The 56,152-nt window shown below is 53.9% G+C and carries 64 protein-coding genes, 1 tRNA gene and 1 riboswitch (1 of these 66 cut by a window edge); of the genes, 61 read left to right on the top strand and 4 right to left on the bottom strand.

All coding sequences use genetic code 11. The annotated features are described in order from the left end of the window. Nucleotides 1-168: 168 nt before the first annotated feature. The 7 genes from L2W58_RS02015 to L2W58_RS02045 all read left to right on the top strand — a co-directional run bounded on the left by L2W58_RS02015 (nt 169) and on the right by L2W58_RS02045 (nt 2,644). On the top strand, nt 169-627 hold the full coding sequence (locus L2W58_RS02015) for a hypothetical protein (RefSeq protein ID WP_236101350.1): 459 nt from the start codon (nt 169-171) through the stop codon (nt 625-627). 146 nt (nt 628-773) lie between these two features. Beyond that, on the top strand, nt 774-935 hold the full coding sequence (locus tag L2W58_RS02020) for a hypothetical protein (protein ID WP_236101351.1): 162 nt from the start codon (nt 774-776) through the stop codon (nt 933-935). Next, nucleotides 935-1,471: an N-acetylmuramoyl-L-alanine amidase family protein gene (locus tag L2W58_RS02025; protein WP_236101352.1), complete on the top strand. Its 537-nt coding sequence runs from the start codon at nt 935-937 to the stop codon at nt 1,469-1,471. The genes L2W58_RS02020 and L2W58_RS02025 overlap by 1 nt, the downstream gene beginning before the upstream one ends. Next, the gene (locus L2W58_RS02030) at nt 1,468-1,809 is read left to right on the top strand and encodes a hypothetical protein (RefSeq protein ID WP_236101353.1); all 342 of its coding nucleotides are present in this window, start codon (nt 1,468-1,470) and stop codon (nt 1,807-1,809) included. The genes L2W58_RS02025 and L2W58_RS02030 overlap by 4 nt, the downstream gene beginning before the upstream one ends. After that, a complete protein-coding gene (locus tag L2W58_RS02035) occupies nt 1,806-2,033 on the top strand; it encodes a hypothetical protein (RefSeq protein WP_236101354.1) in 228 nt (75 codons plus the stop codon). The genes L2W58_RS02030 and L2W58_RS02035 overlap by 4 nt, the downstream gene beginning before the upstream one ends. Then, nucleotides 2,002-2,385, top strand: a complete 384-nt coding sequence (locus tag L2W58_RS02040) for a hypothetical protein (protein WP_236101355.1) — start codon at nt 2,002-2,004, stop codon at nt 2,383-2,385. Before L2W58_RS02035 ends, L2W58_RS02040 begins: the two co-directional genes overlap by 32 nt. A 79-nt stretch (nt 2,386-2,464) precedes the next feature. Continuing rightward, complete coding sequence (locus L2W58_RS02045) at nt 2,465-2,644, top strand: hypothetical protein (RefSeq protein WP_236101356.1); 180 nt, start codon at nt 2,465-2,467, stop codon at nt 2,642-2,644. A gap of 468 nt (nt 2,645-3,112) precedes the next feature. Continuing rightward, nucleotides 3,113-3,302, top strand: a riboswitch (cobalamin riboswitch). Between the two features lie 35 nt (nt 3,303-3,337). On the opposite strand, the gene L2W58_RS02050 is transcribed toward L2W58_RS02045, so the two are convergent. Then, nucleotides 3,338-3,487, bottom strand: coding sequence for a hypothetical protein (locus L2W58_RS02050; protein ID WP_236101645.1), 150 nt, complete (start codon nt 3,485-3,487; stop codon nt 3,338-3,340). On the opposite strand from L2W58_RS02050, the gene nikB reads away from it, so the two are divergent. From nikB to L2W58_RS02085, 7 genes are read left to right on the top strand one after another with little or no spacing between them, the layout of a single operon-like run. Further along, a complete protein-coding gene (nikB, locus tag L2W58_RS02055; RefSeq protein ID WP_236101635.1) occupies nt 3,471-4,346 on the top strand; it encodes a nickel ABC transporter permease in 876 nt (291 codons plus the stop codon). The genes L2W58_RS02050 and nikB overlap by 17 nt on opposite strands. A gap of 4 nt (nt 4,347-4,350) precedes the next feature. After that, entirely contained in the window at nt 4,351-5,160 is an 810-nt protein-coding gene (nikC, locus tag L2W58_RS02060; RefSeq protein ID WP_236101357.1) for a nickel transporter permease, read from the top strand. Between the two features lie 24 nt (nt 5,161-5,184). Further along, nucleotides 5,185-6,750, top strand: coding sequence for an ABC transporter substrate-binding protein (locus L2W58_RS02065; RefSeq protein WP_236101358.1), 1,566 nt, complete (start codon nt 5,185-5,187; stop codon nt 6,748-6,750). A 4-nt stretch (nt 6,751-6,754) separates the two neighbouring features. Next, entirely contained in the window at nt 6,755-7,552 is a 798-nt protein-coding gene (locus L2W58_RS02070) for an ABC transporter ATP-binding protein (protein WP_236101359.1), read from the top strand. Further along, complete coding sequence (locus tag L2W58_RS02075) at nt 7,545-8,624, top strand: ABC transporter ATP-binding protein (RefSeq protein WP_236101360.1); 1,080 nt, start codon at nt 7,545-7,547, stop codon at nt 8,622-8,624. Before L2W58_RS02070 ends, L2W58_RS02075 begins: the two co-directional genes overlap by 8 nt. Beyond that, entirely contained in the window at nt 8,615-9,910 is a 1,296-nt protein-coding gene (locus L2W58_RS02080; protein ID WP_236101361.1) for an MATE family efflux transporter, read from the top strand. Before L2W58_RS02075 ends, L2W58_RS02080 begins: the two co-directional genes overlap by 10 nt. 51 nt (nt 9,911-9,961) lie before the next feature. Next, nucleotides 9,962-11,497 (top strand): carbon-nitrogen hydrolase family protein, encoded by a 1,536-nt coding sequence (locus L2W58_RS02085; protein ID WP_236101362.1) that lies wholly within the window; start codon nt 9,962-9,964, stop codon nt 11,495-11,497. On the opposite strand, the gene L2W58_RS02090 is transcribed toward L2W58_RS02085, so the two are convergent. Beyond that, nucleotides 11,484-11,672, bottom strand: coding sequence for a hypothetical protein (locus tag L2W58_RS02090; RefSeq protein ID WP_236101363.1), 189 nt, complete (start codon nt 11,670-11,672; stop codon nt 11,484-11,486). The two genes, L2W58_RS02085 and L2W58_RS02090, sit on opposite strands and share 14 nt — an antisense overlap. 138 nt (nt 11,673-11,810) lie before the next feature. Here L2W58_RS02090 and L2W58_RS02095 point away from each other — a divergent pair, with 138 nt between their 5' ends. Next, nucleotides 11,811-12,515 (top strand): LexA family protein, encoded by a 705-nt coding sequence (locus L2W58_RS02095; protein WP_236101364.1) that lies wholly within the window; start codon nt 11,811-11,813, stop codon nt 12,513-12,515. A 179-nt stretch (nt 12,516-12,694) separates the two neighbouring features. Here the strand turns inward: L2W58_RS02095 and L2W58_RS02100 are convergent. Further along, a tRNA-Ser gene (locus L2W58_RS02100) sits at nt 12,695-12,782 on the bottom strand. A 111-nt stretch (nt 12,783-12,893) separates the two neighbouring features. On the opposite strand from L2W58_RS02100, the gene L2W58_RS02105 reads away from it, so the two are divergent. The 14 genes from L2W58_RS02105 (at nt 12,894) to L2W58_RS02170 (ending at nt 23,798) form a co-directional block, all read left to right on the top strand. Further along, nucleotides 12,894-13,316, top strand: a complete 423-nt coding sequence (locus L2W58_RS02105) for a CoA-binding protein (RefSeq protein WP_236101365.1) — start codon at nt 12,894-12,896, stop codon at nt 13,314-13,316. 78 nt (nt 13,317-13,394) lie between these two features. Beyond that, nucleotides 13,395-13,805, top strand: coding sequence for an acyl-CoA thioesterase (locus L2W58_RS02110; RefSeq protein ID WP_236101366.1), 411 nt, complete (start codon nt 13,395-13,397; stop codon nt 13,803-13,805). 21 nt (nt 13,806-13,826) lie between these two features. After that, nucleotides 13,827-15,680: an indolepyruvate ferredoxin oxidoreductase subunit alpha gene (iorA, locus tag L2W58_RS02115; protein ID WP_236101367.1), complete on the top strand. Its 1,854-nt coding sequence runs from the start codon at nt 13,827-13,829 to the stop codon at nt 15,678-15,680. A 2-nt stretch (nt 15,681-15,682) separates the two neighbouring features. Beyond that, nucleotides 15,683-16,237 (top strand): 2-oxoacid:acceptor oxidoreductase family protein, encoded by a 555-nt coding sequence (locus L2W58_RS02120; protein ID WP_236101368.1) that lies wholly within the window; start codon nt 15,683-15,685, stop codon nt 16,235-16,237. Next, nucleotides 16,221-16,736: a type II secretion system protein gene (locus L2W58_RS02125; protein WP_236101369.1), complete on the top strand. Its 516-nt coding sequence runs from the start codon at nt 16,221-16,223 to the stop codon at nt 16,734-16,736. The genes L2W58_RS02120 and L2W58_RS02125 overlap by 17 nt, the downstream gene beginning before the upstream one ends. A 43-nt stretch (nt 16,737-16,779) precedes the next feature. Beyond that, complete coding sequence (gene lepB, locus L2W58_RS02130) at nt 16,780-17,292, top strand: signal peptidase I (RefSeq protein WP_236101370.1); 513 nt, start codon at nt 16,780-16,782, stop codon at nt 17,290-17,292. Continuing rightward, the gene (locus L2W58_RS02135; RefSeq protein WP_236101371.1) at nt 17,292-18,116 is read left to right on the top strand and encodes a YlqF/YawG family GTPase; all 825 of its coding nucleotides are present in this window, start codon (nt 17,292-17,294) and stop codon (nt 18,114-18,116) included. The genes lepB and L2W58_RS02135 overlap by 1 nt, the downstream gene beginning before the upstream one ends. Then, nucleotides 18,113-18,697 (top strand): ribonuclease HII, encoded by a 585-nt coding sequence (locus tag L2W58_RS02140; protein ID WP_236101372.1) that lies wholly within the window; start codon nt 18,113-18,115, stop codon nt 18,695-18,697. Before L2W58_RS02135 ends, L2W58_RS02140 begins: the two co-directional genes overlap by 4 nt. Next, nucleotides 18,694-19,734 carry a hypothetical protein gene (locus L2W58_RS02145; protein ID WP_236101373.1) on the top strand — a complete coding sequence of 347 codons (1,041 nt, stop codon included), beginning with the start codon at nt 18,694-18,696 and terminating at the stop codon, nt 19,732-19,734. Before L2W58_RS02140 ends, L2W58_RS02145 begins: the two co-directional genes overlap by 4 nt. Further along, nucleotides 19,731-20,006 (top strand): EscU/YscU/HrcU family type III secretion system export apparatus switch protein, encoded by a 276-nt coding sequence (locus L2W58_RS02150; RefSeq protein ID WP_236101374.1) that lies wholly within the window; start codon nt 19,731-19,733, stop codon nt 20,004-20,006. The genes L2W58_RS02145 and L2W58_RS02150 overlap by 4 nt, the downstream gene beginning before the upstream one ends. A 2-nt stretch (nt 20,007-20,008) precedes the next feature. Beyond that, a complete protein-coding gene (locus L2W58_RS02155; protein WP_236101375.1) occupies nt 20,009-20,380 on the top strand; it encodes a YraN family protein in 372 nt (123 codons plus the stop codon). Beyond that, entirely contained in the window at nt 20,377-21,876 is a 1,500-nt protein-coding gene (locus tag L2W58_RS02160; protein ID WP_236101376.1) for a YifB family Mg chelatase-like AAA ATPase, read from the top strand. The genes L2W58_RS02155 and L2W58_RS02160 overlap by 4 nt, the downstream gene beginning before the upstream one ends. Further along, complete coding sequence (gene dprA, locus L2W58_RS02165) at nt 21,873-22,949, top strand: DNA-processing protein DprA (protein WP_236101377.1); 1,077 nt, start codon at nt 21,873-21,875, stop codon at nt 22,947-22,949. The genes L2W58_RS02160 and dprA overlap by 4 nt, the downstream gene beginning before the upstream one ends. A gap of 24 nt (nt 22,950-22,973) precedes the next feature. Beyond that, entirely contained in the window at nt 22,974-23,798 is an 825-nt protein-coding gene (locus L2W58_RS02170) for a pyruvate, water dikinase regulatory protein (RefSeq protein ID WP_236101378.1), read from the top strand. Between the two features lie 5 nt (nt 23,799-23,803). Here L2W58_RS02170 and L2W58_RS02175 read toward each other — a convergent pair whose 3' ends face one another. Then, nucleotides 23,804-24,934: a PucR family transcriptional regulator gene (locus L2W58_RS02175; protein WP_236101379.1), complete on the bottom strand. Its 1,131-nt coding sequence runs from the start codon at nt 24,932-24,934 to the stop codon at nt 23,804-23,806. A gap of 200 nt (nt 24,935-25,134) precedes the next feature. Here L2W58_RS02175 and ppsA point away from each other — a divergent pair, with 200 nt between their 5' ends. From ppsA to fliP, 32 genes are all read left to right on the top strand, one after another. Beyond that, nucleotides 25,135-27,519, top strand: coding sequence for a phosphoenolpyruvate synthase (ppsA, locus tag L2W58_RS02180; protein ID WP_236101380.1), 2,385 nt, complete (start codon nt 25,135-25,137; stop codon nt 27,517-27,519). 146 nt (nt 27,520-27,665) lie between these two features. Beyond that, entirely contained in the window at nt 27,666-27,932 is a 267-nt protein-coding gene (locus tag L2W58_RS02185) for a hypothetical protein (protein WP_236101381.1), read from the top strand. 15 nt (nt 27,933-27,947) lie between these two features. After that, nucleotides 27,948-30,077, top strand: a complete 2,130-nt coding sequence (topA, locus tag L2W58_RS02190; protein ID WP_236101382.1) for a type I DNA topoisomerase — start codon at nt 27,948-27,950, stop codon at nt 30,075-30,077. Continuing rightward, entirely contained in the window at nt 30,077-31,417 is a 1,341-nt protein-coding gene (trmFO, locus tag L2W58_RS02195) for a methylenetetrahydrofolate--tRNA-(uracil(54)-C(5))-methyltransferase (FADH(2)-oxidizing) TrmFO (RefSeq protein ID WP_236101383.1), read from the top strand. The genes topA and trmFO overlap by 1 nt, the downstream gene beginning before the upstream one ends. 182 nt (nt 31,418-31,599) lie before the next feature. Further along, nucleotides 31,600-32,487 (top strand): tyrosine recombinase XerC, encoded by an 888-nt coding sequence (locus tag L2W58_RS02200; protein ID WP_255700336.1) that lies wholly within the window; start codon nt 31,600-31,602, stop codon nt 32,485-32,487. Continuing rightward, nucleotides 32,488-33,015, top strand: coding sequence for an ATP-dependent protease subunit HslV (gene hslV, locus L2W58_RS02205; RefSeq protein WP_236101384.1), 528 nt, complete (start codon nt 32,488-32,490; stop codon nt 33,013-33,015). After that, nucleotides 33,015-34,439, top strand: a complete 1,425-nt coding sequence (gene hslU, locus L2W58_RS02210) for an ATP-dependent protease ATPase subunit HslU (RefSeq protein WP_236101385.1) — start codon at nt 33,015-33,017, stop codon at nt 34,437-34,439. Before hslV ends, hslU begins: the two co-directional genes overlap by 1 nt. A gap of 60 nt (nt 34,440-34,499) precedes the next feature. After that, a complete protein-coding gene (gene codY, locus L2W58_RS02215) occupies nt 34,500-35,321 on the top strand; it encodes a GTP-sensing pleiotropic transcriptional regulator CodY (RefSeq protein WP_236101386.1) in 822 nt (273 codons plus the stop codon). Between the two features lie 19 nt (nt 35,322-35,340). Then, the gene (flgB, locus tag L2W58_RS02220; protein WP_236101387.1) at nt 35,341-35,736 is read left to right on the top strand and encodes a flagellar basal body rod protein FlgB; all 396 of its coding nucleotides are present in this window, start codon (nt 35,341-35,343) and stop codon (nt 35,734-35,736) included. 10 nt (nt 35,737-35,746) lie between these two features. Continuing rightward, a complete protein-coding gene (gene flgC / locus L2W58_RS02225; protein ID WP_236101388.1) occupies nt 35,747-36,169 on the top strand; it encodes a flagellar basal body rod protein FlgC in 423 nt (140 codons plus the stop codon). 115 nt (nt 36,170-36,284) lie between these two features. Continuing rightward, the gene (locus L2W58_RS02230; protein ID WP_236101389.1) at nt 36,285-36,920 is read left to right on the top strand and encodes a transglycosylase SLT domain-containing protein; all 636 of its coding nucleotides are present in this window, start codon (nt 36,285-36,287) and stop codon (nt 36,918-36,920) included. Between the two features lie 36 nt (nt 36,921-36,956). Continuing rightward, nucleotides 36,957-38,831: a molecular chaperone HtpG gene (gene htpG / locus L2W58_RS02235; RefSeq protein WP_236101390.1), complete on the top strand. Its 1,875-nt coding sequence runs from the start codon at nt 36,957-36,959 to the stop codon at nt 38,829-38,831. 113 nt (nt 38,832-38,944) lie between these two features. Further along, the gene (locus L2W58_RS02240) at nt 38,945-39,250 is read left to right on the top strand and encodes a hypothetical protein (RefSeq protein ID WP_005658988.1); all 306 of its coding nucleotides are present in this window, start codon (nt 38,945-38,947) and stop codon (nt 39,248-39,250) included. Between the two features lie 173 nt (nt 39,251-39,423). Then, complete coding sequence (fliE, locus tag L2W58_RS02245; protein ID WP_236101391.1) at nt 39,424-39,732, top strand: flagellar hook-basal body complex protein FliE; 309 nt, start codon at nt 39,424-39,426, stop codon at nt 39,730-39,732. A gap of 9 nt (nt 39,733-39,741) precedes the next feature. Further along, nucleotides 39,742-41,313, top strand: coding sequence for a flagellar basal-body MS-ring/collar protein FliF (gene fliF, locus L2W58_RS02250; protein WP_236101392.1), 1,572 nt, complete (start codon nt 39,742-39,744; stop codon nt 41,311-41,313). Between the two features lie 22 nt (nt 41,314-41,335). After that, complete coding sequence (gene fliG, locus L2W58_RS02255) at nt 41,336-42,355, top strand: flagellar motor switch protein FliG (protein WP_236101393.1); 1,020 nt, start codon at nt 41,336-41,338, stop codon at nt 42,353-42,355. Continuing rightward, entirely contained in the window at nt 42,348-43,211 is an 864-nt protein-coding gene (locus L2W58_RS02260; RefSeq protein ID WP_236101394.1) for a FliH/SctL family protein, read from the top strand. Before fliG ends, L2W58_RS02260 begins: the two co-directional genes overlap by 8 nt. Beyond that, nucleotides 43,195-44,541: a flagellar protein export ATPase FliI gene (gene fliI / locus L2W58_RS02265; protein ID WP_236101395.1), complete on the top strand. Its 1,347-nt coding sequence runs from the start codon at nt 43,195-43,197 to the stop codon at nt 44,539-44,541. Before L2W58_RS02260 ends, fliI begins: the two co-directional genes overlap by 17 nt. Beyond that, nucleotides 44,538-44,987: a flagellar export protein FliJ gene (locus L2W58_RS02270; protein ID WP_236101396.1), complete on the top strand. Its 450-nt coding sequence runs from the start codon at nt 44,538-44,540 to the stop codon at nt 44,985-44,987. The genes fliI and L2W58_RS02270 overlap by 4 nt, the downstream gene beginning before the upstream one ends. 22 nt (nt 44,988-45,009) lie before the next feature. After that, nucleotides 45,010-45,621 carry a lytic transglycosylase domain-containing protein gene (locus tag L2W58_RS13135; RefSeq protein WP_274705042.1) on the top strand — a complete coding sequence of 204 codons (612 nt, stop codon included), beginning with the start codon at nt 45,010-45,012 and terminating at the stop codon, nt 45,619-45,621. Between the two features lie 12 nt (nt 45,622-45,633). Next, nucleotides 45,634-46,305: a MotE family protein gene (locus L2W58_RS02280; protein ID WP_236101397.1), complete on the top strand. Its 672-nt coding sequence runs from the start codon at nt 45,634-45,636 to the stop codon at nt 46,303-46,305. Nucleotides 46,306-46,316: 11 nt separating this feature from the next. After that, nucleotides 46,317-47,930: a flagellar hook-length control protein FliK gene (locus tag L2W58_RS02285; protein ID WP_236101398.1), complete on the top strand. Its 1,614-nt coding sequence runs from the start codon at nt 46,317-46,319 to the stop codon at nt 47,928-47,930. A gap of 12 nt (nt 47,931-47,942) precedes the next feature. After that, complete coding sequence (locus L2W58_RS02290) at nt 47,943-48,401, top strand: flagellar hook assembly protein FlgD (protein ID WP_236101399.1); 459 nt, start codon at nt 47,943-47,945, stop codon at nt 48,399-48,401. A gap of 103 nt (nt 48,402-48,504) precedes the next feature. Continuing rightward, complete coding sequence (locus L2W58_RS02295; RefSeq protein ID WP_236101400.1) at nt 48,505-50,469, top strand: flagellar hook protein FlgE; 1,965 nt, start codon at nt 48,505-48,507, stop codon at nt 50,467-50,469. 38 nt (nt 50,470-50,507) lie between these two features. Beyond that, a complete protein-coding gene (locus L2W58_RS02300) occupies nt 50,508-50,705 on the top strand; it encodes a flagellar FlbD family protein (RefSeq protein ID WP_236101401.1) in 198 nt (65 codons plus the stop codon). Between the two features lie 61 nt (nt 50,706-50,766). After that, nucleotides 50,767-51,561: a motility protein A gene (locus L2W58_RS02305; protein WP_236101402.1), complete on the top strand. Its 795-nt coding sequence runs from the start codon at nt 50,767-50,769 to the stop codon at nt 51,559-51,561. Nucleotides 51,562-51,564: 3 nt separating this feature from the next. Further along, nucleotides 51,565-52,287 carry an OmpA/MotB family protein gene (locus L2W58_RS02310; RefSeq protein WP_236101403.1) on the top strand — a complete coding sequence of 241 codons (723 nt, stop codon included), beginning with the start codon at nt 51,565-51,567 and terminating at the stop codon, nt 52,285-52,287. Between the two features lie 22 nt (nt 52,288-52,309). Beyond that, nucleotides 52,310-52,765, top strand: a complete 456-nt coding sequence (locus L2W58_RS02315) for a flagellar basal body-associated FliL family protein (RefSeq protein WP_236101404.1) — start codon at nt 52,310-52,312, stop codon at nt 52,763-52,765. Between the two features lie 37 nt (nt 52,766-52,802). Beyond that, the gene (gene fliM / locus L2W58_RS02320) at nt 52,803-53,807 is read left to right on the top strand and encodes a flagellar motor switch protein FliM (RefSeq protein WP_236101405.1); all 1,005 of its coding nucleotides are present in this window, start codon (nt 52,803-52,805) and stop codon (nt 53,805-53,807) included. A 2-nt stretch (nt 53,808-53,809) separates the two neighbouring features. Further along, nucleotides 53,810-54,913, top strand: a complete 1,104-nt coding sequence (gene fliN, locus L2W58_RS02325; RefSeq protein WP_236101406.1) for a flagellar motor switch protein FliN — start codon at nt 53,810-53,812, stop codon at nt 54,911-54,913. Between the two features lie 40 nt (nt 54,914-54,953). Further along, nucleotides 54,954-55,313 carry a response regulator gene (locus L2W58_RS02330; protein WP_255700338.1) on the top strand — a complete coding sequence of 120 codons (360 nt, stop codon included), beginning with the start codon at nt 54,954-54,956 and terminating at the stop codon, nt 55,311-55,313. A 353-nt stretch (nt 55,314-55,666) separates the two neighbouring features. Further along, a protein-coding gene (gene fliP, locus L2W58_RS02335) for a flagellar type III secretion system pore protein FliP (RefSeq protein ID WP_236101407.1) crosses the window boundary here: on the top strand, nt 55,667-56,152 show its 5' portion. The gene runs 285 nt beyond the window's last position; 486 of the gene's 771 nt are visible here — the first part of the coding sequence; it begins with the start codon at nt 55,667-55,669; the stop codon falls past the right edge of the window.

The raw sequence follows: 56,152 nt of genomic DNA on the forward strand, positions 1-56,152 counted from the left end.
CTGGGATACGTTGGCTATCAGTGTCCAAATGTCCCCTATTGGGGGAGCCTGGACTGAATTTGAATTAGTGGAGAACCGCATAACTCGTAGGCAGATTGTCCCCCTCCCCGTCCTCATGTCCACTCTCCCCGCCAGCCTCACGCGTGGGTTCAAATAGGAGGTAATCATATGATAGAACGAATCCATTTTCAGGGAACATCCTACACGCCTTCGGAGTTTGCCTCGTACAAGGGGGCTCATCCGGAGGCGTTTTTGCCGCCGGAACCGGTGGAACCGACCATAGAACATCTTAGGGCTCGGAAGCTGTCGGAGCTCGTAACGGCAAAAACTCAAGCGGAGTCCTCCGGAGTTACGACATCTATTGGACTGACAATGAAATACGGAGAGAACGACGTGGTTCTGGTGGATGGCGTGATCCGATATGCCGAACTACGAAGCCTGTCTACCATCCCAAAGCTCATTGAGGCCGATGGTACCATCCACACCGACATATCCCTTACAGATGGGAAGACAGTGCTCATGGAACAGTTCGAGGCGGCATATGCTGCGGACGACAGAATATCTAGCCTTAAGCCCCAGATTGATGCCGCCACCACGGCGGATGAACTGGAGGCGATAACATGGTGATCCTGTGGGTGCTACTGGCCCCGATAATGCACGAGCTCGGGCATTGGATAGCGGCTCTCCTCTGCGGGAGCCGCATTCACTTTGTGTTCGCGTGGGGGCGGCTGTGGAAGATCCCTGTCCCCCGGTGGACGTGGGAGTGGCCGGATGTGTCGGCACGTAAAATACGCTTTATCTGTCAGGCCGGGTTCCTTCTGGAACTCGGCTTGATTCCTCTCATGCCCTGGCCGTATCAGGTGGCGGCCATTCTCCACCTCACCGCTTACCCCTGGTATGCCGGGGACGAATCTGATTTTAGGGGGATGTTTTGATGCGAATTGTCGTTGATCCCGGACACGGCGGCAAGGACCCAGGGGCAGTGCGGAGATGGACACCCTACAAAGGTCTCACCGAGGCTGAGGTGGTATTGGATATCGGACTGGACGTTAGAGATCGACTCGTGTCGTTGAGGCACGAGGTCCGTATGACTCGGGAGACGGACGAGTTTATTTCCCTGTCGGATCGAGCCGCTATGGGAGACGGTGCGAACCTGTTCGTTTCTATCCATGCCAACGCCGCCACCAGCCAGTCGGCTCAAGGGACGGAGGTCCTGTATTATTCTGGATCGAAGCAAGGTCGGTCCTGCGCAGAGATGATCCTGCGTCATCTCGTCCACTATATGGGACTAAGGTCTAGAGGAACGAAACCACGAAAGAATCTCGCCGTTCTGAGGAGGACGAAATGTCCTGCCGTTCTCGTCGAGACGTGTTTTATCTCGAATCCAGAGGAAGGGATGAAGCTGGCCATACCGGAAATTCGACATTCCTTCGCTGTGGCCATAGTCGCTGGGATCGAGGCCTACCGATGATACAGGACTCCGGAGTGACCGACCATGCTCGTTCCATAGGGGCTTGTGTCGCTCATTTCGCATTAAACGCTCTCCCCTATATCGGTCTGGTGTTGATTGGGCATACGGCTACCTCGCTGGATCATCATGTCGATGACTGGCGGTGGGGGACCTATCTGATCTCCTGTGCCTCAACCGTGGTTCTCGGGATCGCTATCTACTGCGTGGTGTCGGCGCTGGCTGTCCCTCAGATGTGGGGATACGCACTGGCCGTGCTTGCCGGAAGGAATACGAAAGAGACTCTGGACATGTTCTCCAAGGACCTTTTGGAATGGATGAAGCGAGGAGCTGGAAAATGAAAATACGGCTCAAGCGAACCATGGTATGGGGATCGTTTTGGTTATCTGCCCTTGTCGTTCTCGTCGCCGTGGTTCGCTGGGAGCCAGTCCCGGAAGGGATTCCGGCTATTTTGACTGGACTCTTTGGTTTTGCCTTAACCGTGTACGGCGGAGCTCAGGCGGCGACGAGGATCGCCAGGAAGGACGAAGAGAATGGATGGAACGAAGATAAAGGAGATTGTTAGAAAATACTGGTGGGTCGCTTTGGTCGTGATCCTTACTTGGGGCGCCGTCTCCCTCTGGAGAACGGAGCAGGCAATAAAGCCCTCTCCGACAGTACAGGAGGTCACGGACAGGGCGATATCCTCCACAGAGGAGATAGACCGCCAGTTGGAGATACTACAAAACCGGGTGAGCGAAGCGGAAAGAGAGGTGAGGTCCCATGCTTGGAAGGCTACGGCGGAGGTTGCGGATCTGGATTGTCAGGCTCTTGCCGCTCGCTGGAATCGTATTGTTGCTGATGAGCGCGCCAGGCGAAGCGGGGTTTCAGCCGATGCGACATCCCCAGACTGGGGAGGATGGGGTCTGGGGGAGTAAGCAGGACTTCCTTGATGCGACTATAGCCTACGAGGTCCAGAAGGCCAGAGCGGACACGTGGGAGGCGACCGCCCGGCAGATGAGCGAGGACGCAAAGGTCGCCAGGGAGGAAGCACAGGAGACCGCAAAACAGATAGCCCGCATTCCCGGACTGGTTGAACAGGAACGCAAGGACGCTTACAAGAAAGGTCGGTCACAGGGGAGACAGGATGCGGGGATATTGGCCGTGGTCGGAGCTGTTGTTATATGGATATTGTAATGAAATAGCCCTCTCGGGGATCTCCTCGGGAGGGCTGTTTTTTTGTTTGTAATCATGGTGGGGAGATTGTAGAATTATGAGGACGAGAACCGGTAGAAAGAGCTTGACCATTCTTGATTTTATCGTGATCGTACAATAAACCGTACAACGCAAGACTTGATTAACCCTGTTATCCTTTGTGGTCGCTGGGATACCTTATTTTTGTTCGAATCCAGGCGGGGCAGCCAATGCCTGTAGTTGTAAGGGTTGAGGACACTTGGTGAAGTTGGAGAAACCTTCCAGCAACGACGGATTTACATAATAGGCAGTAGGTTAGTTATGGTCAGTTGTGACATGGTTTGTGATGTTAGGTCCCATCTTCCCCCTGTGGTGACAGGGTTGAGGTGGGGCTTTTGTTTGTGTAGGGATCGTCACGCTCTAAAAGTTAATGTTGTTGACGAGTATAAGATTATGAGGTAGACTTCATCGTAATTTTTATGGACAATCGCTACCGAAGATGAAAGGCATCGGGATGTGGAAGTCCGGTGAAAATCCGGCACAGCCCCGCTACTGTAATCATGACGAAATCACATGGAGCCACTGCAAGGCCTGGTCTTGTGGGAAGGCGTGAGAGTAGGACGATTGAGAGTCAGGATACCGCCCCTTGCCTTTAACGGTTTTCCGTACGAGGGTATGGGGGCTTTTTTTTATTTTTTAGGTCCTTGTATACCCTCCCTGTGGTTTTATTTCTTTAATGGTTTTAGGGATGGGTGGGGTTGCATTGAAAGGTATAAACATCATTGGGAGATTATCGCAGATTCTGATAGTCCTTATCGGCGTTACCTTTATCTCCTTTTCTCTCATGAGCCTCTCTCCTGGAGATCCTGCGGAGGCCATGCTCATGTCTGGAGGACAATCTGTCTCTCCTGAACTTCTCGAGGCTACCAGGCAGGAGCTAGGTCTTAACCGTCCTTTCCTCGTACGTTACATGTCTTGGCTCTGGGGCGTTTTTAGAGGAGATCTTGGTATTTCATACACCTCTAAACAGCCTGTAGTCGACAGGATGATCGCTTTTTTCCCCGCCACGTTGAAGTTGACCGTAGCCTCTTTGGTCATAATGTTAATTGTGGCAATCCCCTTCGGTATACTTTCCGCTTTATATTGCGACAGATGGCCCGATTATCTGATAAGAGGATTTACCTTCTTAGGGGTATCCGTCCCCAATTTCTGGGTCGGTCTCATGTTTCTCAGCTTTTTTGCCCTCAGGCTACATCTCGTTCCGGTCGTCTCCAGCGGTCAGGGGTTTTCGGATCTTCTTCTGCCTGCCGTTACCTTGGCCTTCGCCATGTCCGCTAAATACACCAGACAGGTTCGCACCGCCGTTCTCGAGGAGCTTCACCAGGACTATGTCCTCGGAGCGGAGGTTCGAGGGGAATCTAGAGTCTCCGTTCTCTGCAGAGAGGTGCTTCCCAACGCGGTCCTGCCGCTTATAACCCTTTTGGGGCTCTCCTTAGGAAGTCTTCTAGGAGGAACCGCCGTCGTGGAGATTATCTTCTCCTGGCCTGGCCTGGGGAATCTGGCGGTTCACGCCATAACGGCCAGGGACTATCCTATGGTCCAAGGTTATGTGCTTTGGATTTCCCTCATCTATATGACGATAAACCTCATCGTTGATATCTCCTATGGTCGTCTCGATCCCCGTATCGGAAGGTCCTCCAGGTGACCTCATGAGAAAAAGATTTGTAGCCTTTTCCTTGCTTTCCTTTTTTGTGTTCTTCATGGCTCTTTTTTCCCCTGTATTAGCTCCTAAAGACGCATTTGACGCTGTAATGAGGGATTCTCTAAAGGCTCCATGTGCGGAGTATCCCTTGGGGGCGGATAAGATGGGTCGGGATCTTCTCTCCAGGATTATTTACGGCACCAGGGCCTCTCTGTCCATGTCCTTCGCGGTGGTTATCTCGGTCTCTGTGGTCGGGACTTTTTTGGGGCTTTTGTCCGGCTATTTTGGAGGTATCGTCGACGGGGCAATAATGAGATTCTCAGATATGATGATAGCCTTTCCCGGAATGGTTTTGGCGATAGCCATCGCCGGTATGCTCGGCAGCAGCGCCGTCAACGCGGTCATAGCCGTTTCCGCTGTCACTTGGCCCAAGTATGCTCGACTCGCCAGGAGCTTGGTTCTCAAGGCAAAGACCTCTCTTTACGTGGAAGGAGCCAGGCTTTCCGGTGCTACCACTGGCAGGATAATCTTTAGATACATCCTGCCGATCATATTTCCTACGATGCTCGTTACTGCCGTGACCGACATAGGGAGCATGATGTTGGAGCTAGCCGCCCTTTCCTTTCTCGGGCTTGGTGCCAGGGCTCCCAGTCCCGAATGGGGGCTGATGATGAACGAGGCCAGGCCCTATCTCGCCAGGGCTCCTTGGCTGATGATATATCCCGGTTTGGCGGTGGTGATGGTCGTGTCTGTTTTTAATCTGTTTGGGGATAGCCTCAGGGATGTGTTGGATCCCAAACATGGCAGCTGTAGATAAATTAACGTAGAGGAGTTTTGTCTTATGATAAGAGAGCATCGTTTTTTCCGTTTTGTCGTCGTTCTTGCCCTCTGTGTGATGGCGTTTTCAGGTCCGAAGACCGCGTCTGCGTCCGAAAAGATCTTGAGGGTTGGAGTGACGAGTTTTGCCGATACTCTGGAGCCTACGACCCAGTATTTTAGCTGGGTCGTCAGTCGCTATGGAGTAGGAGAGTGTCTTGTACGTTTCGACGAAAAGGGAGGTCTGAAACCCTGTCTGGCGGAGAGTTGGAGATGTTCGGATGACAAGAAGTCTTGGATCTTCAGGATCAGAGAGGGAGTGAAGTTCTCCAACGGTAGAGAGATGACGCCCGAGCTGGTCAAGGCCTCTCTGGAGCGTACTTTCACTATGAGCAAAAGAGCCGCGACCGCTTTCTTCAAATACGATTCCATTGAGGTGGACGGGCAAAATCTTATTATAACTACCTCTAGTCCAACCTATAACGTTCCTGGAAGTCTCGCGGAACCGCTTTTTCTGATAGTCGATACCACCGTGGATACGGAGAGTTTTGCTTTAGAGGGTCCGATCTGTACCGGTCCGTATAAAGTGGTTTCGTTCAAGGCCTCCGAGATATGCGTAGTGGCTAGAAACGATCATTACTGGGGAGGCCCGGTCCCCTTCGACAAGGTCGAGTACAAGGTTATAGGGGATCAGGTGACCCGCGAGATGGCCCTTCAGGCCGGAGAGATCGATGTGGCCTACAATCTCAAGTCCGGAAATGCCGCTACTTTTACAGATGAATCGAGATATAGCACCCTGTGTATCCCGGCTCTCAGGACTACTCTGGCTTTCATGAACCAGAAAGGTTTTCTTGGAGATAAGATACTGAGGCAGGCGATCATAAGGGCGTTGGACAGGGATACTTACGTAGAGGTCCTTTTGGACGGAGGGGCCACCGCTGGGAAGACGCCGGTTCCGCCTTCGTTGGATTTCGGTTTTGAGGATATAGAGGATCCTAATTCTTTCGATCCCGATTCCGCCAGAAAGATTTTGACTGATAACGGCTATAAGGACATAGATGGAGACGGTTACGTCGAATCTCCGAATGGAGAGAAGATAGATCTGAATTTTGTAATATACGATAGCCGTGCGGAGCTTGGGATCTATGCTCAGGCAGCTCAGATCAACCTTAAAGAGGTGGGAATCAAGGTCACGGTAAATACAGTAAGTTACGAGACCATGCTGGACAAACAGGAGGCAGGAGATTTCGACCTGATAATATGGTGTGTTTTGGCAGCTAACACGGGAGACCCCGAGAATTACCTTCGTGAATTTTGGAGGACTTACTCCAATGAAGCCCCCAATTCCAATAAGGCCGGTTATAGCAACTCTGAGGTCGACAGGCTCATGGACGAACTTTCCACGGAATTCGATCCGACAAAACGCAGAGACCTGGTCATCGATATTCAGCGACATATAGTCGACGATGCTGCCAGCGTGTTTTTCGGTTGCGAGGTAACCTATTTGTTCTCCTCCAGCAAGGTCACAGGCCTGAAAATCTATCCGATCGACTACTATTGGATTACTAAGGACGTAGATATAGCAGATTAGACCTATGTTGGATATCAAAAACTTATCGGTTGTATATGCTTTGAAAGGGGGCTCTGCTAGACCTGCGGTTGAGCAGTTCTCTTTGTCTGTCGGTAAGGGAAAAATAGTTAGCCTGGTAGGGGAGAGCGGTAGCGGAAAGACGACGGTTATTCGTTCCGTTATAGGAGCTCTCCCCTCTGGGGCTTCGATAACATCTGGAGATATCCTCCTTCATGGAGTTTCTGTATTGGGTTATTCCAGATCGCGATGGAGGGAGATCAGGGGGACCAATCTGTCCATGATATTTCAGGATTCGGGCAATATGTTGAATCCAATAAGGTCGGTTGGCTCTCAGTTTGTGCAGTATATACGGATTCACTCGGAGGTTTCCAGATCAGAGGCCTGGAATAGAGCTGTGTCTATGTTGAGATCCATGAGGCTCCCTGCACCGGAGAACGTCATGGGCAGCTATCCCTTCGAGCTCAGCGGGGGTATGAGGCAAAGGGTGGGTATCGCCATGGCTATGACCTTCCGCCCCGATTTATTGTTGGCAGACGAGCCTACCAGCGCTCTAGACGTCACCTCCCAGGCACAGATAGTCCGGCAGATGATGGAGCTAAGGGAACGATATGGAACCACCATACTGATGGTTACCCACAATATCGGGGTAGCCGCCTATATGTCGGACCATATGGTGGTCATGAAGGACGGTCGTATGCTGGACAGAGGAGATAGAAAGGATATCCTTTCCCGTGCCGGTTCGAGTTATACGAAAAACCTTCTGGATGCTGTGCCGGAAATAGGGGGAAGTCGCTTTGTGTAGACATGGCGAGGAAATCGTTCGTATAGAAGGAGTTACGAAAGAGTTTTTCTGCTCCGGTGGTGCTAGTTTCAACGTAGGACGGCGTTGTGGCAGGATTATTGGGAATCTCTGTGGTTGTCGTCGCGGCAGATTCCGGGGTAAAAGTCGAGGTCGTTCTCTGATAGCCTGTAACGATGTCTCATTGACCCTTCGGCGAGGGGAGACCTTGGGTATTGCCGGAGAAAGCGGCTGTGGCAAGTCAACTCTTGCTAAGATGCTTTTGTCCATGGAATCTCCCTCTAAGGGGCGGATACTGTACAGAGGTCGGGATCTGACCGCCATGGAAGGAGAAGAGCGTCGACGGAACTGTAAGAATATCCAGATGGTCTTTCAGGATTCTCTGGCGTCCTTCCATCCTAGGATGAGGATAGTGGATATAGTTACGGAGCCTCTGGTAAACCTAAAGTTTTTGAAGAAGATGAACAGAGAGGCTAAGGCCTTGGAGTTACTGGAGACGGTGGAGCTGTCCGGTGATTTCCTGTGCCGTTATCCTCATACTTTAAGCGGTGGGCAGATACAGAGGGTAGGAATAGCCAGAGCTCTTTCTGTAAACCCGGAGATACTGGTATGTGACGAAGCAACAAGCGCTTTGGACGTCTCGGTTCAGAGAAACATAGCTCGGTTGCTAGTCGATCTTCAGAGAAAAAACGGAACGACCATGGTCGTCATCTCTCATGATGTCGCTTTTATAAACTCCATCGCCCATAGATTAGCCGTCATGTACCTGGGCTCGATCATGGAGGTAATGCCTACTTCGAGGGATGTAAATAGAGTCGCTGCCCATCCCTACACTCGGGCGCTTTTAGGCTCGATCTTCTCGACCGGGATGGATTTTACGAAAGCCATAGAGAGCTTGGAAAGCGAAGCTCCAAGTGCCTTGGATATTCCGGAAGGATGTCCTTTTCAGGGCAGGTGTGACAGAGTCATGGATATATGCAGGTTTAAAAAGCCGACCCTTGCCCCTCTTAGGGGCGAGAAAGACCATTTGGTTGCCTGTCATCTATTCGATGAAGGGGGATCTCTGTGGGGTTGAAAAACAGGGAATATCTGGCGGTTGCGGTGCCGTTTATATTCTCTACGATCACTCAGCCTCTTTTAGGCTCGGTGGATACCGCGGTTGTAGGTCACCTTGAAAACCCAGCCTTCATTGCCGGGGTCTCTGTAGGTGCAGTCATCTTCAACACGATGTACTGGATCTTTGGCTTTCTCAGGGTCAGCACGACCGGTTACAGTGCCCAGTCTCTGGACTCATCTGACGGAGACGATAGGATGATATCGTTCTACCGTCCCCTTGGAATTGCACTCCTGGTCGGCGTTGCTTTTATCCTTTTTCGTAAACTCGTACTAGAAGCAGCGGGAAATATGATATCTCCGGATCCTGAGGTCATGAGGATGGTAGCGACCTATTTTGGGATACTTATATGGGGAGCTCCGTTCGTCCTTTTTAACTACGTTATCTTAGGGTGGTTAATGGGACAAATGAAGATAAAGGCCTCGCTGATTATGCAGATTTCCAGTAATCTGTTGAATATTTTACTGGACGTTTTGTTCGTCTACGTTTTCTCCATGGAAGTGGCGGGAATAGCTTTGGCTACGTTGATATCCCAGTTGACCTCTTTCGCTATAGGACTGTTTTTCATGGTTAGATACGGCGATTTTTCCTCCGTTCCTGTAAAAAAGGTCTTTGAGCGTTCTGCTATGGTGGCTATATTCAAGGTAAACGGAGACCTTATGATAAGGACCATCTGCTTGCTGATCCACGTAAATGTTTTTACGGCAGCCAGCGCCTCTTTGGGGACGGTAGTTTTATCGTCCAACTCGGTTCTTCTACAGATACAGTCGTTGATGGCCTATCTTTTCGACGGATTTGCCAACGCCTCCAGTGTATTTGCAGGAAGGGCGGCTGGTAGGAAGGACGACGAAGCCCTGAGGTCGGTCTGGAGGATCAGTGCATTTTGGGGAGCCGGGATGGCTCTTTTGGTCGGTGGATTGTATCTTTCTTCTTTATCCGGATTGGTCTCTCTTTTTACAGATATCGACGAGGTGTATGGACAGGCCGTCAGGTATGGCCGGTGGGTCGCTCTCTATCCTTTATTTGCCGTTTGGGGGTTGGTGTTCTACGGCGTCTTCACGGGTGTTTCCGTTACCGGTCCTGTCAGAAACTCTACGATTATGGCTCTTGCCCTATTTATGGCCGGCTATTGGTTCTTTTTCGATCTTTGGGGCAACGATGGGCTTTGGTTGGCTCTCTTGCTATTTTATGCAGGAAGAAGCCTTTTCCTGATGCCCTTTTTACGACGAACCCTTGCTCGACGATAGTGTAATATGGTTTTGTAGGTTTACGACCATAGACGAAGAGGAGGTGCGATGATGTCGTCTTCTAAAAAGTTGAAGATAGCCTGCGTTCAACTGAGATCTAGAGACGTGGAGGAAAGGCAAGAGTCTTTAAGAGAAGCCCTTGAGGGCATAAGGGAAGCCTCTGGGTTTGGTGTTCAGATGGTGGTCCTTCCCGAGGCTGTTTTTCCGGGATATGTGTTGGATCGCTGGTCCGAGGATCCTGACTCTCCGGATGAATCCCGAAGGGCTCTGGAAAGCTTTAGGGAATCCGCCATGGGAAACGGAGTCTATCTGGCCGTGGGGTTGGCACTTCACAAAAACGGAAGATGGATAAACGGAGCGGTCCTCATCGATCCGGATGGGAATATTATTCTGGAGGAAGGCAAGCGTTTTCTGTGGCATTTCGACGATCGATGGTTCGGAAAATCTCACTCCTATGATTTGGCCGATACCCCTTGGGGCAAGATCGGTTTGTCGATATGTGCGGATGCCAGAAATCCCGAGGTGCTTCGTAACCTCTCTCGTAAAGGAGCAGATCTGGTATTGGATCTTGCCAACCTCACATCTTCTGGAAAAGATGCTGATTTGCTTTCAAATCAGCAGGTAAATTTCATGCTACCGGTAAGGGCTTTTGAGAACTGTGTCTGGATAGCTATGGCCAACAAATCCGGAATGGAAAACCGATCGGTCGTCTACTGTGGAAGATCCGGCATATACGATCCTTTAGGTCGCTCCGTAGCCGCCCTGGGATCTAAGGATCCAGGCGTGCTGGTGGAGCAAATCGACCTGTCCAATCGACCTAGCATGGTCCCACTCAAAGAGGGTATCTGTGCCCCCCTGATCGAGAAAAAAAAGCCTCATTTCCAGGGGGAAGCCACTGTGGTTATGGTCTCTTTAGCTCAATTGGACTGGGATTCGCTGGTCGTATTGAACAGGGTAAAAAGCTTTGTCCGCCAAGCTTGGCTTCAGAAAGCCGATTTGTTGGTCCTGTCTCCATTGTCAGACTCAGACGAGATGGAGTCCTTGGCGATGGAGCTTTTGCTGGATCTATCTCGGTCATATGAAAATATGTGGATCGTCTTTGCTAGAGAAAACGGTCCTAAAGGGCCGATCTCGTGGTCGATCAGAGATGGCCAGGTCTGTAATGTCTCTCTCGGTACCCACGGCCATGGTCTGGGAGATACGGTTCCCGTGATTCGAACCGACATAGGAGCCTGGGGAATCTCCATAGGAGAGGACGGTTACGTTCCGGAGGTTTCCAGAATACAGGCGATCAAGGGGGCGGAGATGCTCGTTTGGTTTGCCCCCGATGGTCCTATGACGGAGCATCTGGCCAGAAGCAGGGCGGCGGAGAATAAGTTGTTCGTGGTTGCCGCAGCTTCTGCGTCCGTAGGAGGAAGCCTTATCGCGTCTCCCGACGGAGCCATTTTATCCCAAGCTTTTGTAGGAGAAGATCAGATGATATCGGCACTATGTCCTCTGTGTTTATCCAGAGAAAAATCGGTAGTTCCCGGTACGGACGTGCTTTTAGACAGGTCTCCCGAGGATAATATCTTCAGGAACCGGTAGCCATAGCCACCATAGGGCTCCTTTTTTCGAAGAACCCCGAGTTCTCTCGTTCCAGAATCCTGTCCGCCATAGCCTGTGCCGTGAGCACGGTTCGGCGGACCTTTTTTTTATGGTTGATGTCGTATCCTATGAAATGCCCATTTTCTACTATCAGTTTTATGGTCTCTCTGTCCATGGGATCACCTCCAGATATCTTTTATACAGATATTACGATGTCTTTTTCATCGTGTCAACCGATATTTTGGGAGTGGGGTTGTATAAAATATCGGTTTGATAGATAATGGTATTAGATATGAGCCTTGGAGGTGATGCTATGACTCGAGGGGAGAGATTACGTCGGACCAGAAAGGATCAAGGTCTTACTCAGACCGAGCTGGCTAGGTTGTCAGGGGTAAAACAAAACACCGTAAGTCAGGTCGAAAACGATAGAATAGGTCTCTCCATAGAGACTTGGGAAAGTCTGGCCTCTGTTTTGGGGTGTTCCGTAGGCTATCTCGTAAGTGGAGAGGGAGATCAAAAAAGTTTCGGTCACAGGGGGTCCGCCGGAAAACTCTCGTTTTCCCAGTGGATAGATGTCCCCATTCTCGACGATTCCGCTGTAGCCTGTGCTGGAAACGGCATAGGCGGAATGGCCGAGGTCTATGCCGGTGCGGAGGACTCTATAATGCTTCCCGGCGAGCTATTGGGAACCGTATCTGTGAACGCCGATCGTCGTCCCTTTATAATCACGGTAGAGGGAGATAGCATGGAAGAGGCCGGAATCTTGGATGGAAGTCAAGTCGTGGTAAATCCGGAGGAAGAGGTGTACGATGGCGACCCCGCTTTGGTAAGCTTCGGACGAAATGGCGATTGGGCGGTCAAATGGGTCTATTGGCAGAGAAACGGAGCGGCGGAGATACGATCGTCCTCCTTGAGATATCCTCCCAGATCCTTTTCCGTGGAAGACATAGACGAAGGGCTATTCCAGATAATAGGTAAGGTTGTCAGGACGTTGGGTAAACCTAAAAGAGGGGCTTAAGGCCTCTTTGTGGATCTTTACCCAGGACTTCCGAGATCAGAGAGGTCTACAACTGAAGAAAAGATCCGATTTGGGTCGGTGACGAAATCGAAGGCCTTGGGTATATATCCGGGCCTTCTTTGAATAAAACAGTAGCCGTCCGGGTGTTGGACTCTCCCGGACGGCTACGAATATGCTATTGGCGGAGGGTGTGAGATTCGAACTCACGGAAGCTTGCGCCTCAACGGTTTTCAAGACCGCCACCTTCGACCGCTCGGTCAACCCTCCCAGTTTACCCAGACATTATAACAAGAAAAGCGGATAAGCCAAGGTCTCGTGATAAAATTGAGCTATACAGTGCGATATTCAGACTACGGCATTCAAAAAGGGGGAACAAATATGAATACCAACGATCTTGTCGATAGAGTCCTATGTAATCCAGGAAAAATAGCGGTTATAGGAGCGTCGGACAAGGCAAGTCGTCCTGTCTACGACGTCATGTCCTATCTTAAATCGGTCGGTGTGCAGCTGTATCCCATAAATCCGAGACTAAGGGAAAAGGAGATACTGGGGGAAAAATGCGTCTCCTCTTTGGCCGAGATAGATGATCCGGTGGATATCGTATCGCTTTTCATATCCGCTAGATTTCAGGAAGGATTGAGGGATGAGTTAAACGCTCTTTCCTATAAACCGGCAGTGTGGTTCCAACCTGGAACTAAAAATCCCTCCCTGGAGGCCTCTTTAAGGGAGGATGGTTTCGAGGTGGTTAGCGATAATTGCATGAAGGTTGCGCATCTGCGGCGCTGTACAGTACAAAAGTAAATAGTTTAAATATTCTATTGTTTTTTTGAAGAGGTAAAACGGTATAATGAAAGTGTTCATCGAATGGGAGGATTTTACTTGAGGGAGAGCGTCTTTGTTTTTCGCGTCAGATATGCCGAGACCGACCAGATGGGAATAGCGCACCATGGAAACTATCTCACTTGGTTTGAGATGGGGCGTTCCAACCTATGCAGGGAATGGGGAAAACCCTATGCAAGTTGGGAGGATGAGGGGGTCTTCCTGCCGGTGGTCGAGGCTTCCTGTAGGTATAAATCTCCGGCGAGATACGACGAGGAGCTTTCCTTGCGTACCTCGGTGGAGCAGGTAAAACCCCATAGCGTTACGTTCAAATATAGGTTGTACAGAGGGGATAAGCTGTTGGCAGAGGGGAAGACCCGCCATGCCTTTGCTACTCCGGACGGTAAGTTGATCCGTGGCGGTCACCCCCTTATCCGATGGCTTGAGGAACGGTCGACAGAGGGGCCGTAATCCAAAAGAGGGGGAGTCATCTTGAGCAAGAGAAGCATATTGTTAGGTAACGAGGCCATAGCGAGGGGCATCGTGGAGGCCGGATGCGAGATAGCCACTGCCTATCCAGGAACGCCTTCTTCCGAGATCCTTCCTGCCGTAGCAGCCTATTCGGACCAATTGGGAACTAAGACCGCGGTCGAATGGGGAGCTAACGAGAAGGTAGCCTATGAGATGGCGGTGTCGGCCTCCTTCGGAGGAAAGAGGACTTGCTGTATCATGAAGCAGGTCGGACTCAACGTGGCGGCCGATCCGTTTATGAGCACCGCTCATTTTGACCTCAAGGGCGGATTCCTGCTCGTGGTGTCCGATGATCCCGGTCCCCACAGTTCCCAGACGGAGCAGGATAGCCGTTATTTCGCCATGTTCGCCAAGGTTCCATGCTTCGATCCGTCGACCGCCGAGGAGGCGAAGGAGATGGTCTTCGATGCCTACGACCTCTCTGAGAAACACGGTATCGTAACCATGCTTCGTCCTACCGGCAAGGTGGACCACGCCAGACAGGACGTCCCCCTGAGGGACGAGGTCTTGCCGCCTAGGAAGGACGAGTTCAAGAAAGACCCTAAAAGATGGGTGTGTCTCCCCGCCGGAGTCAAGGTAAATCACCCCAGACTGAACGATAAAAACGATGCCATACGGAACGAATTCGAGGAAGACTACGGAAAATACAACTACGTCGTGCCAGCTAAAGGTACCGTCCGTCTGGGCATCATCGCCGGAGGCACCACCTTTGCCTTCCTCTCCGACATGATCCGGACCAGCGGCAGGGACGACATAGAGATCCTCAAGATAGGCACTCCCGTACCTCTTCCGGTCAAGCTGTGCGATGAGTTCATAGCCCGTCACGAAAAAGTGTTGGTCCTCGAGCAGACCTATCCTGTTATAGAGACCCAGCTGAACGACCGTACCAAGATAATGGGACGTTGGAACGGTTTCGTGCCGAGGGCGGGGGAGCTTCTGCCTGAGCTGATAGAGGGGATCATAGCTGAATGTCTTGGAGACAAGGTCGAGACGTCTATCGATGAGGACGTACGTTCGGCCATGGAGGAAATGCACGTAACCCCCAGACCTCCCATGCTGTGTCCCGGATGCCCTCACAGGGCCAGTTTCTTCGCGATCAGAAAGGCCCTGCCGAAGGCGATCAACCCCTCCGATATAGGGTGCTATACCTTGGGCATAATGCAGAAGGGAGTAGATAGCGCCATAGACATGGGGGCTGCCGTAACAGCTGCCTCCGGTTTTTACCTGGCCTCTAAGGTCGACGGGGAGGAACGTCCGGTGGTTGCCACCATAGGGGACTCTACCTTCTTCCACAGCGGCCTTACCGGTTTGGCCAGTGCGGTCTACAACCGTCATGCCTTCGTACTTGCTATACTGGACAACCGCATCACCGCCATGACCGGAGGACAGTCCAGTCCCAACGTCGGGACGAAACTGAGAAAGGGCGATCAGGGAGTTCAGATAGATCTGGAGCAGGTCTGTCGGGGTTGCGGTGTCTCCTATATCAAGACTGTCGAGGCCTACGACGTGAACGAGAACGTCGACGTAGTAAAGGATGCCTGGGCCTACGCTTGGGAGAACAAAGAACCGGCGGTCTTGATCTTCAAACATCCCTGTATAACCATCCTCAAGGAGCCTCCGACCCCGAGACCGGTAAGGGTGGATCCAGAGGTTTGCATAGGCTGTAAATACTGTATTACCTCCTTCAATTGTCCCGGGCTGGTTTTCGACGAGTCCTCCAAGAAGGCTTATATAGACGAGAGATACTGCGTCAACTGCGGTGTCTGTATGAGCGTGTGTCCCCACGGGGCCATAGTTTCGAGGGAGGAGGCCTAATTATGCAGTTCGTCATAGTAGGTACCGGAGGTCAGGGTATTCTTTTCGCCAGCAAGTCTTTGGGACACATCGCCATGGAAAAAGGGCGTAGCGTCGTAGGCAGCGAGGTTCACGGCATGGCACAGAGAGGGGGCTCGGTCGTGAGCCACTTCAAGGTAGGGGAATACCTCAGTCCTCTAGTGAAGGTAGGAGAGGCCGACGTACTGCTCGCCTTCGACCAGAACGAGGCGGTTAGAAACCTTCATTATCTGAGGGACGGAGGTAAACTTGTCGTCAACCTTTACGATCCCGAGGCCTTCGAAAACGACAGGCTTCAGAGCTCTCTGGATCGCCGTAAGATAGAGGTTCATCCTGTAGAGGGATACTCTATTCTCAAAGAACATATGGGAGGGCGGTTTCTTTTCCTGAACGTCCTGATCCTAGGGGCGATGTGCGGTGCTGGAGTAGGGGGCGTGTCGATGGACGAGATGAGTCAAGCCATAAGGGATCTTGCTCCCGCCCGTTTCGTCGATGAAAACCTGAAGGTTCTCAAGCTGGGGTATGAAGCTGCCAGATAACGGCGACGAAGAGGAAAAAAAGGGGGCAGAGGCCCCCTTTTTTCTTCCCCTTCGGGCCTACACCTTGTTGGAGGTTCTGATCGTATCGTTTTTATTGTCCGTTGGGCTAGGGTCGGTTTTTTTAGTGATCTCCGGGGAAAACTGGAGAAATTACTGTGCCAAAGACGAGGCGTTCCGTATGACCCGATGGTTGACGAATCGTTATCAGCGGTCCATCATGTACCGTAGACCTTTCTATCTGATCATTTCCAAACACGGAATCGACGTGGACAGGATTGGCCTTACTTGGACGAATCCGATCCAGAAGGAGATATTCAGGCTAAAATACTGTATCGTGTCCAGGTTGGGACCTTACAGCCTGTCTTTTTATTCTCCGATCTACCGAACCTTGTCCCCTGGAATGACCCTTAATATATATACGGATACAAGGAAGGCTCCCCTGGGAAAGATCGTCCTTCCCGTAAAGGGTTTTCCGTATATGCGGTGGTTCCGACATTGATCTGGATGGAGAGACATATTTAAATTTGGAGGTTGTTCGCAGAATGGCAGTAAAACCATGGTGGAGAGAGACCATCGAGACGATACTGTGGGCGGTAGTCCTTGCGTTGGTCATTCGTACCTTCGTGGTCCAGGCTTTCTGGATTCCTAGCGGCTCGATGATCCCTACCCTTTTACCTGGCGACAGGGTTTTGGTGTGCAAGTTTTGGTATGCCCTTCAGGAACCGGAAAGAGGACAAATTTTTGTATTCAAGTATCCGGTGGATCCCAAGAGGGACTTCGTAAAACGGATAATAGGGTTGCCGGGAGACAGGGTCGCCATAAGACAGGGGGAGGTTTTCATCAACGGAGACCCAATAGAGGAGCCCTACGTCGGTTTCCCCGACGCCTACATCATGGACGAGGTTAAGGTCCCGGAGGGGCATTACTTCGCTATGGGAGACAACAGGCCCAATTCTCAGGACAGTCGTTTTTGGGGCTTCGTCCCTGAGGACAACATAAGGGGGCCCGTTTTTCTTCGTTATTGGCCGATCAAGCGGATAGGTCTGGTGGACTGATGTCGGGACGTACAGTTTGGTTCCCCGGCCATATGGCGAAGGGAACCAGAAAACTCGAGGGACTGGTCGGTAAGCTGGATCTTATCCTGGAGGTAAGAGACGCCAGAGCCCCGGAGGTCACTGCGTCGCCCCTAGCCCCGGCCATGTCCAAGATCTGTCCGGTCTGGAAGGTCCTGACCAAGAGCGACCTGGCGGACAAAAAGGTTACCGACGCCTGGCTTTCTCTGTATAGAAAAGGCTCGGGCAAGGCCTGGGCGGTGGACCTGTTGAAGGGTAAGATCGAGCCTATGAGAAGGGAGCTGCTCAAGGCCTCTCCGTCCCACCGGGAACTGCGCCTAGCTGTCGTGGGGATCCCTAACGTCGGCAAATCCGCTCTTCTTAACTGTCTGGTAGGCAAGAAAAGCGCATCGGTCGGAGGCATACCGGGAGTGACGAAGGGAGTCTCATGGTATAAGGGCAGAGGCTTCCTCGTGGTGGACTCCCCTGGAATACTGGACCCCAAATCGGATGAACACATACAAAAAGCCCTGGCTTGGCTGGGATGCAGCAAGGCGGAGGTCATAGGAGGTTACGACGCTGTGGCTTTTCGTCTGGTGGAGTTCCTCTTGGAAAAGGACCTATGGTACGTCGTAAAGGACGTCTGGGGAGTGGAACCAGGAGAGGATCCCTACGAGACTTTGGAGTTCCTGGGCAGGCGACTAGGCTGTCTTCTGCCGGGAAACAAGGTGGATTTTACCCTGGCGGGACGGCGGTTTCTGGAGGCCTTCTCGGCGGGGAAGCTAGGGGCGTTCTCGCTGGAAAGACCGGGAGATCTCATAGGATGACCCTTTCCCCTGTCTTTGCCGGAGTGGACGAGGCGGGGAGAGGCCCCATGGCGGGACCGGTTGTCGCGGCGGCTGCCATATTGACCGAGGAACAGTCGGAGAGGCTCGTTTCCGCCGGTCTCAGGGACTCAAAAAAAATGACCCCCCTGAGAAGGGAGAAGGTCTTCTCCTTGATGGGGGAACTCGGTGTGATCTGGGCCGCTCAGGCGGCATCGGTCGAACGGATAGACGAGATAAACATACTTCGAGCTACCTTGTGGGCAATGAGACGGTCGGTAGAGAGGCTCCCTTCCCGTCTGTTCGACGGCGTCTTGGTGGACGGAGACAAAGAGATCCCCGATCTTCAGTGGCCTCAGAGAGTCTGTCCCCACGGAGACGACGTATATCCTCAGATCTCCGCCGCGTCGGTGGTCGCCAAGGTCCTGAGGGACAGGGCTATGGTCGCTTTGGATCGTCTGTATCCCGACTACGGTTTCGCGTCCCACAAAGGGTACGGGACCAAGGCTCATAGGAACGCCCTTGAGGCGATGGGGCCGTCGCCGATTCACAGAAAAAGCTTTCACTGGAGAGGTCCGGCATGATAGACGGAATAGGAAATCCCAACAATTTGAACATAGGGGTAGGAAGAGGACAGACCCCGGACATCTCGAAAGGGGCTATGACTCTAAAGGCCAAAGGCATCGCCGACGGAACCGTCGTGGAGGGGCGGGTCCTGTCCGCCGAGAACGGTACCTATACGGTCCGTATCGCCGGACAGAACCTCATGGCCCGATCCAACCTGACACTATATCCGGGACAGCATTTCCAGGCACTCTGGGACGCCAAGGGCGACGTGCCGGTATTGCGGCTTCGTCCGGAGGACGCAGCTCTTTTGGGAAAGCTTCCTCAGGGAGATCGAGAAGCGGCGTCGCTGCTTTTGTCCAAGGGGCTTCCTCTGACCGATGAGCTCATGTTAGGCCTTCGAAGGGAGTTCCGCCGTCTGGGAGGCAACTCTGTTTCGATGAATTCTCTGGTCGAACTGATGGCTCGAGGCGAGGCAGTAACCTCTGAAAAAGCGAACCTGCTATCCTGGTATCTGTCGATGGACTCTAACTCTGTGGCAGGTCACTGGCGCAGGATAAGAGAGGAGCTTAGGGAAAGATCACGTCGAGGGGAAAACCCTCTCGAGTCGCTCCGCGATATGAAAGAGGGCGAGGACGAATCGGGCCTTTTTCTTCGGGCTCATTCTATGATCTCACGTCCTCCCCGTGAACCCTTCTCTCATGCGGCTCTTGCCGGGGCCTGGTGGCCCTCTCCCCACGAGGATTCCCTGCCCGCTAGGGTTAGATTTAGCTCCTCCGGAGGCGGTCCAGGAGAGGAACGCCGTTACTATCAGGTTTCCTTCGCCCTGGATGGAGTGGCCATAGGAGAGGTGTTCGGACGATTGGAATCGGACGGAAAGGCCCTGGCTGTATCTATAAATGCCGAGGATCCGGCAGGTCGAAACAGCATATCGGAAAGACTTAACGAGCTTCGGAACGATCTATCCAACCTGGGGATGTCCCTTCAGTATCTAGGGGTAGAGGGCAGGAGAAAAGACGACGGCCGCCGCTATCTCAGATTGGATATAGAGGCATGAACGACGGTGATAAAGGCCGCTTCAAGGCGGCAGCTCTGAAATACGACAGAGAGGAAAGAGATGCCCCACATCTCGTCGTATCCGGATCGGGAAGGATAGCCGAGAGAATCGTCGAGGTCGCCCGCGAGGCGGAGGTCCCTATAGTGGAGGACGCCGCTCTGGTCAGCGCCCTCCTGGCGTTGGATATAGGGGAGGAGATACCTCTCGACCTCTACGAAGCTGTCGCAAGGGTCTTGGCCTTCATATATAAAGTCGACGTGGGAAGTCGATAGCCGTGACCGCTCCTCATCTCGAAAAGGGCAGGCGAGGAGAGGACCTTGCCTGTCGTTACCTTCGAAACCTGGGATGGACCGTCCTGGAAAAAAACGTCCGTTTTCGCAGGGGAGAGCTGGATATAGTCGCCAGGGATGGGGATACCCTGGTGATAGTCGAGGTCCGTTTCAGGACCACCGGTATAATAATGTCTCCCGAGGATTCGGTGGGACCGAGAAAACTCAGACGCCTCGTGATCGCCGGGGCGGCCTACGTAGAAAAGACGGGGTGGAACGGGTTCTGGCGGATCGATCTGATCGCCTTGACTGAGAGGCAGGGACGTTTGTTCCTGAATCATTGTCGGGACATCACGGGAGGAGATGTGGTGTTGTGAACCCAGTAAAAGCCGTCACATTGAGAGGTGTCGAGGCCAGAGAGGTGGACGTAGAAGTGGAGATGGCAGGAGGACTGTTCTCCATCTCCATAGTCGGACTGCCGGACGCATCGGTCAGGGAGTCCAAGGAGAGGGTCCGGGCTGCCCTCAGGTCCGTCGGCGTCTCTCTAAAGGGAAGAATAGCGGTGAACCTCGCCCCAGCTGACCTTCCCAAGGAAGGAACTCTCATGGACCTGCCCATAGCGGTGGGGTTGGCACTTCGTTCCGACAGATCCCCTCTGTCCAGGCCGTCTCTCTTCATGGGAGAGCTTGCCCTGGATGGGAAAATACGCCCTGTGAGAGGGGCCGTGCCTGCCGCCATTTTGGCTCGAAAATCCGGCATGCCCCTATACGTCCCGGAGGGCAACGCCACCCAGGTCGGTCTAGTCTCCGACGTGGAGGCCTACGTGGTGGATCACCTGTCCTCTCTTCTGAGCCATATAAAATCCGGCTCGGACCTCCCTAGGGTGAAGTCGGAAAAACCGGGATCGGACATACCGGCGGCGGATCCCGACTTTGGCGATATCAGAGGCCAATCTGCGGCAAAAAGGGCCTTGGAAATAGCCGCGGCAGGACACCATAACGTCCTGTTGGTCGGGGCTCCCGGCAGCGGCAAGACGATGTTGGCCCGGGCGTTGAGGGGAATTCTGCCTCCCCTGTCGGATCGAGAGCTCCTGGAGACTCTGACGGTCCGGAGCACCCTGGGCAGCGATGGACCTCTGGATCGTCAGCCCCCTTTCAGGATCGTCCATCATACGGCATCGACCGTGGCGGTCTGCGGTGGAGGCTCTGCCCTCAGGCCCGGTGAGATATCCCTGGCCCACAGAGGAGTTCTGTTTCTGGACGAGTTCACCGAATTTCGCCGAGATCTCGTCGAGGCCATGAGACAGCCTCTCGAGGACGGAGCTATCTCGGTCAGCAGGGCCTCCGGAACGGTTGAATATCCCTCCAGAGTCCTATTGGTGTTGGCGGCCAACCCCTGTGGGTGCGGGTGGTACGGTGACCCCGTAGAGGCCTGTAGATGCTCCGCCTCAGAGTTGGAGAGATACAGACGTAAATTCTCCGGACCGATGATGGACAGGGTCGATCTCCATATATCGGTGCCTCGCCTATCCCCAGAGGAGCTGGTCGGACTGTCCGGGGCGGCGTCGGAAAAAAGCGATTCTATCCGAGATAGAGTCTGCAGGGCCAGATCAGTACAGAGGGAACGATGGCGTCGATGGGGCTATGGCTGCAACGCCGAGGTGCCGGAAAAACTTCTCAGAAAAGAGATGGCCCTATCCCGGGAGGGAAAAGCCGTCCTGATCAAGATGGCAAACCGGTTGAACCTCTCGGGAAGGGGGATGTCCAGGGTCTTGAAGGTCTCCAGGACCGTGGCTGATCTCGCCGGAGAGTCGGAGGTCTCTAAAACGGCCGTCATGGAGGCCCTGTCCTACAGAGGGGAAACTCGATCATGACCCGCAGCGAAAGGGCGTTGTTGGCGTTGAACTTCTCCGTAATTTGTCCGGGACAGTGGAGCCGTGCGCTGGACTCTCTGGGAGAGACTGCCGAATCCCTTATGTCGGATCGAAAGCTGGCCCTGTCCCTGGGGCTCAAGGAGGACCGCTGGGAGAGGATGACTCGCCTCTACGGTTCGGAGTGGCCGGAGGAGGAGATGGAGAGAGCCTCTCGTTTCGGTGCCAAGGTTCTTTTCAGAGGGGATCCACTTTTTCCCAACGGACTGGACTATTCGGACGACCCTCCCGTCGTCCTCTACGTAAAGGGATCCTGGCCCATATCCGGGCCCTGTGTCTCCATCGTCGGTACCAGAAGATGCTCTCCCTACGGTTCCCAGGTAGCTCGCGCTCTGGCGGAAAAACTGGCCTCGGCAGGGGTTCTGGTGATCAGCGGAGGAGCCATGGGTATCGACGGATCCGCTCACTCCGGCGCACTGGAGGGGCAAGGGGCTACAGTCGCTGTTCTTGGAACCGGCGTTGACGTCGTCTACCCTAGAGGACACGAGGAGCTTTTCTCAGCCATATCGGAAAGAGGAGGTGCCTTGATGAGCCGTTTCCCCATGGGAATCAGGGGAGACCGTTGGCATTTCCCGAAGAGAAACGGTATCATTGCGGCGTTGGCAGATCACCTGGTTGTGGTGGAATCTCCTGTCAAAGGTGGGTCCATGATAACCGCCAGATTGGCCGGCGAGATGGGACGCCCCGTATGGGCCGTTCCAGGACCTATTGTTCAGAAGGTCTCACAGGGATCGAACAAGCTCCTATTCGACGGGGCGCAGCCCCTCTGGGATCTGGATGAATTCGTCTCTTTCGTCATAGGAAGGGACTCACAGCTGTCTCTTTTCCCCCTCGAGGAGACCCCTGAGCCGTCTCCTTTGCTGGAGGAAATAGCCATGTCTGGAGGGGTCACCGCCGACGGCCTGGCGGACAAACTGGGTATGTCCGTGCCGGAAGTCCTGGCGGCTTTGGCCGATCTTGAGGCGGATGAAAAGATATATCGTTCCGGCCCGGGGCGCTGGTGCGCTCTTTTGTGAGAACATAGAGAGAGGTGGTTTCTCGTGCTTTCCGAAGAAGGACAGGACCTCAATATATTCGTAATATCCGACTTTACCGGGGAGACCGCCCACAGCGTGGCCTTGGCCGCTGCTAGGCAGTTTCCTGACAAGAGGATAAAATTCACCCGCTATCGTTACCTGAAGGAGCCGGACATGGCTCGTCAGGTCTGTGAGTTGGCTAAAGAATCCGGAGCAGTGATAGTCTGTACTCTCGTAGAACATAAGATAAGAGCCTGTTTTCGAAGGGAAGCCCAGAGATACGGTGTCGAGGTCGTAGATATATTCGGACCTCTCATGGATGCCTTTTCGTCTCATCTGGGAGTTTCGCCGCTCGAGGAACCGGGGCTGATGCATCAGATGGACGAGGCCTACTTCAAGAGGGTTAAGGCCATAGAATACTCGATCACCTGCGACGACGGGAGCAATCCCCACCTTCTGGGAGAGGCCGACTTGGTCATACTGGGGGTCTCCAGAACCTGCAAGACCCCTCTATCCATGTATCTCGCCAACAAAGGCTATCGTACCGGCAACATCCCCCTGGTCCCGGAGCTGGATCCTCCTGAGCAGCTTTTTCAGATACCTAGAGGCCGCATAGTGGGCTTGGTTATAGATCCCAACGCTCTGATGCAGATTCGAAGAGAAAGGCTGCAGATGCTCGGCCTGGACCCGGAGAAAGCCTCTTACGCCCAGAGAGAGCGGGTCGAAAAAGAGCTCGTCTATGCCCGATCGATCATGAACAGGGTCGATGCTACCGTATTCGACGTAACAGGCAGAGCCATCGAGGAGACCGCCCAGGAGGTTCTGGATTTTATAGGAAGCAACTCCTGAATCACCTAAGGCCCCATGTCCTCTCTTATCTCGTCCATCAGACATGCGAGGGTCAGGTTGAGCTTGGCCATAGGGTCTTGGCCGTCTATGCCCAAGATCTCCCATATCCTGTCCTGACGGTATCTAAGGGTGTTGTAGTGTATATTAAGGTCAGCTGCGGCGGTCTTCAGATGCCAGCCGGATCGGACCAGGGACCTTAAAGTCTCTCTTGCGTCCTTGTCCTTTCGGATCACGTTCATGTAGCGATTTATGAACTTCGTGTTCTTAGCCGTCGGGGGAAGGCTCCTGAGCACGTCGTATACCTCCATGTCCTGCCAGAAGGATATCGGTCCCTTGCCGAGGCGGCCTCCCAGGACGATGGCCTCCATCGCCTCCTCGTGGCTTTTCCACGCTTCCACCGCGTTGTCTACCACGGAACCTACCCCTATGGAGAACTCCTCTCTGTACTTTTGCTTTGAAAGAAACTCCGAGAGGACCGATTCCAGGTCGTTCCTCCACTCTTTCTCCTTTATCGGCAGAAGCAAGACCAGATCGTCCATTACCGTTCCCTGCAAAGCCGAGGGAAAACGGGATTGAAGCCAGCGAGACAGGAGATATACCGGCTCCGAGGCTTTTTTGCCTCCGTCGAACTCCGCCACGAGGACGAGCAGTGGGCCATTGATCCCCGTTCCCCTTTCGGCAGCCTTTCTCAGGGATCTCTCGGCCAGCCTTTTGTTCTTTGCCAGGATATCCCTGACAAGGTCGCCCTTCATCTGATGGCTCTCTTCCGATCTACCCTTTCTTTCCTCTATAGCCAGCCTCAGAGCCGTGGTCCCGAACCGGAGAATCTGGGATTCCCCGATTGGATCCGACCCATCCTCCCTGTAGTAAAGAACGTAGCCCAGCCTCTCCCCCTTGTCCTCGACTGTTCCGTGAGGGTATATAGCTATAAGCTCGTGGAGGGGCATCTCCTTGACCTGGGATATGAACTGGCCCGACTTTGCCGCCATGTGTAGATTTCCCGTGTCGTTTTCCCAGAAAGCCACGTTGCCCAGAAACTCCCCCAGGATCCGGACGGTCTCCTCGACTCCCTTCCTCTCCTCTATGAACCTCATGAATACAGATGCCGGGTTGCCCTCGCCGTGTAGAGGGTCCATGTCAGTAAACTCCCTCCCCGTTTATACAGCACAAACCTCTTTTGCTTGTTTTATTTCATAATAAAGATTGAATATAATGCTTCAGTGTGTCTATGCCATAGATTTATGCCGCTATTTGTGTCAAATAATACCACGTATCGCCCGTTTTTTCGGGGCATAATAGGGCAAGTTCGTTATGGATACCGGGGAGGAGATCTTCAATGGCTTACAGATACGTGAGATGGTTCGACGAAATAGGCAAAGACGACGTCGCCTTGGTCGGGGGAAAGGGCGCTAACCTAGGGGAGCTGACCGTAAACGGTGTGGACGTGCCTCCCGGTTTCTGTGTAACCGCCCAGGCCTACGTCGACTTTATCAAAGGAGCCGGAATAGAGGGAAAGATACGGGAAGCCGTCGGCTCGGTAGACGTGGAAAGCTCTATCGATCTGTCCAGAGCCTGCGATTCGGTCAGAAGACTCATAGAGGAGTCTCCTATACCGGTGGATATGGAGGCGGAGATACGCACCGCCTACAGAGAGCTTTCCGAGTCGATCGATCTGAACGATCCGAGGGTGGCGGTCCGTAGCTCCGCGACCGCCGAGGATCTGCCCGACGCGTCCTTTGCCGGACAACAGGATACCTATCTTCACGTGATAGGGGCCGACTCTGTCGTGGCCCATGTCAGGCGCTGCTGGGCCTCTCTCTGGACCGCCAGGGCGACCTATTACAGACAACGACAGGGATACGATCATTTTCAGGTAGCCCTCAGCGCCGTGGTCCAGAAGATGGTCTCCAGCGAGAGATCCGGAGTAATGTTTACAGCCAACCCCGTGACCAACAGTCGTTCTCAGATAATGATAGAAGCCAGTTGGGGGCTAGGAGAGGCGGTCGTCTCGGGAATGGTGACTCCCGACGAGTACATACTGGACAAGAGGGATCTGGCCCTCATGGACGTCAACGTAGCTGAGAAGAGGACCATGGTGGCGGAGAAGAAATCGGAGCAGGGTACGGTCTCCGTTCCGGTAGCCGACTTTCTGGGGCCTCAGTTCGTGGACAAACAGTGTCTGGGAGCGGAGGAAATAAGGGCCCTGGGATCCGCGGCACGGAGAATAGAAGAGATATACGGTGCCCCTATGGACATAGAATGGGCCTTCGACGGAGAAACGTCGCGGCTCTATATACTTCAGGCTCGCCCTATCACCACCCTCTTGGACGAGTCCAAGGCAAACGAGGAGGGGAAGACCGTGGAGGATAAAAAGGCGCTCAAGGTTTTGGTCAGAGGCTTGGCAGCCTCTCCGGGCATAGCTTCGGGAACTGTGGTGGTGGTTAAGACCCTCGACGAGATAGACAGAGTCGTAGACGGACAGATAATGGTTACCACCATGACGAATCCCGACATGGTTCCGGCCATGAAGAGGGCCGCCGCTGTCGTGACCGACGAGGGGGGACGAACCTGCCACGCCGCAATAGTCTCCAGGGAGTTGGGCATCCCCTGTATAGTGGGATCCAAGGACGGATCCTCCCGGCTTTCCGAGGGAGCGGTGGTCACTGTGGACGCCACCAGAGGCGTGGTCTACGACGGAGCTGTCTCTCTGTCCTCCGACGAGGATAAACACTCTCCTTTGGTCCCTGGGGCCGCCCCGTCCTACAGCAGGGACATGGTCTACGATCTGGCTCCCGTGACGGGAACCAAGATATACATGAACCTCGGCGACTCGTCGGTGGTGAATAAATATAAAAACCTTCCGTTCGACGGTATAGGGCTCATGAGGACCGAGTTCATATTCAACAGCCTGGGAGTGCATCCCATGTACATGGTCAAAAATGGCGAAGGGGACAAACTCATACACGAGATGTCCGAATCCGTTACTGCCGTCGCCCAGGCGGTATATCCCCGTCCCGTGGTTGTCCGTCTCAGCGACTTCAGGACCAACGAGTTCCGCGGCCTCAAGGGAGGGGAGGAGGTCGAGCCGGTGGAGAACAACCCAATGATAGGCTGGCGAGGGGTCTCCCGCTACATCTCCGACGAATACGAGGAGGGCTTCCGGCTGGAGTGTCGTGCCATCAAGAAGGTAAGAGACGAATACGGCCTCATAAACGTCTGGGTTATGCTGCCCTTCGTCAGGACTACCTGGGAGCTGGAGAGGGTCAAGGAGATATTGGCCTCCGAGGGCCTGGTCCGAAACAAATCCTTCAAGCTCTGGATCATGGCCGAGGTCCCTGCGGTAGTATTCGCAGCCGACGAGTTCGCCCAGATGGTGGACGGCTTCAGCATAGGCAGCAACGACCTCACCCAGCTGGTCATGGGAGTCGACAGGGACTCGTGTATACTGAACACCATGGGCTACTTCGACGAGAGGAACATCTCCGTCACCAGGGCGATAAAGACACTGATAGAGGCGGCCCATCGTCACGACATCACCTGTTCAATCTGCGGTCAGGGACCGTCCTTATATCCCGACTTTGCCGAGTTCCTCGTTAGATCCGGCATAGACAGCATGAGCGTCAACCCCGACACGGTGGCCTACACCAGGAAACTGGTCGCCGGAGTGGAGCAGAGACTCATATTGAACGGAATAAGAGGGCTGACAGGGCTTGACCGTTAGGCTCTGAATAGTCTATAAAATCGAGGGCGAGACTCCTGTTTCGGGAGATACTCGTCCTCGATTTTGACGTCTTTCGGTTGACAACTTCGCCGGTGAGGGTACAATGTCGGTCGTTTCATATATTTTCAAGCGAGGAATTGATGCCAGTGACTAGAACGCTACACGACGTGGAACGATGGTTCTTGGATATGGACGCTCAGACCATGGTCTATCGATATCTTGCCTGTAAGGACGTCCCCTCCGAGGTCGTTGAAAAAGCCATCGACGAGGCGGTAGCTTTCGGCAGAAGTCATCATCGTCCCGTCGACGCCGAGATATTTAGCGCATTCGTGGACACTTTTTTCATAGACATATGTCAAGGACCTGAATGGGCTATCCGTAAAAACGACGGGGCCCCTTCCTGGATCTGTTGAGAGAGGAGGCGACGGATGGCTAACGCTAAGAAAAAAACTAAAAGCGATACCGGTACGGTTTTGGTGGTGGTAGAGTCCCCCACGAAGGCAAAAACCCTCACGAAGATGCTTGGTCCGGGCTACACCGTAAAGGCCAGCGTGGGGCACATCATGGATCTTCCTAAAAGTCGTCTGGCCATAGATGTAGACTCCAACTTTCAGCCGGAATACATATTGGTCAAGGGAAAGGCCAAGATCAAGAAGGAACTGGTTTCCTTGGCTTCCAAGAGTCGTAAGGTTCTTCTGGCCTCCGACCCCGATAGAGAGGGGGAGGCTATAGCCTGGCACCTGGCCGGTCTGATGGATATAGATCCCGAATCGGAATGCCGTATAAGGGTCCATCAGATAACGAAGGACGCGGTGGTTCGGGCCCTGGACGATCCGGAGCCTATCGACATGGCCAAGGTCAACGCCCAACAGGCCAGAAGGGTATTGGACCGTCTGGTGGGGTATACCCTCAGTCCGCTTCTGTGGAAAAAGATAAGATACGGCCTTTCCGCCGGAAGGGTTCAGTCTGTGGCCTTGACCATACTTTGCCGTAGAGAAAAGGAGATAGAGACCTTCGAACCTCAGCCCTACTGGATAGTGGAGGTCGACGGAAGCTCGGAGGACGGTCGTAGTTATCGTCTGAAAGTCGAGAAAAAAGACGGGAAGACCCTCATGGTAAAGGGGCGCCCGATGAAGATCGACAGCGCCGAAAGAGCCCAGGAGATAGTCGATACCGTAAAGAGAGAGGGCATAACAGTCACCTCCTTCACGACCAGAGAGGGAAAAAGAAAAGCCCCTGCCCCTTTGAAGACCAGTACCCTACAACAGGAGGCCGCGAGGAGGCTTGGCTTCTCCCCTCGTCGAGCCATGAGGGTGGCCCAGTCCCTGTTTGAGGGCATAAACATACATGGCAGAGGGCTTACGGGTCTCATCACCTACATGAGAACCGACAGCCTCAGACTGGCTCCCGAGGCCATAGACTCCATAAGGAACCTGATCTCCAATGGATGGGGTAAAAACTACCTTCCGGAAAAGGCAAACTTCTTTTCCTCCAAAGGAAGATCTCAGGATGCCCACGAGGCCATCCGTCCCACCGACATATCCCTTAAACCGGAGAACATAAAGTCGGAGCTCACTCCAGAACAGTATCGTCTCTACGACCTCATCTGGCGTCGAACCGTGGCCTGTCAGATGGCTCCTGCCAAGATAGACAACTCGACGGTTGAGGCAGCCTCGGGGCCCTACGGTCTCAAGCAGAAGGGAGCTGTCGTCCGTTTCGAGGGCTGGGGTGTCGTCTGGCCCATAGAGACCAAGGACGACATAGTCTCTCCCGCCGTCGAAGGCGAGATTCTCTCGGTCGACGGAGTGGATCAGGAGAGAAAAGAGACCAAGCCTCCCGCACGTTTCACCGAGGCAAGTCTCATAAAGACACTGGAGGATGAGGGAGTAGGCAGACCATCTACCTACGCCTCCATAGTCGAAACCCTGTACGATAGGGCCTACGTCGAAAAAGACGAGGAAAAACACCTGGTCCCCACGGTATTGGGACGTTCGGTGGACGGTTTCCTACTCGACCATTTCGACGGTGACAGCGTATCGCCGATAGTCAACTCCGGGTTCACAGCCACCATGGAGGAGTCTCTGGACCTGGTTGAGGAAAACGAAAGAGACTGGGTCGATGTCGTGTCCCAGTTCTGGGAACCCTTTACGAGGGCCATATCCGAAGCGGAAAAAGCCCCAAGGGTTCCGCCGCCTCCGCCGGAATTCATCGGCGAGGACTGTCCCGAATGCGGCAAACCTCTGGTGAAGAAAAGAGGACGTTTCGGCGAATTCATAGCCTGCAGCGGCTACCCGGAATGCAAGTACACCAGGCCTATCCTGAAGAAAATCGGGGTTCCCTGTCCTAAATGCGGCTCCGGAGAGGGCGGAGAGGTGGTCCAGAGGAAGAGCAAGAAGGGGAGGATCTTCTACGGCTGTTCCAGATATCCCGACTGTGATTTCGTCTCCTGGAACAAACCAGCCGCCGAGAGATGTCCCGAATGTGGGGAACTTATGGAATACAAGGGCAGATCCCGTACTCCCGTATGTACCCAATGCGGCCATAAGGGGATCGAGTGATGTCAGGAAGGGTAACGGTCGTAGGTGCCGGCTTGGCCGGCTCCGAGGCGGCCTGGCAGATCGCGAAGAGAGGCGTACCTGTCACTCTCGTGGAGATGAGACCTCAGGTTCCCTCCCCGGCCCATAAGACCGACCTCTTCTCCGAGCTGGTGTGCAGCAACTCCCTGGGAGGGGATACCGAAACGACCCCGGCAGGCATACTTAAATCCGAACTTAGGACCTTGGGTAGCCTGATCATGAAGATTGCGGACGAAAACTCCGTTCCTGCTGGGAAGGCTCTTGCGGTCGATAGAGATGGCTTTGCCGCTTCCGTGACGGATAAGCTGCTATCCCACCCTCTAATACAGGTGGAACGACGGGAGGTCAAAGAAGTTCCGGAAGGTCCGGCGATATTGGCCACCGGTCCCCTTACCTCCGAGCCCTTGGCTAGATCCATAGGAGAGCTGGCGGGAGAAGACTCCCTCTTTTTTTACGACGCGGTAGCGCCTCTGGTGCTGTCTGACACCATAGATATGACCATAGCCTACAGAAAAGACAGATACTCCGAGGAAGAGGGCGGAGACTACATAAACTGTCCTATGGACGAGGAGCAGTATCGCGCTTTTCACAAGGCCCTTCTGGAGGCAGAGAGAGCTCCCCGTCACGACTTCGAGAGCACGATAAAGTACTTCGAGGGGTGTATGCCCGTAGAGGCCCTGGCGGAAAGGGGTCCCGATACCCTGTGTTTCGGCCCCCTGCGACCGGTAGGGCTGGAGCATCCCGTTACGGGAGAGCGCTTCTTCGCGGTGGTACAGCTCCGGCAGGACAATAGAGACGGTTCGGTCTACAACATAGTCGGTTTCCAGACCAACCTGAAGTGGGGGGAGCAGGACAGAGTCTTTCGGCTCATTCCGGGGTTGGAAAACGTCGAGTTCGTCCGCAAGGGAGTTATGCACAGAAACATATACGTCAACGCTCCCAAGGTCCTGGACGGATACCTCCGTTTCAAGGGTGGTGCCGAGGATATCTACCTTGCGGGACAGATATCCGGGGTGGAGGGATACGTCGAGAGCGTTGCCATGGGTATGGTTGCGGCGCTAAATCTCCTGTCGTCGGACATGAAGCTTCCCCTTCCTGAATGGCCTGTGGAGACCGCCATAGGGGCCTTGTTGAACCGACTTTCGGACGACACTGTAAAGCGTTTTCAGCCTACCAACGTCAATTTGGGCATATTCCCCTCGTTGGGAGAGAGAATAAAACTGAAGCCCGAGCGATGCCGTAGAGTAGCCCTCAGGGCCCGAGACCGTATGGACGATTTTATTGCCGATCCCAGGTGGAAAAAACTCTGGCCCGAGGGGTAGATGCCGATTTAGTTTCACCTGATGGATTTTTAAGGGCAATATTTCCAATTGTGCTGTTTTGTGGTATCCTTTTATGCCATTAAACGGATCCCTTGGATCTATGGAAGAGGGCAAGAGCCCTCTTTTTCTGTGTCTTTTGAAAACTTGGTGTTGTTTCTTCGAGGAGATGGTAAAATAGCCAAATGAGTCTTCAGATATATTCCGCTATAGACGGATTTCTAGATCGTATGAACACATCAGGTCTATCAGAACATACGATTACAAATTACGGAGTCGATTTGGCGCAATTCGCCGAATTCCTGGAGACACAGGGAGTTTCGGATGTTTCCGACATAATCACCGAGGAGATCCGGGCCTTCATCAGATCCCTTTCCGGCTATGGCTTCGCTCCCGCTTCTGTGGGACGCAAACTGTCTGCCATAAAAAGCCTGATGAAGTACCTGCTTGAGGAGAGAGCCATAGAGAAGGACCCGTCCGGCAGGGTCAGAGGCCCCAGAAGGTCCGATCGACTTCCCAGGGCGATGTCGGTCGAGCAGGTCTCCAGGATGATCGACTGTGCCTACGATAACGACGAATATGGTTTGCGAAACGGCGCTCTGATAGAGCTGCTGTACGGGTGCGGCCTCAGGGTGGCTGAGGTTGTCTCGGTTCGTTGGGAAGACGTGGAGATAGAGGAACGGTGGCTTAAGGTCATGGGAAAGGGATCCAAGGAAAGAGCGGTTCCCTTTGGGTCCATGGCTCAGAGAGCACTTACGGGACTCAGGGCCCTGTCCATGCCGGGAGACGAATACGTCTTTCCGGGCAAAAAAGGGGGATGTCTGACGGTCCGAACGGTACACAGAGTAGTCGTTGCCGCCGCCGCCAAGGCCGGAGTGGACGGGGTTACCCCCCACTCTCTCAGACACAGTTTCGCCACCCATTTGCTGGAGGGAGGAGCCTCCCTGAGGGTGGTACAGGAACTCCTGGGACATGAACATCTCACAACTACACAGAGATACCTCAGGATAACCGCTCAGCATCTCAAGAAAAGCTATGAATCGGCCCATCCTAGGGCTGGAGGTGACGCTTAAATGTTCGAAGGAACCACTATCCTCTGCGTCAGGCAGGGAGACAAGGTCGCCATGGCCGGAGACGGTCAGATGACCTTGGGAAACCAGATAATAAAATCCAACACGGTAAAGGTCCGCCGTCTTCATGGCGGAACTGTATTGGCCGGTTTCGCCGGGTCCACCGCCGACGCCATGACCTTGCTCGAACTTTTCGAGAAAAAACTCGAGGAACACGGAGGAAATCTCATGAGAGCCGCCGTCGAGCTGGGAAAGCAGTGGCGTACGGATCGTATGCTGCGTCGTCTGGAGGCCATGATGTTGGTTGCCGACAGGTCTCACACCATCCTCCTGTCTGGAGCCGGCGACATCATAGAGCCGGAGCACGATGCGGCGGCCATTGGCTCCGGGTCGGCCTACGCTCTAGCCGCGGCCAGGGCATATATAGAATGCAGCGGCTGGGATGTCGATAAAATAGCCAGGAAATCTCTAGAGATAGCCTCAAGCATCTGCATTTATACCGATGACGTAATTTCCATGGAGGTGCTGTAATGTTCGTAGAGGACGGATCCACCTTGGTGCCCTCCGCCATAGTCAGCTACCTGGACCGCTACATAGTCGGACAGGATAAAGCCAAAAGGGCGGTGGCCATCGCATTGAGGAACCGTTTCCGCAGGAGGATGCTCGATCCCGAACTGGCCAAGGAAGTCGCCCCTAAGAACATACTCATGGTAGGCCCTACCGGAGTAGGGAAGACGGAGATCGCCAGGCGGTTGGCCGAGCTGGTAAACGCGCCCTTCGTCAAGGTGGAGGCCACCAAATTCACCGAGGTTGGATATGTCGGACGGGACGTCGAGTCCATGGTCCGTGACCTGGTGGAGACGGCCATTCAGATGGTCAAGAAGAGAATGCTCGAGGACGTTCAGACTCCCGCCATGGAAAGAGCCAGGGATAGGGTGGTCGATTTCCTGGTTCCCGGCAGGAAAAGCCGTTCCGGAGGCATGCCCACCTTCATGAGCGTCATCAAGGGGATGAGCGGAGAGGACGACTCCCAGGAAGAGGAGCAGGAGACGCCCGAGGAGGACAGGATGCGTCAGTCCACCCGTGCCAAGCTTCTGGACCTGCTTGCCCAGGGGAAACTGGACGACCGCGAGGTCGAGATAGAGATCCAGGAATCCCCCCAAATGGGAATTCCAATAATGGGCGGAGCCGGAATGGACGAAATGGGCATAAACCTCGGTGAGATGCTGGGTGGCCTGATGCCCAAGAAAAAAAAGCGAAAGACGATGAAGGTAAAAGATGCCCTCAGAGTCCTCCAGAACGAGGAAGCGGAGAAGCTCATAGATGTGGAGGCCGCGACCAGAATGGGGATGGAAAAAGCCCAGGAAGAGGGAATAATCTTCGTCGACGAGATAGATAAAATAGTCTCCAAGGGCAGCGGCGGAGGTGGCCACGACGTCAGCCGAGACGGAGTTCAGAGAGATTTGCTTCCGGTCGTCGAGGGATGTACGGTCCAGACGAAGCACGGCCAGGTGTCTACCGATCACGTCCTGTTCATAGCCGCCGGGGCCTTTCATCAGAGCAAACCGTCCGATTTGGTGCCGGAGCTTCAGGGCCGCTTCCCCATAAGGGTGGAGCTGGAGGCTCTGGACAAAACACAGCTGGCCAGGATACTTACCGAGCCCAAACATAGCCTCATAGAGCAATACGAAGCACTTCTGAAGACAGAGGGAGTATCGCTCGTCTTCGAGGACGAGGGGGTCCGAGAGATCGCCTCCCTTGCCGAGAGGATGAATCTGGAGATGGAGAACATCGGAGCCAGAAGACTTCACACAATGGTCGAACAGCTCCTGGAGGATATAAGTTTCGAGGCCCCCGAGCGCAAGGGGGAGACCTTCACCGTAGATGGATCTTTCGTAAAAGACCGTCTGGAACCACTGGTGAAAGACAGCGACGTCAGACGTTACCTGCTTTAAGCTTTGTATGTTCGACGTAGCTCCGTTTTTGAACGGTAATAATTTAAGGAGGGTTTTTTGATGGAAAAGGTAAATGACAACATAGTCTCCAACTCTGAGGAGATGCAGGATCTGCTTGAAAAGACCAGGTTGGTCGGAAGGGCTCTTCAGAGCCGCAGAGAGGGTACAAAGCCGGACTACAGCAAGTTGGCCAGGCTTTTAGGGGAGTTTTCCACGGCTAACGTCTACATCCTCAGTCGAGATGGGCAGATACTGGGCCATTCCTGGGTAAGTGAGTACCACTCCGAGGCCATCGCGTCCTTCCTGGAGACCGGGTATATGCCGGAGAGTTTTATCGAGAGGCTTAATCAGCAGAGGGAAAGCCTCATGAGCAAATCCGACGCCTATATGTTCGACGATCCCGAGGAGAAGAGCTCCGAGCCGGAGAAAGACGCCCTTTTCGTTCCCATCTACGGTGCAGCCGAGAGACTGGGAACCTTGATGCTGGTCCGCTTCGCCGAGACCTTCAGGACAAAGGACTTTGTCTTGGCCGAATATCTCGCCACTTTGGTCGGCATAGAGATCCTTCACGAGAGGACCAAGATAATCGAGGAGCGTGCCAGGGAGCGTCTGGTCGTACAGATGGCCATGAGGGCTCTCTCCTACTCCGAGGTAGAGTCTATTAAGCACATAATCAAGGAACTCAATGCCTTCGAGGGCGTTGTCATCGCCAGCAAGGTGGCAGATAGAGTCGGAGTTACCAGAAGCGTTATAGTAAATGCTCTGCGAAAACTTGAAAGTGCCGGTATAATAGAGAGCAGGAGCCTCGGCATGAAAGGTACGTTCATCAAGATATTGAGCCCCCTCTTCATTGAGGAGCTGGGGATGGAAATCGGAGAGTAAAGCAAACGGAGGTGGCGCCGTGTTCGATTTAACCTGGAAGGTGATGGAAAAAGATCTTCAGGGGCTGGCTCATAGATTTCGTTCCGTAGGCCAAAACCTTGCCAATACCAACACTCCCGGCTACGCCAGGAGAGAGGTCTCCTTCGAGGATCAGCTGGACGATATCATCAACGGGCCTAAAAGGTTGCCCATGGCGACCACCGACCCGAAGCATATGAGCACTCACGCCAGATCGGTTGAGGAGGTTACTCCCAGAGAGGACCGAATTCCCGACCAGCTCTATCGTCTGGACAGAAACAACGTCGATCCCGAGATCGAGATGGCTAAGATGGCGGAGACTAAGATGGGTTACGATGCTATGACCCAACTGGTTTCCAAGAAGGTATCGGGTTACAAGACGGCCATGGGAGGATAGGAGAGATAAAATGAGAGTTTTCAAGTCGATAGACGTAGCGGCGAGCTCGCTTACCGCCCATAGACTCTGGATGGATACCATCTCTCAGAACCTGGCCAACGTCAACTCTTCCAGAACGCCGGAAGGTGGCCCTTACGTCAGGAGAGTCCCGGTATTTCAGCAGATACTGGACGAGATTGGAGAAGACGGCAAGGTCAAGGGCGGAGTAAAGGTGGTCGAGATTGCCAAGGACACCACCACCGCTCCCAGGCTGGTCTATCAGCCCGATCATCCCGATGCCGATCAGGAAGGCTATGTAGCTATGCCAAACGTCAGCGTGGTCAGGGAAATGGCGGATATGATGGTGGCCAGCAGGGCCTACGAGGCCAACCTGGCCGTCACCACCTCGGCCAAGAGTATGTGGTCCGGCGCTCTGGATATTCTCAAGGGATAACGATGGACTCTTCGAGGGGCCCCTTTAGGGGCCTCTTTTCTTCTCCTTGCCCCTTAGGAAAAGGTCCTGTAAAATCGATGCCTTGGAAATATCAAAAACACGGAGAGTGATATGTATGATTCATCGAATAAGATCGGCCGTTTTACTGGCCCTTTGCGTCCTCCTGTATTCTTCGACTGCGGGATGGGCCACGTCTCATATGGAAAAGACCAAAATTCTGGACGAATACATAAGAGATCAGTATCGTTCATCCCCTCAGTTCAAGACTCAGGAGGAAGAGGCGTCGTCGAAGGAAGGGCTTCGCAGAGCCATAGCGAAGGGCTTCAGACACTATAACGGGGAGGTCTCTTGGGCGAACGCGTTAGAATACGCCGGTTACGTAATAGAGGCATGCGATAAATACGGGATAAACGACCCCACATTGATCGCCGGGATGATAGTCAAGGAATCCAGGGTCCGTCCCAGAGCCAGATCTCGCTACGCCTACGGGCTTATGCAGATATACTGGAAAGTTCATCGTAAATCTATAGCTCGAACCTTTCCTTGGATAAAGAACACCGAAAGCCTGATGTCTCCCAGGAACAACATATTGGTAGGGACCTGGATATTCTCCAACTATCTCAAGAGTGCGGGAGGCAACGTAGAGAAAGCCCTGCACAGATATCTCGGTGCCAGTAGCAGCAGATATGTCTCGAAGATAATGTCATATAGGGGGACCATGCGGCGGAACCTTACCGCGGTCTCAAAATAAAAAAAGCGATGATCACGCAATAAGGAGGAAATCGGGATGAGTACCGTAAAAGAGACCCACAGTTTTGAGACCGAAGCCAAGCAGATACTGGACATGATGATCTACTCGGTTTACTCGAACAAGGACATTTTTTTGCGAGAGCTCATCTCCAACGCATCGGATGCGCTGGACAAGCTTCACCTGGAATCCCTGACGGACCACGGCCTTAGCGAATGTGCCAAGGATCCCTTCATCCGCATAGTCAGGGATGAGCAGGATCGCAACCTGTCCGTTTCGGATAACGGAATAGGGATGGACAAAGACGAGATCGTGTCCTACATAGGCACCATAGCCAAGTCCGGAACGAAGGAATTTCTGGACAGGCTGAAGGAAAAAAGGGAAGGCGACGCTGCCGAGATGCTCATAGGCCAGTTCGGAGTTGGATTTTACTCCGCATTCATGGTGGCCGACAGGGTAACTCTCCTAACCCGTAAGGCCGGATCGGAAAAGGCCTGGCGCTGGGAGTCCTCCGGGGACGGAACCTACACGCTAGAGGAGGCGGAACGCCCCATTCCTGGGACCACGGTCACCCTTCATCTAAAAGAATCCGATCCGGACAACGGGATGAAGGATTACACCTCCGAATGGGTTATCCGTGAGATAGTTCGAACCTACTCGGATTTCGTCTCATATCCCATAAAAATGCAGGTCGAGAAACCCAAGGACGATAACGGCAAGGTCCTGGAGGACGAGACTTTAAACTCCATGAAAGCCCTTTGGATGCGCCAGGAGGACGAGGTCACCGACGAAGAATACCGACAGTTTTACCGTCACGTCGCCCACGACTGGCAGGATCCTCTGGCGAGGGTAGTCTTCTCCACCGAGGGTGTAAACGAGATGCACGGTATCCTCTTCATCCCTCCTAAGGCCCCTTACGACATGTTTATGAGGGAAGGTCGAAAAGGGATCGGCCTCTATGTCAAGAGGGTCTTCATCATGGACGATTGCGATGAAATCCTGCCGGGATACCTTCGTTTCGTAAAGGGAGTCGTCGACTCGGAGGATCTCTCTCTCAACATCTCCAGGGAGATTCTCCAGCAAGACCGGCAGGTCAGGCTGATCCGTAAAAGCGTGGCGAGGAAGACCCTTCAGACCCTGAAAAAGATGCTTAAAGAAGACAGAGATAAGTACCTTAAGTTCTGGGGCGAGTTCGGGGTGGTCCTCAAAGAAGGGCTCATCCAGGGCGAAGGAGAGGAGGAGACGGTAAAGAAAATCTGTCTCTTCTCGTCCACCGCATCGGAAAAACTCACGACGTTGGACGAATATGTGGACCGTATGCCACAGGGGCAGGACGTCATCCACTACATAACAGGCCCATCCGTCGAGGTCCTAAGGAAATCTCCTCATCTTGAATCTCTTCTGGAGAGAGGAGAGGAGGTGCTTCTTCTGGCCGATCCGGCAGACGAGATGTGGGTTCAGGGAGCCTCGTTCCGGGAAAAGGAGCTTCGCTCCGTGGCTAGGGCTTCGGATGACGGAGCAAACGACGAAACCAGGGAAGACCTGGGAGGGTTGATCGACTTCATCAAAGATAGCCTAAAAGAGGAGATAAAAGACGTCAGGGTATCCTCTAGGCTCACGTCCTCTCCTGCCTGCCTCGTCGGTGACGAGGACGACATGACCCCTCAGATGGAGAGGATTATGAAGGCCATGGGACAGGATGTGCCGGAGGTCAAGAGGGTGCTTGAGATCAACCCGGATCATCGCGTTCTTAAGAGCATGGTCTCCATGTTGGAGAAGGGGGACGAGGAGTCGCTTAGACCGTTCTGCTCCGTTCTCTACGGGCAGGCCGTCCTGGCGGAAGGGGGAACCCTCAAGGATCCCGCCGAATTCGGCCGTCAGTTGAGCGTTGTCATGGAGAAAGCCCTGAACTAACCGGGGTTCCCATTTGCCCGCGATACCCCTTGTGTGATATCTTGGTCTCAAGAAGAGGACGCCGAAGGGCGAAAATATAAGCTAGTCATGACGAAATTCGAGGAGGAAAAGGGATGGAAAGATTAGTCAACGACATATACCTTTCGGGGGTTCTCCACTTTGTAAAGGGGGACACCAGAGGAGAGAACCGTTTGGGTTCTTACTTCGAGTTCTCCCTGAAGAGGGAATACCGTGACATGGACGGAAGCGACAGAGTCGACTATCTCAGGATGAGGGCTTTCGATCCTGAGATAATTCGTTGGCTGGAAGCTCAGGAGGAGAATACCCCCATATGGGTTGCTGGAGAGCTTAGGTCTTCTTTGGGAAGCGGTCGAATCTACGTTTTGGTTAAAAAAGTCCAAGTTCTCAATCAGCTTTGATATTCCTTTTGTGCTTTGTAGCCGCCTTATTGGCGGCTTTTTTTATCTCTATCTATGAGGCGAAAGACCCATTATACTTGAGATAGTAAGGGACTGAACTCCCTGAAGCGTACCTAATCTCATGGTAAAATAAGCCAGTTGGATTTTTTCAGATTTGAGGAGGAGTGTGAATCGTGGACGGCATTCGCATAGATTTTTACAGGATGCATGGCAGCAGCGATGTAGGTGACGTCTTCAAAAGCCGAGAAGCCGTCGCTCCGGCACGTTCCTTCGAGGATTCGCTGAAGGAAGCGGTTGTCGGAGTGAACGAACTTCAGATGGACTCGAGTGCCATGGTCCAGAAGTTGTCTCTGGGCGACGTTGACGACGTATCGGAGGTTACTCTCTCGGTGGAGAAGGCATCTCTCGCCTTTCAGCTGTTGGTTAGGGTCAGGGACAAACTGGTCGATGCCTATCAGCAACTGAGCAGAATGGCAGTATGATAGTTTGATATGGAACGTCTTTCAGAGATAAAAAACAAAATAGGGCTTCTTTGGTCCTCCCTCCAGAGGTGGCAAAAGGCCACTCTGGTGGGAATAGTGTCGCTTGTCTTCTTTGGCTTGATAGCACTGGTCATCCTTTCCGGTAGGGAGTCCTGGGAGCCTCTGTTCTCCGGACTTGAAATTCAGGACGAGGCCTCTATAGTGGCTTATCTTAAGGAAAACAAGATCCCCTACAGACTCGATCCCGGAGCGAGTGCCATACTTCTGCCGAAGGAACACGTGTATGAGGTCCGGCTTGAACTGGCCAGGGCCGGATTGCCCAAGGGCGGGGTAAAAGGGTACGAGATCTTCGACGATGTCCAGATGGGTATGAGTGAGTTTCAGCAAAAAATAACCTACGTCAGAGCGCTGGAGGGCGAGCTGGCCAGGACGGTGGCCCAGATTGACAGTGTGGAATATGCCAAGATAAACATCGTAATTCCTCAGCCCCATCTCTTTCTGGAGCAGCAACAGCCCGCTACCGCCTCTGTCCTGGTCCGCATACATCAAGGGGCCTCGATAAACCCGGAGCAGATAAAGGCGATCGTCCACCTCGTCAGCCACAGTGTGGAGGGCCTGCAGCCGGACGACGTGACCGTGGTGGACACCGATGGGAATGTTTTGTCGGATCTCATTGAGGACGATATGTTCATCTACACTGACGGAGCGGGGCGAACAGTCTCCTCGGTTCAGCGAGAGCTTGAAAGACAACAGGAAAAGGAAATGGAGCGAAAGGTCCGAGCCATGCTGGAACGGGTCTTCGGTCCCGGAAGCGTAGTGGTCCGTATAAAGGTCGATCTTGACTTGGACAAAAAGAGAAACGCCTCTACTCAGTACATCCCTGGCCCGACAGGTAAGGGCGTAGTCCGAAGCGAGCAAAACACCGAAGAGAGCTACGTCGGTCCTGGCGGCCCGACCGGGGGAGCTCCGGGAACAACTACCAATATTCCCGGTTATGCCATAGACACCGGTGCGGGAGGAGTAGGAGAGTACAACAAGACGGACACGGTAACCAACTACGAGATAACGACTCACGAATCTGAGAACGTTGAGACCCCCGGTTCCATAAGGCGTCTCACCGCCTCCGTCCTGGTGGACGGCGACCTTTCGGACGAGCAACTGGGAGATATTCGGGCTTTGGTGGCTCCCGCCATCGGTTTTGATTCCGGCAGAGGCGACCAGATCGCTATCCAGTCGATGAAATTCTCCACTACTCTGGCGGACCGCATGGCCGAACAGCTGGCCGCCGAGAGACGGCAAAGGATAATCGCCGCAGTTACCTTGTTGGGTCTTCTGCTTCTGCTGTTGGCTATAGCTCTTTTTCTGTGGTATCGCAGACGTCGTAGGAAAAAGGCCCTCGACGCGGCAAGAAGAGCGGAGGATGCCGGACAGGTCCCCAGCCTTCAGGATCTTCTCTCCTCTCCGGGATCTCTGGAGGCCCAGGGAGAGCTAGCCGTTTTGGAGGAACAGATTCGAAACTATGCGCTGAACAATCCGGAAGATTTTGCGGCCTTTATACGCGAATGGATAGTCGAGGACTGATCGATCGAAAGGGTGTCTGAAAATGACGAAGGATATGTCCTCCAGGCAGCTTAAGGGGAAGCAAAAGGGAGCCATCCTGATGGTTACCCTTGGCAACGAAGTAGCCGCCAGGACCTATAAGAATCTGGACGAGACCAGCATAGAGGTACTTACACTGGAAATAGCCAATCTCAGAAAGGTCACCTCAGAACAGAGGTTGGCCGTCCTGAAGGATGCCCAGGAAATCATACTGGCCCGTGAATACATGGCCCAGGGAGGCGTCGACTATGCCAGGGAAGTCCTCGAAAAGGCCCTCGGTCCAGAAAGGGCTCAAAGCCTTCTCACCAGGATCACTGCCAGCCTTCAGGTCCGCCCCTTCGACTTTATGCGCCACAGCGATCCTCAGCAGTTGATAAGCTTTATACAGGGCGAACATCCTCAGACGATAGCTCTCATTTTGTCCTACCTAACTCCGGAACAGGCCGCCGCCGTAATAGGCCGACTCTCTGCCAGCATGCAGGCTGAGGTCACCAAGAGGGTCGCCAAGATGGACCGTATAACGCCGGAGGTTCTTCGGGAGGTGGAGAGAGTGTTGGAGAGGAAGTTCAGCACCATCATCGGCCAGGACTTCACCATGGCAGGGGGCATCGACTCGGTGGTGGAGATCATCAACCGTGTCGATCGCGGAACGGAGAGAAACATCATGGAGAACCTGGAGGAAAACGATCCGGAGCTGGCGGAGGAGATCAAACGCCGTCTGTTCGTCTTCGAGGACATCTCCGGACTGGACGATCGCTCCATCCAGAGGGTGCTTCGCGAGGTGGAGATGAAAGACCTCGGACTTGCCCTCAAGGGTGCTACGGAGGATCTCAAGACCAAGTTCACCAAAAATATGTCTCAGAGAGCTGCCGACATGCTCACCGAAGATATGCAGTACATGGGTCCCGTCCGTGTGAGGGATGTGGAGGAAGCCCAGCAGAAGATCGTCAACGTCGTTCGAGCCCTGGAGGACGCTGGCGAGATCGTCATAGCAAGAGGCGGGGAGGAAGAGCTGATTGTCTGATTCCTCTCGTCGCCGTCTTATCCGTGCCGTCCGGCTTGTGCCTGAGGCGGTTCGGATAGGAATGGCTCCTGTAGAACCTGAAAACTCCGAGCTCGAATCGGAAGTCAGTGAAGAGGCAGAGACCCTTGAGCTGGAGGAGGCGCGTTGGCGTTCTGTCTGCGAGGATCTTGAGGCTCGTCTTCGGGCTTCCGAGGAGAGTTGCCGATCTCTTCAGGACCAATGGGATGAAAGAGAGGCCTCAAGGGAAAAAGAGACGGCCGAGCTTCGAGCCAAGATCGAGGAGGATGGGAAAAAAGCCTGCGAAGAGGGCAGGGCTAAGGGGTTTGCCGAGGGAAAAGAGAAGGGGCTTACGGAAGGACGATTGGAACTCGAAGCCGAGATAAGATCCGAGATGGAGAAAAAACTTTCCGGGGCCATCGAGCTCCTGAACGAAGTTCACCGGCAGATAGAGGGCAACCTGGAGGAACTTCTTGCGGCCAATCCCTACCGATTGGTCCGACTCTGGCAAAAGGTTCTGTCGCGTCTTCTGGTCAGGGAGGTCGCCTTCGACCAGGAGGCGGCTCTTCGCCTTCTAAAGGGGCTGTTGTCCAGGGCAAGCGAAAAGGAGGATCTCAGAGTCTACCTGAATCCGGACGACCTGGACCTGATAGAGTCTCAGAAGGGCAACTTCGGAGATCTCATGCGGGGGATCCGTAACATAGAGTTCATGGCCGACGACGAGGTCGACAAGGGAAGCTGCATAGTCGAGACCGGCCTCGGCATATACGACGCTAGATGGCGCACCCAACTGGAGCAGATCGGAGTGGAGGTCGAGGGAGTCCTGACGGAGGGAATGGCCAATGACGAAGACCGTTGATTTCAGACACCTTCTGGATTCCCTCGACTCCAGGCTGTCCCAGAGGGACCTGGTCAGAGTTAACGGACGGGTCGCGAAAGTCGTAGGATTAGTGGTCGAGTCCAAGGGGCCGGATGTCCGGGTCGGTGACCTCTGCGATATCAGGTTTAGAAAGGGGCAAAAAAACCTGGAGGCCGAGGTCGTAGGCTTTCGAGAGGACCGGGTTCTTCTGATGCCTCTTGGGGAGCTGCGGGACATCGGCCCGGGATGCGAGGTCGTCTCTATGGGACGCCCATTGGGAGTCAACGTAGGTCCCGGTTTGTTGGGGAGGATTCTCGATGGACTGGGACGCCCCATGGACGAAAAGGGTCCGGTCGGTTCCAGCGAATTCTACCCTCTTTACGCAACCCCTCCCCATCCTTTAAGGAGACAGACCATATCGGAGCCTCTACCCGTTGGAGTCAGGGCGGTCGATGGCGTTCTGACCCTCGGCAGAGGACAGCGAATAGGCATTTTCGCTGGATCGGGAGTCGGTAAAAGCACCCTTCTAGGCATGATGGCCCGAAACACCGAGGCGGAGATAAACGTTATAGGTTTGGTAGGAGAGCGTGGTCGAGAGGTCCGGGAATTCATAGAGAGAGATCTGGGGCCGGAAGGACTAAAGAGATCGGTACTAGTCGTGGCCACCTCGGACCAGCCTCCGCTTGTCAGACTCAAAGCGGCCTTTACCGCCACTGCCGTCGCCGAGTATTTTAGAGATCAGGGCAAGGACGTGCTCTTGATGATGGACTCGGTTACCAGGGTGGCATACGCTCAGAGGGAGGTTGGACTGGCGGTGGGAGAGCCTCCCGCTACCAGAGGATACACGCCCTCAGTCTTCGCCCTTCTTCCCAGACTACTGGAGAGGGCCGGTGCAGGAACCAAGGGAAGCATAACCGGCATATACACCGTTCTGGTAGAAGGGGACGATATGAACGAGCCCGTAGCCGACTCGGTCAGAGGGATTCTGGATGGACACGTGGTCCTATCTCGAAAGATAGCGGCCAGAAACTTCTATCCCTGCATAGACATCCTCAACAGCGTCAGCCGTGTAATGCCCTCCATAATCGATAAGGGACACCTAGACGGGGCCGGAAGGGTCAGAGAAGTCCTGGCCAGATACGCCGAGGCGGAGGACCTTATCTCGATAGGTGCCTATCATAAAGGGTCCAATCCTCGAGCGGACTGGGCTCTGGATAACTTGGGAGATGTAGAAGCCTTTCTTCGTCAGGGAATCGGAGAGGCCTCCTCCTTCGATGAAACGGTGGGGATCATCGCTTCCATAGCCTCTCAGGGAATGACCGGCCGTTGAAGGACAGAATAGATCGGTTCCGGAAGATCTTGAAGGCCAAGGAGACCGCAAGGGACCTGGTCATAAAAGAACTGGCGGAGCTTAAAAAACAGGAAAAAACCTTCTTGGAGCATCTTAGAGAATTGAGAAACGAAAAACTGGAATATATGCGTCGATTCGAAAACATAGCCAGTGGAAACGTCACCATAGAGGATCTTCGTATCGGCAGCGAGGACATCTCCAGGACTGAGGACCATATCAAAGAGGGAATAGTAAAGGTCCTCAGCTTGAGAAAAAAGATGGAGGCCGTAGAGGCCGCGTTGCTGGAGAGACACAGGGACGTTCGTAAGGTGGAGACCTATCTTTTACAGATGGAACTTCAATGGGAAAAGGAATGTCAGAGGAAAGAACAGATGTCGATAGACGAGATAGCCGGAATGCTTCACCATCGCAGGAGCGGGAACTGAGATCGTCCGAGGAGGGCTGAAAATGAGACATATATCGGGACCGGATTTCCAGGGAATCCGCGAGGTTATGGAGCGTATAGGGCACCTTCGTCGCAAGATGGGAATCGAAATATCCCAGTCGCCAGTAGACTTCGATTCCGCCCTAAAGGAAGCTGAGGGCAATAGGGCTGTCGAACCGGAGGATAAAGAAAGCTCTAATCTTCGAGAGGACGGACTTTCCGGGGCTGGAAGCATAGTCAGAAGCATGGTGGCCTCCGCCGGAGAATCCCTCAAGGATACAGCCTCCGAGATAGCCCGACGCTACGGCGTCGACGAAAAGCTCGTACACTCGGTTATCTCGGTGGAATCGGCCTGGCGTCCCGATGCGGTCTCTCCGAAAGGGGCCGTAGGGCTCATGCAGCTTATGCCCGGCACCGCTAAAATGCTGGGTGTCGACCCAGACGATCCGGTTCAGAACATCGAGGGAGGCGTCAAGTATCTGTCCCAGCTGTCCGAAAAATACAGTGGAGACCTCGAAAAAACCCTCGCAGCCTACAACGCAGGTCCCGGAAGGGTGGACTCCTACGGAGGGATACCGCCCTTTAGGGAAACGGAAAACTACGTACGTAAGGTGTTGGGACTCTACAGAGGATAACGGAGGTCCGATATGGCTGAAGATAGAAACGTGCAGGATCCCATAGACGAGGGGAACGAGAAGCGGAAGGAAAAGAAAAAAACCGCTTCAAAGGGGCTTCGCAGATTCATGCTCCTCTTGTTTCTGCTCGTCGGAGTGGCAGGAGCGGCGATAGGACTTCAGTTCAGCGGGGTCTGGGACGCCAGGCCTCTTTTATATTCCATAGTGCCAAAGCTTCCCTACGTGGGAGATCGGCTCTCGGATCTTCTGGAGGTTCCGGAGGTCTATACCATGACGGTGGAGGAGCGGCGGCGGTACGAACTTCGCCTGTGGGAGGACCGCCTGGCTGAAAAAGAGCTCTCTCTCGACGAGTTGGAGCGAAGGTTGGTTGCCCTTTCGTCGGATCTCTCGGCCAGGAGAGACCGAATAGAGATAGACGAGGCTCGGATAATCTCGATGGATCAGAGCCCTGAATCGGAGAAAGAACTTTCGGAGCTTGAAAAAGCCGACTTCGAGAGGGTCGTTCGCACCTATCAGGAGATATCGGCCCGTAGAGCGGCGAAGATAGTCGAGAGCCTGGATCCGGCCCTGGCTGTGAAGATACTCAGATCTCTGCCGGAAGACGACAGTGCTAAGATACTTGGCCGCATGGACGCGGCGAAAGCGGCGTGGCTGACGGAACAGCTGGCTTCAAAAAAACGGTAGGTGGTGTTGCCATGCTTATAGGTTGTGACTTTACGATAAACGCCTCTAAAGGCATTTCCGTCTCTTCCGTTCGTAGCGGATCCGAGCCTCTTGAGAAAAAAGACGGGAAAAGCCTGTTCGAAGCCCTTCTTTCCGACTCCGGATCGGAGTCGGCCGGTAAAAAAGCCGGGGCCGAGTCTAAAGAAAATGCCCCCTCCGCCACGAAACACGCGCCAGATGAGGAGGCAGAGGAAGCCGGCGATGTCCTGGGATACGTGGAGGGAGGACTCTCCTCCTCGTCCAGGCTTTCGATCCCCAGCTTCATGAACATGGTCCCGGAGGGGCAACAGCCCGATGCCCTGGTCTGCACCGATCCCGTAGATTCGAACTCTATAAACGGGTCCGTCGACCCATCGGGTTTCGAGTCCTCCTACATGGGAGCAACCGAGGGCGGGGGAATCTCGAAATGGCTGTCAGGCCTTCTAGAAAAAGCCCTTCTTGGCGACGGGGAGGTCAGCGGCACCTTTTCCTCCGAATCGAACGGTGCCATCGGAAAACTTCGAGCCTTGATGAAATCATCAGGCGGAGATATCGACTGGAAAGAGGTCGAGTCTCTTTTAGGGGATTTCGATCTGTCCGAAGATGGCAGTCCTTCCCTTTCGGAACTTTCGGAGAGACTGGGGCTTGAGGTTAAAATGGAGGGAGAATCTCTCAGTATATCCGGAAATTCCCCTTATTTTGCCCTCACGTTAGCCATCGACGAGGAACTTGACGAGGATCGCTCGGTGGTCGGGTCTTTCTCCCTATTTCTCGATGTCGATGAGGATGCTGGAGGCGATGCTCTCTTAGAGAGAGCCGATGAGGCTGATCTGCGCAAGGAAGGGCTTCTCTTTCTGGCGGATCTGATCCAAAAAGAGGGAGTCGATATCCGTATCTCCGAGACGGCTGACGATGTGGTGGCCTCCTCCGTTCCTTTAAAAGAAGGGAGATCGTCTTTCCTGGACGTCTCGCAAAAGGTCCCCTCGTCGGAGACGGCGCAGTCCGCTTCGGAAGAGGTCTCGTCGGAAAAAGTCAAGGTCCCTCTGCCCGCCAACTCTCCTGAACTTTCCGGTAGGGAGACCACCGACAAGGATTCTTCCCCGAAGGACGGTCTGGGAGCCTCTCTGGGGTCCTTGATCGACTCGATCGGATTGAGGGCAGGAAAAGAGGCCCCCGTGGAGGTCTTGCCTCAAAGAGGCGCTCCGGCGTTGCCCCAGGGTATAACAAATATAATACGTTTTATGCAGGCGAACGGAGAGACCAAGGCCCAGGTCGTGGTCGAGCCTCCTGCGATGGGCAGGGTTGAGATAGAGCTTCATGTGGTTCCCGGCGGCATGGAGGCGTCCATGAAGGTCGATAACGTGGCCGTCAGGGATATGATCAGGACCCAGATGCCTCTTCTTCAAGACCTGCTTGCGGAGCAGGGAATATCCCTATCCGGCATGAGTGTGGATGTAAGAAGCGGTGACGGACAAAGACAGCAGTGGAACGGAGAGTCCGCGGGAAATCGCGGTCTCGACGACGGCGAATCGCTCGACGGTTCGGAAGAGGATGCCTCGGTCGCTAGGATAGACCTAGAACAAGGGCTTCTCGTTTGGATGGCTTAGGAGGTGTCTAGTTTGGATATCAACCAGGTTTCTTCTTATACCGGTACCACGACTTCCGGTACCGCCAGAGAACCTAAATCGACGATGGACAAAGACGATTTTCTTCTTCTCTACATAGAACAGCTTAAGAACCAAGATCCGATGGATCCGATGGATACGAATGAGATGTCCTCTCAGATGTCCCAGTTCTCGACCTTGGAACAGCTTGTAAATATGAACGAGACCATGGAGACTATCGCCGATCAAAACATGATGAGTTCGTTGAGCTATATAGGCTTTCAGGTCAGCTACACCGTCGAATCCCTGGATGCCGAGGGAAACACCGTAACGGATGAAAAGTCGGGGGTGGTCGCCTCCATAAAGAAAAAGGACGGAACCGTCTATCTCAAGATGCTGGACGGTACCGAGGTCGACTCCTCCAAGGTCTTTGCGGTGGAACTTCCTCAGGCTTCATCCGAGGAAAACGCTTAAACATGGCGCAGGTTGTATGTCTTTTTGTTTCCCCCACGGACGGAGGGACTTTTGAAGATCGGCAAGGGAGTGCCCAGAGAAACTTTCTGAGGAGGAATACACTATGCTGAGGTCCCTTTTTACCGGAGTTACAGGAGTAAAAGCCCACCAGGTCAAGTTGGACGTGACGGGAAACAACATCGCCAACGTCAACTCCACGGGATTCAAGAAATCCACGACGATATTCCAGGACCTTCTGTCCCAGACGACAAGAGGCGCCATGGCTCCCGACGGCAACCGCGGAGGGGTCAACGCCATGCAGGTCGGCCTTGGGGTCGGGGTGGCTGGTATCGAGACCATCCACACCCAGGGTCCCATATCCTACACCGGCAACAGGACGGACATGGCCATTCAGGGAGACGGTTACTACGTGGTCACCAACGGAACCCAGGACCTCTACACCAGGGCGGGCAATTTTACCACCGACGGCAACGGCAACCTGGTGATGTCCGGCACGGGCTACACCCTTCAGGGTTACGCCATGTCGGTGGATCCCAACGATCCCACCCGCTACGAAATGGACGGCGATCTCTCGTCGGTAAACATACCGATGGGTCAGAAGCTGGAGGCCAAGAAGACCGAGTTGGTGGGCTATCGTTGTAACCTGGATGGCCGGGTCGACGAGTATCTGCCCATGGGAATGTCCTCCGGCAGCAGGACCATCTACGCATCCCTTGGCGGGAGCGACGTGGCCGTGAACGTGACCGAGGGCGCCACCACCGGTGACTTCGTTGCTTTCGATTTCGACGGCTCGACCGGAGGCCCCATTACCTTCGGGCTTGACGGCATAGACGCAGTCAACGGTCGCCCGGAGCTTACCCTTGGGACCAGCACCTTCGACCTGGACGGAGTCATCTATACCGCCGTCTACGACGACACCAACGGGGTCATGACCATCTATTCCGACTACGGCGGTCCCGCCGAGGCAGAGGCCTGGAAGGCTAACCTGTTTGACATGATGGACTACCAGTATATGGAGGTTCAGGACACGACAGTGACTCCTGTCGTTACCTACAACACCTTGATAGAGTTCAACGACGACCCCGTGACGGGCGAGAGAGAGATGATCGCCTGGTTCGATGACGGCGGAACCATGACCCGTCGCAGCCTTCAGCTAGGCGGAGCCGACGGTAACATCCCGATGAATACCGACGGCACGTTCGCTATCCCAACCTCCGTTCCTGCCGACCCAGCCGATCAGTACACCCTGACCATCGGGACCGTGGCTCTGGACGTCTTGGCCTCCTCGGACGGAAAGTCCATAAGGCTGGAGGACAGCGGAAGCCAGATCGGATCGGTGGCCCAGAGGACCGCCAGTATCCACGAGGCAAAGAGCACCATCTACGATAGCCAGGGCAACGAGCACACTCTGGAGACCAGCTGGGAGAAGATCGACGACAACCGCTGGCGTTGGAGGGTGTGGACCGCTAACGAGGAGATCTCCATCTCTCCGAACACAGGGATTATGGAGTTCGGTCCGGACGGAAAGATAAGCGACACGTCCCAGACGGAGGTGGATCTCTCGGTCAGCTTCGGCGCTCTGGGGGCGGAAAACCAGAACGTGAAGTTGGATTTCAGCGGCAGGAGCTTCGAGAAGGAGAAGATCGACGGGGTTACCCAGTACGGCTCGGACTTCACCACAAAACCCTACTACCAGGACGGCTATGGGATGGGGGTTCTCAACGACTTCTCCGTAGGCAAGGACGGTACCATAACCGGCGTCTACGATAACGGTCAGAGCAAGGCCCTGTACCGTCTCGCCCTGGCCATGTTCTCCAACCCTCAGGGACTCGTAAAGGTCGGCGATACCTGCTTCGACAAGTCGGTTAACTCCGGTGCCGCCAGGATAACCACGGCCTTGAACGACGGTGCTGGAAGCATAGCTGGAGGCTCCCTGGAGATGAGCAACGTGGACCTTACAGAGGAGTTCACCCAGCTGATGATAGGACAGAGAGGATTTCAGGCCAGCGCTAGGGTTATAACGACCAGCGATTCCGTCCTGGAGGAACTTCTGAACCTCAAGAGGTAGTTTTAAGTGTTTTTAAATAAGAGATGGAGGCGTTTATCTTGATAGAGGTCTCCAGACTCAACGGATCGATGTTCATCCTGAACGCCGATTTGATAGAGACCGTGGAGGCCAATCCCGACACGGTGGTCACCTTGTTGAACGGCCATCGTTACGTCGTGAAGGAAACTCCCGAGGAAATAGTGGAACGGGCGGCGGCCTATCGGGCCAAACGAGGGGCGTCGCCCTCTTTGACGTAGCGGTGTCGTAGGTTTATTATTAACCTGACACTCGACTATTTTTAAAAATGGAGGCCTGAGCGTGGATCTGGCGACAGTCATCGGACTTTCTCTCTCTCTAATATTGGTGGTAGGAGGCATAGTGGCTGGAGGAGAATCCTCGGCTTTCATAAACCTTCCCTCTATGTTGATCACGATAGGCGGAACCATGGGTGCGGTTATAATGGCCAATCCTGTGGATAGAATCAAAAAGCTCGGAAAGATCACGAGAATCGCCTTTTTCTCTCAGACCCCTGATTTGGTGTCTTTGGTGCAGACGATAGTCAGCTTTGCCGAAAAGGCCAGACGGGAAGGGTTGCTGGCGTTGGAGGCAGATGCCTCGGAGCTGGACGACGAGTTTTTGGCCAAGTCCATTCAGCTTGTCGTCGACGGCACAGACCCCGAGCTGGTAAAGGCGATTCTCGATACCGAGATCAGCGTGCTGGAGGAACGTCATTCCTCGAACAAGGGAATGTTCGATACTATGGGTGAACTGTTCCCCGCTTTCGGAATGTTGGGGACCCTCATAGGTCTTATAGCCATGCTCAGGAATCTTGACGATCCTGGTTCCCTTGGCCCAGGAATGGCGGTCGCTCTTATCACGACTTTTTACGGCTCTTTTATGGCTAATATCTTTGCCTTGCCCATATCCTCCAAGCTTGCGGCCAGGTCCTCGGAGGAGACGGTGGTCAGGGAGCTCATGGTGGAAGGAGTCCTGGCAATCCAGGCTGGAGAGAACCCCAGGATAGTGGAGGAAAAGCTAAAGGTCTTTCTTCCTCCGGAGCAGCGCAAGGAGCTTGAGGAACGCCACGATACCGAAAAGGGCGGAGAGGAATAGCCCATGGCGAGAAAAAAGAGGCAGAAAGAGGAGAAAGGCGGCGCTGGTTGGCTCGCTACCTACGGCGATATGGTGACTTTGCTCCTGACCTTCTTCGTGTTGCTTTTCGCCTTTTCATCCATAGACGTAGAGAAGTTCAAGAAGATGATGGTCTCCTTTCAGGGTGCTTTGGGGGTCTTGGATGGAGGTAAGTCCCTCCAGGAGGATCCTCTGCCCTACGGCGGTTCCTCCGGTTACGATGCCGGAGAGGAACGACGTCAGACCCAGTCCACCTTCCAGGTGGACAGAGAGCTCCGCTCCTTCCTGAAAGAGCAGGAGATGGAGGAGGACGTATCGGTCATTGTGGATCAAAGAGGTGTCACAGTGTCCCTGTCGGATCAGCTTTTGTTTCCTCTCGGTGGAGTCGAAATCCGTCCCGAAGGGAAACGTCTGCTCGCCAAGCTGGGAGAGTTCCTCAAGGGCAGGATTCCCGCTCTGGCGGTTGAGGGGCATACCGACGACAGACCTCTTCGAGGCGGCCCCTACAGGGACAACTGGGGACTTTCCGCCATAAGAGCCGCCATAGTGGCTTCCTACTTGGTGGATGCCGCCGGAATATCCCCCTCTATATTACAGGCGGTGGGATACGGTCCCTTCCGTCCAGTGGTGCCTAACGACAGCGACGAAAACAGGTCCAGGAACAGACGGGTGGATCTGGTTATTCTCTCTAAGTACCCTAAACAGTGACGGCGGGGAGAAGGAGGTTTATATGCTCAAGAGGATATTGTTGATAGCGGTTGTCGCCTTGATCGCTCTCACCCTGGGTGCCGGGGGAGGTTATTTCATGGGGCTTCGTTTTGGTGCCGAAGAACGGAGCGTTACGGGGGTTTCCAGGGATCTGGAACGCCCCGGTCCCATCGTGGATTTCGGCGATTTCGTCATAAACTTGGCGGATAAAGAGCCTCATCTGGTAAACTTCGAATTGGCCTTGGAGGCATCCAGCACCAAGTCTGAGGCGGTCTTGACCGATGGCGGCTGGCGAAGCCACATCAGGAACGAGGTTCTCCTGACCGTCAAGGATCACATTGCCGACGATTTCAGAAGCGCCGAAGGAATCATGGAACTCAGTGACGACATGAAGCGCCGCATCAACGCCATTCTGCCTTCGGTAGAGGGGAAAGTTGCGGTAAGAAGGGTGCTTTTCAGGAAGTTTGTCACGCAATAGCCTTTAATTTGTTATGCTTGAAAGGTGGTGAGATCCGATGACTCCCGACGTACTGTCTCAATCGGAGATAGATTCTCTGTTGGACGTTCTTACCAGTGGCGACGTCGACTTCGAGGAGATATCCCAGGCTTCGGCGGAAAAAAACGTCAAGGGATACGATTTCCGTCGTCCCGATAAGTTCAGCAAGGACCAGCTCAGGGCTATTCAGATGATTCACGAATCCTTCAGCAGACAGCTCACCACCAGCCTGTCGACCATGGTCCGATCCATAGTGACCTGCGAGGTCGCATCGGTGGATCAGGTTGCCTACGAGGAGTTCGTGCGATCCATGGTGCAGCCTACCGTGATGGGTGTTTTGGAGATGTATCCCCTGGAGGGAAACGCGGTCGTAGAGATGAATCCGAATCTTGTTTTCGCCATAATCGACAGATTACTGGGCGGAAAGGGAGAGGTTTTCGGAAAGCCAAGGGATCTGACCGATATAGAGTCCACCGTTATAGAGCGGGTTTTCATGAGGATGCTGGAGCTCTTGGAGGACAGCTGGAGTACCGTCATAGACGTTCGCTTCCGTTTCGATAGCATGGAGAGCAATCCTTTCTTCGTGCAGATCTGTCCCGGTACCGACATGGTTTTGTTGGTTACCTTGAGGGTGAGCATCGGCGACGTAGAGGGCATGGTCAGTCTTTGTATCCCTTACTTCGTCATGGAGCCGGTTATGGACAAGCTCAGCTCTCAGATCTGGTTCGCCTCGACCGGCAAGAATAAGGATCAGGATCACAGAGGTTACCTTACCGCCAGTCTCGGTACGGTGAAGGTGCCTGTCCATCTGGAGTTGGGCGATACCGTCTTATCCCTGTTTGACGTCATGAGACTTCGAGTCGGCGATGTTATTCGCTTGGATTCGGTGGTCGACGATCCCGCAAAGGTCCGTGTCGGGAGCAGGATCAAGTTTACAGGACGTCCGGGGACTATGGACGGACGCTATTCCGTAGAGGTCCTCGAGGTTGCGGACGATGGTTCTATCGAGGAAGAGGAGGAGTGAACATGTCTGACGAACTGCTCAGTCAAGACGAGATAAACGCTCTCTTGGAGGGCTCTGTGGGTGGAGGCTCCGATGATGGCGGAGGAGGAGAGTCTACCGGTCTGACCCAGGGACAGCTCGAGGCCCTGGAGGATTTAGCAGGGATGTTTTCCGACGCTACCACAGGGGTTATCGGCATGTTGGCTGGACGTGGGGTCTCCGTTCAGATCTCCGAGGTCAGCGAAAAAAGTCAGTCCGATGTGGTGGAATCCATCGGGGGAAACCGAAATTTGCTTTTTTCCGTCCGTTGCGACGGTTTCGACGACGCTCCGGTCTCGGTTGTCATGAACGAGGGCGGGGTGGTTCTTCTCGCCGATCTCATGATGGGTGGAGAGGGCAAGGACCTCCCGGAAGAGGCCAACGAGCTGTTCGTCAACGCAGCCCAGGAAGGTCTCAGCCAGGTCGTAGGTTCCGCTATGACCTCCCTCAGTGGGAAGCTCAAGGGACGTAAGGCCATTCCGACCGATCCCGCCTCGGAGGTTACCGAAGACGAGTGGCTTCTTTTCCCGAACTTGGAAGGAGATGTCCCCGTTTGGTATGTCGTTATGGATGTAACGATAGAGGGATTGGATAGTTTTAGAAGTTTCATCTCCATACCGTCGAGTTACGCTGCGTCCTTTGCCGACGCCTTGATGCAAGGCTCGGAGGAACAGGCGTCTTCCGCCTCTCAGCCAGCTCAGGGGAGCCGTACGGAGACTCCGCCTGAAAGACCGGCTCAACATCAACAGCAGGCTTCTCCTCCGGTCGACGTTCGTCCCGCCCAGTTCTCTCCGCTTCAGCCTGTCTCCGCTGATTCTTCTCTGCCATCGAATATCGGCCTTATCGCCGATATTCCCGTCAGAGTTACGGTGGAGTTGGGAAGAACGAGAAAGAGCGTAGGGGAAGTCCTGTCATTTGCCCCCGGTTCCGTGATAGAATTGGACAAGATGGCGGGAGAGCCGGTGGACGTTTTGGTTAACGGAAAATTGATCGCCAAGGGAGAGGTCGTCGTGATCGACGAAAACTTTGGCGTAAGGGTCACGGAGATATTGAACGTGGGAGAGAAAATCCAGTCGATCGGATCTTGAATACTGAAGATGTATTGAATAGACGAACAGGAGGGGCATTATGGCTACAGTCCTTATTGTCGATGACGCCGCTTTCATGAGGATGATGTTGAAGGACATCCTCACGAAAAACGGTTTCGAGGTGGTCGGAGAGGCGGAAAACGGTCAGGTGGCGGTTTCCATGTACAAAGACCTCAATCCAGATATCGTTACGATGGATATCACCATGCCTGAAATGAACGGAATCGAGGCGGTCAAGGCAATAAAGGCCGTCAACCCCGGCTGTAAGATCGTCATGGTCAGTGCCATGGGGCAGCAGTCCATGGTAATAGAGGCGATCCAGGCCGGAGCCAAGGATTTCATCGTCAAGCCTTTCCAGCCCGACCGCGTGGTAGACGCTTTGTCCAAGGTATTGGGCTGATCGAAGTCTCTTGTACAGAAGATCTATCCTCGCTGTATCGTCCTTTTCGTTGTTGTCCGTCTTGTTTCTTGGCGGACCGGCTTGGGCCGATGCATCGTCTTCGATTGAGTCTTATCTGACAAAGATGATCCTGGCCGTCGCCCTTCTAGGAGGCGTCGGCTTTCTCCTCGTCCGTTGGGGACCGAAGCGCGTAAGGTCCTCTAGAAACGGGCTGGAGGTCCTGACGTCTCTGTCCTTGGGCAGAGGCGTTCTTTATGTGGTACGCTGCGGACCCGATATTCTCCTCCTGGCGGAAAGCAAGGAGGGAATATCGTTGATTCGGCGTTATCCTGGTGATGCATGGGAGAAATTCGATGAAGTTGAACCTGAAAACACCTGTCTTCATTAGTCTGTTAGCGGTTTTTCTACTATGCGGGGCTGCCTGGTCTCAGCCGAATCAACCGGAACTTCCGGTGCCGGCCTTGAAAGTTGCGGTTGAGGGAGCTACCTCTCCTCAGGATGTCTCTGTCTCGCTTCAAATAGTAGCTCTTTTGACTATTCTGAGCGTGGCTCCTGCAATCCTCCTCATGGTAACGTCCTTCACCAGGGTCCTCGTCGTCCTGGGGTTCGTCCGAAATGCTCTGGGACTGCAGCAGACTCCTCCCAATCAGGTCATAGTTACTCTGGCTCTCTTTCTGTCTCTCTTCATAATGGCTCCGACTTGGGACGTGATGTATCAACAGGGTCTCGCCCCATACATGGAGGGCCGAATCGGTTCGATGGAGGCTCTGGAAAACGTAACCACTCCTTTGCGCCGGTTCATGCTTGGTCAGACGAGGGAAAAGGAACTTTCTCTTATG

It is taken from the genome of Dethiosulfovibrio faecalis (assembly GCF_021568795.1).
Taxonomy (GTDB): domain Bacteria; phylum Synergistota; class Synergistia; order Synergistales; family Dethiosulfovibrionaceae; genus Dethiosulfovibrio; species Dethiosulfovibrio faecalis.

Coding starts and splice junctions, on each gene's coding strand:
- L2W58_RS02085 (WP_236101362.1), top strand. CDS start 9,962: ATGTCGTCTTCTAAAAAGTTGAAGATAGCCTGCGTTCAACTGAGATCT.
- L2W58_RS02025 (WP_236101352.1), top strand. CDS start 935: ATGCGAATTGTCGTTGATCCCGGACACGGCGGCAAGGACCCAGGGGCA.
- trmFO (WP_236101383.1), top strand. CDS start 30,077: ATGTCAGGAAGGGTAACGGTCGTAGGTGCCGGCTTGGCCGGCTCCGAG.
- L2W58_RS02125 (WP_236101369.1), top strand. CDS start 16,221: ATGAAGCTGCCAGATAACGGCGACGAAGAGGAAAAAAAGGGGGCAGAG.
- fliF (WP_236101392.1), top strand. CDS start 39,742: ATGGAACGTCTTTCAGAGATAAAAAACAAAATAGGGCTTCTTTGGTCC.
- htpG (WP_236101390.1), top strand. CDS start 36,957: ATGAGTACCGTAAAAGAGACCCACAGTTTTGAGACCGAAGCCAAGCAG.
- fliG (WP_236101393.1), top strand. CDS start 41,336: ATGACGAAGGATATGTCCTCCAGGCAGCTTAAGGGGAAGCAAAAGGGA.
- L2W58_RS02045 (WP_236101356.1), top strand. CDS start 2,465: ATGAGCGAGGACGCAAAGGTCGCCAGGGAGGAAGCACAGGAGACCGCA.
- L2W58_RS02240 (WP_005658988.1), top strand. CDS start 38,945: ATGGAAAGATTAGTCAACGACATATACCTTTCGGGGGTTCTCCACTTT.
- hslU (WP_236101385.1), top strand. CDS start 33,015: ATGTTCGTAGAGGACGGATCCACCTTGGTGCCCTCCGCCATAGTCAGC.
- nikC (WP_236101357.1), top strand. CDS start 4,351: ATGAGAAAAAGATTTGTAGCCTTTTCCTTGCTTTCCTTTTTTGTGTTC.
- L2W58_RS02175 (WP_236101379.1), bottom strand. CDS start 24,934: ATGGACCCTCTACACGGCGAGGGCAACCCGGCATCTGTATTCATGAGG.
- hslV (WP_236101384.1), top strand. CDS start 32,488: ATGTTCGAAGGAACCACTATCCTCTGCGTCAGGCAGGGAGACAAGGTC.
- L2W58_RS02090 (WP_236101363.1), bottom strand. CDS start 11,672: ATGGACAGAGAGACCATAAAACTGATAGTAGAAAATGGGCATTTCATA.
- L2W58_RS02150 (WP_236101374.1), top strand. CDS start 19,731: ATGAACGACGGTGATAAAGGCCGCTTCAAGGCGGCAGCTCTGAAATAC.
- L2W58_RS02140 (WP_236101372.1), top strand. CDS start 18,113: ATGACCCTTTCCCCTGTCTTTGCCGGAGTGGACGAGGCGGGGAGAGGC.
- topA (WP_236101382.1), top strand. CDS start 27,948: ATGGCTAACGCTAAGAAAAAAACTAAAAGCGATACCGGTACGGTTTTG.
- fliI (WP_236101395.1), top strand. CDS start 43,195: ATGACGAAGACCGTTGATTTCAGACACCTTCTGGATTCCCTCGACTCC.
- fliM (WP_236101405.1), top strand. CDS start 52,803: ATGACTCCCGACGTACTGTCTCAATCGGAGATAGATTCTCTGTTGGAC.
- L2W58_RS02035 (WP_236101354.1), top strand. CDS start 1,806: ATGAAAATACGGCTCAAGCGAACCATGGTATGGGGATCGTTTTGGTTA.
- L2W58_RS02030 (WP_236101353.1), top strand. CDS start 1,468: ATGATACAGGACTCCGGAGTGACCGACCATGCTCGTTCCATAGGGGCT.
- L2W58_RS02285 (WP_236101398.1), top strand. CDS start 46,317: ATGCTTATAGGTTGTGACTTTACGATAAACGCCTCTAAAGGCATTTCC.
- L2W58_RS02070 (WP_236101359.1), top strand. CDS start 6,755: ATGTTGGATATCAAAAACTTATCGGTTGTATATGCTTTGAAAGGGGGC.
- L2W58_RS02015 (WP_236101350.1), top strand. CDS start 169: ATGATAGAACGAATCCATTTTCAGGGAACATCCTACACGCCTTCGGAG.
- L2W58_RS02050 (WP_236101645.1), bottom strand. CDS start 3,487: ATGAGAGAAAAGGAGATAAAGGTAACGCCGATAAGGACTATCAGAATC.
- ppsA (WP_236101380.1), top strand. CDS start 25,135: ATGGCTTACAGATACGTGAGATGGTTCGACGAAATAGGCAAAGACGAC.
- L2W58_RS02065 (WP_236101358.1), top strand. CDS start 5,185: ATGATAAGAGAGCATCGTTTTTTCCGTTTTGTCGTCGTTCTTGCCCTC.
- L2W58_RS02295 (WP_236101400.1), top strand. CDS start 48,505: ATGCTGAGGTCCCTTTTTACCGGAGTTACAGGAGTAAAAGCCCACCAG.
- L2W58_RS02200 (WP_255700336.1), top strand. CDS start 31,600: ATGAGTCTTCAGATATATTCCGCTATAGACGGATTTCTAGATCGTATG.
- L2W58_RS02315 (WP_236101404.1), top strand. CDS start 52,310: ATGCTCAAGAGGATATTGTTGATAGCGGTTGTCGCCTTGATCGCTCTC.
- L2W58_RS02095 (WP_236101364.1), top strand. CDS start 11,811: ATGACTCGAGGGGAGAGATTACGTCGGACCAGAAAGGATCAAGGTCTT.
- L2W58_RS02120 (WP_236101368.1), top strand. CDS start 15,683: ATGCAGTTCGTCATAGTAGGTACCGGAGGTCAGGGTATTCTTTTCGCC.
- L2W58_RS02145 (WP_236101373.1), top strand. CDS start 18,694: ATGATAGACGGAATAGGAAATCCCAACAATTTGAACATAGGGGTAGGA.
- lepB (WP_236101370.1), top strand. CDS start 16,780: ATGGCAGTAAAACCATGGTGGAGAGAGACCATCGAGACGATACTGTGG.
- L2W58_RS02330 (WP_255700338.1), top strand. CDS start 54,954: ATGGCTACAGTCCTTATTGTCGATGACGCCGCTTTCATGAGGATGATG.
- L2W58_RS02280 (WP_236101397.1), top strand. CDS start 45,634: ATGGCTGAAGATAGAAACGTGCAGGATCCCATAGACGAGGGGAACGAG.
- codY (WP_236101386.1), top strand. CDS start 34,500: ATGGAAAAGGTAAATGACAACATAGTCTCCAACTCTGAGGAGATGCAG.
- L2W58_RS02135 (WP_236101371.1), top strand. CDS start 17,292: ATGTCGGGACGTACAGTTTGGTTCCCCGGCCATATGGCGAAGGGAACC.
- fliN (WP_236101406.1), top strand. CDS start 53,810: ATGTCTGACGAACTGCTCAGTCAAGACGAGATAAACGCTCTCTTGGAG.
- dprA (WP_236101377.1), top strand. CDS start 21,873: ATGACCCGCAGCGAAAGGGCGTTGTTGGCGTTGAACTTCTCCGTAATT.
- L2W58_RS02040 (WP_236101355.1), top strand. CDS start 2,002: ATGGATGGAACGAAGATAAAGGAGATTGTTAGAAAATACTGGTGGGTC.
- L2W58_RS13135 (WP_274705042.1), top strand. CDS start 45,010: ATGAGACATATATCGGGACCGGATTTCCAGGGAATCCGCGAGGTTATG.
- flgC (WP_236101388.1), top strand. CDS start 35,747: ATGAGAGTTTTCAAGTCGATAGACGTAGCGGCGAGCTCGCTTACCGCC.
- L2W58_RS02105 (WP_236101365.1), top strand. CDS start 12,894: ATGAATACCAACGATCTTGTCGATAGAGTCCTATGTAATCCAGGAAAA.
- L2W58_RS02310 (WP_236101403.1), top strand. CDS start 51,565: ATGGCGAGAAAAAAGAGGCAGAAAGAGGAGAAAGGCGGCGCTGGTTGG.
- L2W58_RS02230 (WP_236101389.1), top strand. CDS start 36,285: ATGATTCATCGAATAAGATCGGCCGTTTTACTGGCCCTTTGCGTCCTC.